The 56,266-nt window shown below is 63.5% G+C and carries 56 protein-coding genes and 1 pseudogene (2 of these 57 only partly in view); 37 read left to right on the forward strand and 20 right to left on the reverse strand.

Going from position 1 to position 56,266, the window contains the following annotated elements; translation table 11 throughout:
* Positions 1-12, forward strand: partial view of a glycolate oxidase subunit GlcE gene (glcE, locus tag CK226_RS04075; protein WP_095786848.1) — the end only. It extends 1,194 nt beyond the left edge of the window; the window shows 12 of its 1,206 coding nt (coding positions 1,195-1,206); its start codon lies beyond the left edge, outside the window; its stop codon occupies positions 10-12.
* A gap of 10 nt (positions 13-22) precedes the next feature.
* Entirely contained in the window at positions 23-1,348 is a 1,326-nt protein-coding gene (gene glcF, locus CK226_RS04080) for a glycolate oxidase subunit GlcF (protein ID WP_095791118.1), read from the forward strand.
* Between the two features lie 10 nt (positions 1,349-1,358).
* Here the strand turns inward: glcF and CK226_RS04085 are convergent, their stop codons facing one another.
* Positions 1,359-2,279: a bifunctional 5,10-methylenetetrahydrofolate dehydrogenase/5,10-methenyltetrahydrofolate cyclohydrolase gene (locus CK226_RS04085; protein WP_095771341.1), complete on the reverse strand. Its 921-nt coding sequence runs from the start codon at positions 2,277-2,279 to the stop codon at positions 1,359-1,361.
* A gap of 264 nt (positions 2,280-2,543) precedes the next feature.
* Entirely contained in the window at positions 2,544-3,275 is a 732-nt protein-coding gene (locus tag CK226_RS04090; RefSeq protein WP_095791423.1) for a L,D-transpeptidase, read from the reverse strand.
* 213 nt (positions 3,276-3,488) lie between these two features.
* Between CK226_RS04090 and CK226_RS04095 the strand changes: the two genes are divergently transcribed.
* Positions 3,489-4,127 carry a DNA-3-methyladenine glycosylase I gene (locus CK226_RS04095; RefSeq protein ID WP_095786844.1) on the forward strand — a complete coding sequence of 213 codons (639 nt, stop codon included), beginning with the start codon at positions 3,489-3,491 and terminating at the stop codon, positions 4,125-4,127.
* A gap of 87 nt (positions 4,128-4,214) precedes the next feature.
* Here CK226_RS04095 and CK226_RS04100 read toward each other — a convergent pair whose 3' ends face one another.
* Positions 4,215-4,466, reverse strand: a complete 252-nt coding sequence (locus CK226_RS04100) for a hypothetical protein (protein ID WP_095791119.1) — start codon at positions 4,464-4,466, stop codon at positions 4,215-4,217.
* Between the two features lie 253 nt (positions 4,467-4,719).
* On the opposite strand from CK226_RS04100, the gene hisS reads away from it, so the two are divergent.
* The 5 genes from hisS to CK226_RS04125 all read left to right on the forward strand — a co-directional run bounded on the left by hisS (position 4,720) and on the right by CK226_RS04125 (position 11,138).
* A complete protein-coding gene (gene hisS / locus CK226_RS04105; RefSeq protein WP_095791120.1) occupies positions 4,720-6,222 on the forward strand; it encodes a histidine--tRNA ligase in 1,503 nt (500 codons plus the stop codon).
* 51 nt (positions 6,223-6,273) lie between these two features.
* Positions 6,274-7,395, forward strand: a complete 1,122-nt coding sequence (locus CK226_RS04110) for an ATP phosphoribosyltransferase regulatory subunit (protein ID WP_095771337.1) — start codon at positions 6,274-6,276, stop codon at positions 7,393-7,395.
* Entirely contained in the window at positions 7,392-8,090 is a 699-nt protein-coding gene (hisG, locus tag CK226_RS04115) for an ATP phosphoribosyltransferase (protein WP_095786840.1), read from the forward strand. The genes CK226_RS04110 and hisG overlap by 4 nt, the downstream gene beginning before the upstream one ends.
* 102 nt (positions 8,091-8,192) lie before the next feature.
* On the forward strand, positions 8,193-9,965 hold the full coding sequence (locus tag CK226_RS04120) for an AMP-binding protein (RefSeq protein WP_095791121.1): 1,773 nt from the start codon (positions 8,193-8,195) through the stop codon (positions 9,963-9,965).
* 69 nt (positions 9,966-10,034) lie between these two features.
* The gene (locus CK226_RS04125; protein WP_095791122.1) at positions 10,035-11,138 is read left to right on the forward strand and encodes a calcium:proton antiporter; all 1,104 of its coding nucleotides are present in this window, start codon (positions 10,035-10,037) and stop codon (positions 11,136-11,138) included.
* Between the two features lie 135 nt (positions 11,139-11,273).
* On the opposite strand, the gene CK226_RS04130 is transcribed toward CK226_RS04125, so the two are convergent.
* Positions 11,274-12,182, reverse strand: coding sequence for a LysR family transcriptional regulator (locus CK226_RS04130; protein ID WP_095791123.1), 909 nt, complete (start codon positions 12,180-12,182; stop codon positions 11,274-11,276).
* Positions 12,183-12,259: 77 nt separating this feature from the next.
* On the opposite strand from CK226_RS04130, the gene CK226_RS04135 reads away from it, so the two are divergent.
* Together CK226_RS04135 and CK226_RS04140 are read left to right on the forward strand one after the other, a co-directional pair.
* Complete coding sequence (locus tag CK226_RS04135; RefSeq protein ID WP_095791124.1) at positions 12,260-13,090, forward strand: class I SAM-dependent methyltransferase; 831 nt, start codon at positions 12,260-12,262, stop codon at positions 13,088-13,090.
* Between the two features lie 12 nt (positions 13,091-13,102).
* Complete coding sequence (locus CK226_RS04140; protein ID WP_095791125.1) at positions 13,103-13,627, forward strand: hypothetical protein; 525 nt, start codon at positions 13,103-13,105, stop codon at positions 13,625-13,627.
* 52 nt (positions 13,628-13,679) lie between these two features.
* On the opposite strand, the gene CK226_RS04145 is transcribed toward CK226_RS04140, so the two are convergent.
* Both CK226_RS04145 and CK226_RS04150 read right to left on the reverse strand, forming a co-directional pair.
* Entirely contained in the window at positions 13,680-14,354 is a 675-nt protein-coding gene (locus CK226_RS04145; protein ID WP_095791126.1) for a TetR/AcrR family transcriptional regulator, read from the reverse strand.
* A 103-nt stretch (positions 14,355-14,457) separates the two neighbouring features.
* Complete coding sequence (locus tag CK226_RS04150; protein WP_095771329.1) at positions 14,458-15,402, reverse strand: nucleoside hydrolase; 945 nt, start codon at positions 15,400-15,402, stop codon at positions 14,458-14,460.
* Between the two features lie 103 nt (positions 15,403-15,505).
* On the opposite strand from CK226_RS04150, the gene CK226_RS04155 reads away from it, so the two are divergent.
* The 4 genes from CK226_RS04155 to CK226_RS04170 are packed head-to-tail and all read left to right on the forward strand — an operon-like array spanning position 15,506 to position 19,210.
* Complete coding sequence (locus CK226_RS04155; RefSeq protein ID WP_095771328.1) at positions 15,506-16,519, forward strand: 2OG-Fe(II) oxygenase family protein; 1,014 nt, start codon at positions 15,506-15,508, stop codon at positions 16,517-16,519.
* A gap of 31 nt (positions 16,520-16,550) precedes the next feature.
* Positions 16,551-17,408: an ABC transporter substrate-binding protein gene (locus CK226_RS04160; RefSeq protein WP_095791127.1), complete on the forward strand. Its 858-nt coding sequence runs from the start codon at positions 16,551-16,553 to the stop codon at positions 17,406-17,408.
* Between the two features lie 57 nt (positions 17,409-17,465).
* On the forward strand, positions 17,466-18,407 hold the full coding sequence (locus CK226_RS04165; RefSeq protein WP_095791128.1) for an amino acid ABC transporter permease: 942 nt from the start codon (positions 17,466-17,468) through the stop codon (positions 18,405-18,407).
* Entirely contained in the window at positions 18,404-19,210 is an 807-nt protein-coding gene (locus tag CK226_RS04170) for an amino acid ABC transporter ATP-binding protein (protein WP_095771325.1), read from the forward strand. Before CK226_RS04165 ends, CK226_RS04170 begins: the two co-directional genes overlap by 4 nt.
* 18 nt (positions 19,211-19,228) lie before the next feature.
* On the opposite strand, the gene CK226_RS04175 is transcribed toward CK226_RS04170, so the two are convergent.
* The gene (locus tag CK226_RS04175; protein WP_019860002.1) at positions 19,229-20,137 is read right to left on the reverse strand and encodes a hydrogen peroxide-inducible genes activator; all 909 of its coding nucleotides are present in this window, start codon (positions 20,135-20,137) and stop codon (positions 19,229-19,231) included.
* Between the two features lie 150 nt (positions 20,138-20,287).
* On the opposite strand from CK226_RS04175, the gene katG reads away from it, so the two are divergent.
* Positions 20,288-22,486, forward strand: coding sequence for a catalase/peroxidase HPI (gene katG / locus CK226_RS04180; RefSeq protein WP_095791129.1), 2,199 nt, complete (start codon positions 20,288-20,290; stop codon positions 22,484-22,486).
* A 70-nt stretch (positions 22,487-22,556) separates the two neighbouring features.
* On the opposite strand, the gene CK226_RS04185 is transcribed toward katG, so the two are convergent.
* Entirely contained in the window at positions 22,557-23,234 is a 678-nt protein-coding gene (locus CK226_RS04185) for an MIP family channel protein (protein WP_010914441.1), read from the reverse strand.
* A gap of 302 nt (positions 23,235-23,536) precedes the next feature.
* Between CK226_RS04185 and CK226_RS04190 the strand changes: the two genes are divergently transcribed.
* From CK226_RS04190 to CK226_RS04200, 3 genes are all read left to right on the forward strand, one after another.
* Entirely contained in the window at positions 23,537-24,826 is a 1,290-nt protein-coding gene (locus CK226_RS04190; protein WP_095786828.1) for an RsmB/NOP family class I SAM-dependent RNA methyltransferase, read from the forward strand.
* 128 nt (positions 24,827-24,954) lie between these two features.
* Positions 24,955-25,413 carry a PaaI family thioesterase gene (locus CK226_RS04195; protein ID WP_023686843.1) on the forward strand — a complete coding sequence of 153 codons (459 nt, stop codon included), beginning with the start codon at positions 24,955-24,957 and terminating at the stop codon, positions 25,411-25,413.
* Positions 25,413-26,057: a 5'-methylthioadenosine/S-adenosylhomocysteine nucleosidase gene (locus tag CK226_RS04200; RefSeq protein WP_095791130.1), complete on the forward strand. Its 645-nt coding sequence runs from the start codon at positions 25,413-25,415 to the stop codon at positions 26,055-26,057. The genes CK226_RS04195 and CK226_RS04200 overlap by 1 nt, the downstream gene beginning before the upstream one ends.
* Here CK226_RS04200 and CK226_RS04205 read toward each other — a convergent pair.
* Complete coding sequence (locus tag CK226_RS04205; protein ID WP_245437653.1) at positions 26,045-26,440, reverse strand: hypothetical protein; 396 nt, start codon at positions 26,438-26,440, stop codon at positions 26,045-26,047. The genes CK226_RS04200 and CK226_RS04205 overlap by 13 nt on opposite strands.
* A gap of 31 nt (positions 26,441-26,471) precedes the next feature.
* Between CK226_RS04205 and CK226_RS04210 the strand changes: the two genes are divergently transcribed.
* From CK226_RS04210 to CK226_RS04225, 4 genes and pseudogenes are all read left to right on the forward strand, one after another.
* Positions 26,472-26,975, forward strand: a complete 504-nt coding sequence (locus tag CK226_RS04210; protein WP_095791131.1) for a MarR family transcriptional regulator — start codon at positions 26,472-26,474, stop codon at positions 26,973-26,975.
* A 56-nt stretch (positions 26,976-27,031) separates the two neighbouring features.
* Positions 27,032-28,594 carry a glutamine-hydrolyzing GMP synthase gene (gene guaA, locus CK226_RS04215; protein ID WP_010914447.1) on the forward strand — a complete coding sequence of 521 codons (1,563 nt, stop codon included), beginning with the start codon at positions 27,032-27,034 and terminating at the stop codon, positions 28,592-28,594.
* A 645-nt stretch (positions 28,595-29,239) separates the two neighbouring features.
* Positions 29,240-29,413, forward strand: a pseudogene (locus tag CK226_RS04220) (SDR family oxidoreductase); the annotation flags it as partial.
* A gap of 70 nt (positions 29,414-29,483) precedes the next feature.
* A complete protein-coding gene (locus CK226_RS04225; protein ID WP_095791132.1) occupies positions 29,484-30,212 on the forward strand; it encodes an SDR family oxidoreductase in 729 nt (242 codons plus the stop codon).
* A gap of 95 nt (positions 30,213-30,307) precedes the next feature.
* Here CK226_RS04225 and CK226_RS35995 read toward each other — a convergent pair whose 3' ends face one another.
* The gene (locus CK226_RS35995) at positions 30,308-30,430 is read right to left on the reverse strand and encodes a hypothetical protein (RefSeq protein WP_280951468.1); all 123 of its coding nucleotides are present in this window, start codon (positions 30,428-30,430) and stop codon (positions 30,308-30,310) included.
* A 10-nt stretch (positions 30,431-30,440) separates the two neighbouring features.
* A complete protein-coding gene (locus CK226_RS04230) occupies positions 30,441-31,091 on the reverse strand; it encodes a TetR family transcriptional regulator C-terminal domain-containing protein (protein ID WP_095771321.1) in 651 nt (216 codons plus the stop codon).
* A gap of 229 nt (positions 31,092-31,320) precedes the next feature.
* Between CK226_RS04230 and CK226_RS04235 the strand changes: the two genes are divergently transcribed.
* The 8 genes from CK226_RS04235 to CK226_RS04270 all read left to right on the forward strand — a co-directional run bounded on the left by CK226_RS04235 (position 31,321) and on the right by CK226_RS04270 (position 40,355).
* Complete coding sequence (locus tag CK226_RS04235) at positions 31,321-32,136, forward strand: uracil-DNA glycosylase (RefSeq protein ID WP_245437654.1); 816 nt, start codon at positions 31,321-31,323, stop codon at positions 32,134-32,136.
* Positions 32,137-32,139: 3 nt separating this feature from the next.
* A complete protein-coding gene (locus CK226_RS04240) occupies positions 32,140-33,765 on the forward strand; it encodes a choline dehydrogenase (protein WP_095791133.1) in 1,626 nt (541 codons plus the stop codon).
* A gap of 16 nt (positions 33,766-33,781) precedes the next feature.
* The gene (locus CK226_RS04245) at positions 33,782-34,135 is read left to right on the forward strand and encodes an NIPSNAP family protein (RefSeq protein ID WP_095791134.1); all 354 of its coding nucleotides are present in this window, start codon (positions 33,782-33,784) and stop codon (positions 34,133-34,135) included.
* A 90-nt stretch (positions 34,136-34,225) separates the two neighbouring features.
* Positions 34,226-35,293 (forward strand): BMP family ABC transporter substrate-binding protein, encoded by a 1,068-nt coding sequence (locus CK226_RS04250; protein ID WP_245437655.1) that lies wholly within the window; start codon positions 34,226-34,228, stop codon positions 35,291-35,293.
* Between the two features lie 39 nt (positions 35,294-35,332).
* Positions 35,333-36,892, forward strand: a complete 1,560-nt coding sequence (locus tag CK226_RS04255; RefSeq protein ID WP_245437656.1) for an ATP-binding cassette domain-containing protein — start codon at positions 35,333-35,335, stop codon at positions 36,890-36,892.
* Entirely contained in the window at positions 36,889-37,926 is a 1,038-nt protein-coding gene (locus CK226_RS04260; protein ID WP_095771316.1) for an ABC transporter permease, read from the forward strand. The genes CK226_RS04255 and CK226_RS04260 overlap by 4 nt, the downstream gene beginning before the upstream one ends.
* A complete protein-coding gene (locus tag CK226_RS04265; protein WP_095791137.1) occupies positions 37,923-38,816 on the forward strand; it encodes an ABC transporter permease in 894 nt (297 codons plus the stop codon). The genes CK226_RS04260 and CK226_RS04265 overlap by 4 nt, the downstream gene beginning before the upstream one ends.
* A gap of 9 nt (positions 38,817-38,825) precedes the next feature.
* Positions 38,826-40,355 (forward strand): amidohydrolase, encoded by a 1,530-nt coding sequence (locus CK226_RS04270; protein ID WP_095791138.1) that lies wholly within the window; start codon positions 38,826-38,828, stop codon positions 40,353-40,355.
* On the opposite strand, the gene atzF is transcribed toward CK226_RS04270, so the two are convergent.
* Genes atzF through CK226_RS04310 form a run of 8 tightly spaced genes read right to left on the reverse strand, consistent with a single transcriptional unit; the run spans position 40,303 to position 48,666 of the window.
* Positions 40,303-42,198, reverse strand: a complete 1,896-nt coding sequence (gene atzF / locus CK226_RS04275) for an allophanate hydrolase (protein WP_095791139.1) — start codon at positions 42,196-42,198, stop codon at positions 40,303-40,305. The genes CK226_RS04270 and atzF overlap by 53 nt on opposite strands.
* Entirely contained in the window at positions 42,195-42,545 is a 351-nt protein-coding gene (locus CK226_RS04280) for a cupin domain-containing protein (RefSeq protein ID WP_095771312.1), read from the reverse strand. Before CK226_RS04280 ends, atzF begins: the two co-directional genes overlap by 4 nt.
* Positions 42,538-43,206 (reverse strand): isochorismatase family cysteine hydrolase, encoded by a 669-nt coding sequence (locus CK226_RS04285; RefSeq protein WP_095771311.1) that lies wholly within the window; start codon positions 43,204-43,206, stop codon positions 42,538-42,540. The genes CK226_RS04280 and CK226_RS04285 overlap by 8 nt, the downstream gene beginning before the upstream one ends.
* Positions 43,206-44,738: an ABC transporter ATP-binding protein gene (locus CK226_RS04290; RefSeq protein WP_095791140.1), complete on the reverse strand. Its 1,533-nt coding sequence runs from the start codon at positions 44,736-44,738 to the stop codon at positions 43,206-43,208. Before CK226_RS04290 ends, CK226_RS04285 begins: the two co-directional genes overlap by 1 nt.
* Before the next feature lie 10 nt (positions 44,739-44,748).
* Complete coding sequence (locus tag CK226_RS04295) at positions 44,749-45,450, reverse strand: isochorismatase family cysteine hydrolase (protein WP_095791141.1); 702 nt, start codon at positions 45,448-45,450, stop codon at positions 44,749-44,751.
* A 14-nt stretch (positions 45,451-45,464) separates the two neighbouring features.
* A complete protein-coding gene (locus CK226_RS04300; protein WP_095771308.1) occupies positions 45,465-46,391 on the reverse strand; it encodes an ABC transporter permease in 927 nt (308 codons plus the stop codon).
* The gene (locus tag CK226_RS04305) at positions 46,391-47,479 is read right to left on the reverse strand and encodes an ABC transporter permease (protein ID WP_245437677.1); all 1,089 of its coding nucleotides are present in this window, start codon (positions 47,477-47,479) and stop codon (positions 46,391-46,393) included. The genes CK226_RS04300 and CK226_RS04305 overlap by 1 nt, the downstream gene beginning before the upstream one ends.
* Before the next feature lie 59 nt (positions 47,480-47,538).
* On the reverse strand, positions 47,539-48,666 hold the full coding sequence (locus CK226_RS04310) for a BMP family ABC transporter substrate-binding protein (protein ID WP_095791143.1): 1,128 nt from the start codon (positions 48,664-48,666) through the stop codon (positions 47,539-47,541).
* Positions 48,667-48,989: 323 nt separating this feature from the next.
* On the opposite strand from CK226_RS04310, the gene CK226_RS04315 reads away from it, so the two are divergent.
* Positions 48,990-49,646: a GntR family transcriptional regulator gene (locus CK226_RS04315; RefSeq protein ID WP_245318061.1), complete on the forward strand. Its 657-nt coding sequence runs from the start codon at positions 48,990-48,992 to the stop codon at positions 49,644-49,646.
* A 173-nt stretch (positions 49,647-49,819) separates the two neighbouring features.
* On the opposite strand, the gene CK226_RS04320 is transcribed toward CK226_RS04315, so the two are convergent.
* The gene (locus CK226_RS04320) at positions 49,820-50,959 is read right to left on the reverse strand and encodes a mandelate racemase/muconate lactonizing enzyme family protein (RefSeq protein ID WP_095791144.1); all 1,140 of its coding nucleotides are present in this window, start codon (positions 50,957-50,959) and stop codon (positions 49,820-49,822) included.
* Between the two features lie 67 nt (positions 50,960-51,026).
* Between CK226_RS04320 and CK226_RS04325 the strand changes: the two genes are divergently transcribed.
* The 6 genes from CK226_RS04325 to CK226_RS04350 form a co-directional block, all read left to right on the forward strand.
* Positions 51,027-51,728, forward strand: a complete 702-nt coding sequence (locus CK226_RS04325) for a GntR family transcriptional regulator (protein ID WP_095771303.1) — start codon at positions 51,027-51,029, stop codon at positions 51,726-51,728.
* Between the two features lie 126 nt (positions 51,729-51,854).
* Positions 51,855-53,093 (forward strand): sugar ABC transporter substrate-binding protein, encoded by a 1,239-nt coding sequence (locus tag CK226_RS04330; protein ID WP_095791145.1) that lies wholly within the window; start codon positions 51,855-51,857, stop codon positions 53,091-53,093.
* A gap of 146 nt (positions 53,094-53,239) precedes the next feature.
* The gene (locus tag CK226_RS04335) at positions 53,240-54,103 is read left to right on the forward strand and encodes a sugar ABC transporter permease (RefSeq protein WP_245437657.1); all 864 of its coding nucleotides are present in this window, start codon (positions 53,240-53,242) and stop codon (positions 54,101-54,103) included.
* The gene (locus tag CK226_RS04340) at positions 54,096-54,941 is read left to right on the forward strand and encodes a carbohydrate ABC transporter permease (RefSeq protein ID WP_095771300.1); all 846 of its coding nucleotides are present in this window, start codon (positions 54,096-54,098) and stop codon (positions 54,939-54,941) included. The genes CK226_RS04335 and CK226_RS04340 overlap by 8 nt, the downstream gene beginning before the upstream one ends.
* Before the next feature lie 10 nt (positions 54,942-54,951).
* Positions 54,952-56,031, forward strand: a complete 1,080-nt coding sequence (gene ugpC / locus CK226_RS04345) for a sn-glycerol-3-phosphate ABC transporter ATP-binding protein UgpC (RefSeq protein ID WP_095791146.1) — start codon at positions 54,952-54,954, stop codon at positions 56,029-56,031.
* 223 nt (positions 56,032-56,254) lie between these two features.
* Positions 56,255-56,266, forward strand: partial view of a GMC family oxidoreductase gene (locus CK226_RS04350; RefSeq protein ID WP_095786810.1) — the start only. 1,608 nt of this gene lie beyond the right edge of the window; only the first 12 of its 1,620 coding nucleotides appear in the window; the start codon lies at positions 56,255-56,257; the stop codon falls past the right edge of the window.

The raw sequence follows: 56,266 nt of genomic DNA on the forward strand, positions 1-56,266 counted from the left end.
CGCATGGCCTAGGACATCAGCGATGCAGACGAATTTCTCATCCGATCAGCTCGCCGACCCGCATGTCGCGGAATCGGAAAAGATCCTGCGCAAATGCGTGCATTGCGGCTTCTGCACCGCCACTTGCCCGACTTATGTGACGCTCGGCAACGAGCTCGATTCACCGCGCGGGCGCATCTACCTGATCAAGGACATGCTGGAGAACGGCCGTCCGGCCGACAAGGAGATCGTCACCCATATCGACCGCTGCCTGTCGTGCCTTGCCTGCATGACCACATGCCCTTCGGGCGTCAACTACATGCACCTGGTCGATCACGCCCGCGCCCACATCCAGGAGACCTATAGCAGGCCGCTGCTAGACCGCCTGACTCGCGCCATGCTGGCCTTCGTGCTGCCTTATCCCCAACGTTTTCGCGCCGCGCTCAAGCTGGCGAAACTCGGCAAGCCCTTCATCGGCCTGTTCGAGAAGATCCCGGCACTAAAGCCACTCGCCGCCATGCTCAAGCTCGCGCCGGCTTCAATCCCGGCGGCCTCGCCGATGGCCTCGCCGGGCGTCCATGCCGGGCAGGGGGCCAAAAAGGGTCGCGTCGCCATTCTCACCGGCTGCGCGCAGTCGGTGCTCGATCCCGCCATCAACGACACGACGATTTCGCTGCTGACGCGCCTCGGCGTCGAGGTCGTGGTGCCACCGGGCGAAGGCTGCTGCGGCGCATTGGTCCATCATATGGGGCACGAAGAGGCCGCACTTTCCTCGGCAAGACAGAATGTCGATGCCTGGACACGCGCCATGGACCAGGGCGGGCTCGACGCCATCATCATCACCGCGTCCGGTTGCGGCACGACGATCAAGGATTATGGCTTCATGCTGCGGCTCGATCCGGCCTATGCCGGCAAGGCCGCGCGCGTCTCGGCGCTGGCCAAGGACATCACTGAATATCTGGCCGCTTTCGACATGCCCGAGCCGGTGCGCAAGCCGGGCACGGTCGTCGCCTATCACTCCGCCTGTTCGATGCAGCACGGCCAGAAGATCATCCGCCAGCCGAAGGAGTTGCTGGCCAAGGCCGGTTTCATCGTGCGCGAGCCGCGCGAGGGCCATCTGTGCTGCGGCTCGGCCGGCACCTACAACATCCTGCAGTCCGAGATTTCGGCAAAACTGCGCGACCGCAAGGTGAAAAACATCGAGGCGACGGGCGCCTCGATTGTCGCCACCGGCAATATCGGCTGCATCACCCAGATCGCATCGGCCGCCAGCATGCCGGTGGTGCACACCATCAAACTGCTCGACTGGGCCTATGGCGGGCCGAGGCCGGAGGGTGTTCAGGACGAGAGCCTGATCGCCGCGGAGTAGGGACCGGCGCCTACTCTGCCGCCAGCCTGTCCGCGGTGCCGTAGGTCGACTCGTACAGCGCGCGCTGGCGGCTGAGCGCCACCATCGTGTTGCGCAGCAGGATCGCCACCGTGATCGGGCCGACGCCGCCCGGCACCGGCGTGATCCAGGAGGCCACGTCTTTCACACTGTCGGTGTCGACGTCGCCGACGATGCGGCTCGTCCCATCGGGTTCGATCTCGGAATTGATGCCGATATCGATGACGGCAGCTCCTGGCTTCACCATGTCGGCCTTGATCAGTCGCGGCCTGCCCACGGCGACGAACAGCGCGTCGGCGCGGCGCGCATGCGCTGCGACCGATCGCGTCATGTGATGGCAGACCGTGACCGTCGCGCCTTCGCTCATCAAGAGGAAGGCAATCGGCTTGCCGACGATTTCCGAATGGCCAACGATGACGACTTCCAGCCCCTTGAGGTCGAGGCCGGTCTCCTTGAGCAGTTCGACGGAGGCAGCCGCCGTGCAGGGCGCCAGATCAAGCTGGTTATAGACGATGTTGCCGATCGAGGCCGGGTGCATGCCTTCGACATCCTTGAGCGGATGCACCGCCGCCTGCAGCGTCTTGACCGGAATATGTGCGGGCACCGGCCGCTGGATGATGATGCCGGTGACGCGTGGATCGGCGTTCAGCCCGTGGATGGCCGCTTCCAGTTCGCCCGAGGTGATGGTGGCGGGAAAACGCCGTTCCTCGAAATCGATGCCGGCAAGCTGCGCCTTGGCGCGTTGGTTGCGCACATAGACATCCACGGCATCGGTATCGCCGACGGTGATCGAGATCAGCTTGGGCGCAAAACCCTCGGCCTTGGCAATCGCCGCATCCTCGCGCACGGCGGCGATGATGCGCTGGGCAACCGGGCCGCCCTTGAGATAGCGGCTGTCGTCGGGCAGGGACATGGCTGGCACTCTTTTCTTGCGTTGGCGCCGAGATAGCAAAAGACCATCGAAAATGGCAGCATGAAAGCGAAGCGCCATGCCTTCTGCGCGACGCAAGGACGCGGGCTTTGTCGCAGGTGCGGGACGCCGATCAAAGAAGAAGGGCAGCGCGGTTTCCCGTGCTGCCCTTCTTGACTGACCGCATCCCCATACGGCCCGTCCCCCGTTATTCCTTCCGACTTCAGGAAACGATGTGCTTCCCGACCAGATGATTCGCTGCGGCTATCATATCACCTCGACCGTGGTTCCGACATTGACCCGTTCATAAAGGTCGACCACGTCCTCGTTGCGCATGCGGATGCAGCCTGACGACACCGCGCCGCCGATCGTCCATGGCTGGTTGGTGCCGTGGATGCGGTATTCGGTCGTGCCGAGATAGAGCGCGCGGGCGCCGAGCGGGTTCTCGATGCCGCCGGCCAGATAGGTCGGCAGATAGCGGCCCTTGGCGGCTTCGCGCTTGATCATCTGCGCCGGCGGGCGCCAGTCCGGCCACTCGCGCTTGTTGGTGATCTTGTGCGTGCCCGACCATTCGAAGCCTGGCTTGCCGGTGCCGACGCCGTAGCGCCGCGCCTTGCCGTTCTTCTCGACCAGATAGAGGAAATTCTGCGTGGTATCGATGACGATCGTGCCCGGCTTCTGCGGGCCGTCATAGGCGACTTCCTGCGGCAGGTAGATTGGGTTGATCTGCGGGCGCATGACCATGCGTTTCGCCGGCGCCTGCATGGCCGCCGTCTGCACGCGGTCTGGCTGTGCCGGTTGCGCGGTGCGCAGGCGCGGCTGCTGGCGGTTCTGCCGCACAATGCCGGGCGCATTGCCGAGCTGCAGCACCCAGGGGGCGGAAAGGTCGGGGCTCACCATCACCGGCGGCCTGTCGGCATAGCGGTCGCCAGCGGCCGAGGGTGTGACGCCGGCAAACACAGCCACGGCGCCGAGCACGGAAAACACAACTCTCTTCATCGGGAACGCACCTTGGATCGTCTGATACACCGGGTGGAAACGCTCCCCGGTCCAGCGATCATTGGCGCGCAAGCAGCAACCGAAACATGAATCGGAATGCGTAAAATGCGGTTCTGTCAGTAAACCTTTTGGTGTGGTTACCGCCGGGTTCAGGAATCTGGTAAAGCCACGGTAAAGCAGCGCCAGAGCGCGTTAACGGATGGACTTTTCGCAATGAGCAATGAAAACACCGGCCTGCTTGCCGGCCCCGACGGGGTCGCGCGCTGCTTCTGGCACGGCAACCTGCCCGACTATCTGCACTATCATGATCATGAATGGGGCCGGCCGGTGGCCGACGACCGCAGACTGTTCGAAAAGATCTGCCTCGAAGGGTTTCAGTCCGGCCTGTCGTGGCTGACCATCCTGCGCAAACGCGAGAATTTTCGCGAGGCCTTCGCCGGCTTCGATTTCGACAAGGTCGCCGCTTTCACCGACAAGGATGTCGAACGCCTGCTCGGCAATGCCGGCATCATCCGCCATCGCGGCAAGATCGTCTCGACCATCAACAACGCCAAGCGGGCCCGCGAAATGGTCGACGAGTTCGGATCGCTCGCCGCCTGGTTCTGGAAGTTCGAACCCGGCAAGGCGGAACGGCCCGAAATCGTCGACCTCGCTCATCTGCGCGCCAACCCGACGACGGCGGTCTCGGTGCGGATTTCGAAGGAACTGAAGAAGCGCGGCTGGAGTTTTGTCGGCCCGACCACGGTCTATGCCTTCATGCAAGCCATGGGCTTGGTCAACGACCATCTAGAGGGCTGTGTCTGCCGCAAGCAGGTGGAGAAGGAACGCAAGGCGTTCAAACGGCCGACGTAGCTCCCTTCTCCTCGTTCATGGGGATAAGCCCAGCCGCATGCCTAATCCTGCGATCAAGAAAATATGGAACCAACGAAGCGGGCGGTTTCAGGTGCCGTTGACGCTGGCCAGGAACAGTCCGGCGACGATCGCCGCCACCGTGGCCACCGTCGGATAGATCACCAGCAGACCGGTCACCAGGGCGTCGCGCAGGGAGGAGCCCTTGCCGGTGTCGGCGGGCGCATCGAACGGCCCGACAGCCTGGCCAACTGGTTTCGGCGCATGGGTGCTGGCCGGGCGCAGCCGCGCTGGCAATTCGCCGGCATCGCCGTTGGCATGGAATTTCACTGCGCTGGTCATGTCCCGAACCCCTTCGTGTCGATGCGTCATATCGGCTCCGATTGTGTCGGCACGATGCCGCGCCCATGGCGGGATTGTTTCATTCTCGGTGCGTTTCTATTTCACCGTAGTTCGCTTCTGTCTTCTTTTGACCCGAGCAGGTCTGAAGCACCCGCCCTTGCCGCTCTGCGCTTCATCGTTTAGGACACGCGCGTTGCGAAAATCGCAACATTGTTGACCTGCAAGCATCACGAAACACCGGGCAAAACACCTCATGGCCGACAAATCGGAAAAGACGAAAGCGCGGCTGCCGCGCGGTTTTGCCGACCGCAGCGCCGAGGACATCCGCGCCGTCGAAAAGATGACGGCGACGATCCGCTCGGTCTTTGAGCTCTACGGTTTCGAACCGGCCGACCAGCCGCTGATCGAATACACCGATGCGCTCGGAAAATTCCTGCCCGACCAGGACCGGCCGAACGAGGGCGTGTTCTCTTTCCAGGACGATGACGAGCAGTGGCTGTCGCTGCGCTACGACCTGACCGCGCCGACGGCGCGTTTCGTCGCCGAGAATTACGAGCGCCTGCCAAAGCCCTACCGCAGCTATCGCTCCGGCTGGGTGTTCCGCAACGAGAAGCCCGGCCCCGGCCGCTTCCGCCAGTTCATGCAGTTTGACGCCGACACGATCGGCACACCGGGCGTCGCCGCAGACGCCGAGATGGCGATGATGATGGCCGACGTCATGGAAGCGCTCGGCGTCAAGCGCGGCGACTACGTCATCCGCGTCAACAACCGCAAGGTACTCGACGGCGTGCTGGAGGCGATCGGCCTTGGCGGTGACGAGAACGCCGGACGCCGACTGACCGTGCTGCGCGCGATCGACAAGCTGGACAAGCTCGGGCCGGAAGGGGTGAAGCTCCTGCTTGGCCCGGGGCGCTGGGATGGCGGCAAGGAAGGCGAAGGCGATTTCGCCAAGGGGGCAGGCTTGAACAACGGGCAAGCCGAGGCGGTTCTTCAGGCAACGGCGAGGAATGCGCAGGCCGGCCAGGATTCCATGGTCAATTCGAACGCGACCTATCAGGAAGGCGTCGGCGAACTTGCGATCATCGAAGCGCTGGTCAGGGCGGCGGGATATGGCGAAGACCGCATCGCCATGGACCGCTCGGTGGTGCGCGGCCTCGAATACTACACCGGCCCCGTCCTGGAGGCTGAACTGCTGGCCGAAATCCCCAACGAGGACGGCCAGATCGTGCGCTTCGGCTCGGTCGGTGGTGGTGGGCGCTATGACGGCCTGGTCTCGCGCTTCCGCGGCGAGCCGGTGCCGGCGACCGGTTTTTCCATCGGCGTCAGCAGGCTGATGACGGCGCTGAAGAACCTCGGCAAGCTCGAAAGCGCCGACGTGATCGCGCCGGTCGTCGTCCTGGTCATGGACAAGGACACCGAAAGCCTCGGCCGCTACCAGAAGATGGTGAGCGAATTGCGCGCCGCCGGCATCCGTTCCGAAATGTATCTCGGCGGCGCAGGCATGAAGGCGCAGCTGAAATATGCCGACCGGCGCGGCTGCCCGGTCGCCATCATCCAAGGCGGCGACGAGCGCGCCAAGGGCGAGCTGCAGATCAAGGACCTGATCGAAGGCGCGCGCATGTCGGCCGAAATCACCGACAACGCCGAATGGCGCGCCGCACGTCCGGCGCAGGTGACGGTGGCGGAAGGTGAATTGGTCGCGGAAGTGAAGAAGATCCTGGCGGCGCAGGTCGAGGAGAGGGCGCGTGGCAAGTAGAGGCCGCCCCGCTGGTCCCAAATCAGCTGATCGTGCGATACGGAGGCCAAATTGACCTCCCGCTTCCCCGCCATCGCAGCCGACATCACCAGTCTCTTCGCCACCCGCAACACGCATGCGGTAGAGGTCGCCATATTGCAGCCGGCGGACCCGTTCCTCGACATGGCCGGCGAGGATCTGCGCCGCCGCATCTTCCTTACCGAGAGCGAGACCGGGCAGACACTGTGCCTGCGGCCGGAATTCACCATTCCGGTCTGCCTTGACCATATAGGCTCGCAGGCCGGCACGCCGCGCCGCTATTCCTATCTCGGCGAAGTCTTTCGCCAGCGCCGCGAAGGCGGCAACGAGTTCTTCCAGGCCGGCATCGAGGATCTCGGCGACCGTGATACGGCGGAAGCCGATGCCCGTTCGGTGGCCGACGCGCATGCGCTGCTTTCGCTGGTGCTGCCTGGCCGGTCGCTTGAGGTCACGCTGGGCGATCAGGGCATCTTCGAAGCGGTGCTGGCGGCGCTCGGGCTGCCGCGCGGCTGGCGCATGCGGCTGGCCCGTGCCTTCGGCTCGGCGCCGATGCTGCAGGCGGCATTGGCCGACCTTGCCAACCCGCCGCGCAACGGCCAGCTTTCCGGCGACGTCGCTGCCCTTGTCCTTGACGGGGATCTTGAAGGTCTTTCGGCGCACATCGCCGACGGCATGGAAGAGGCCGGCCTGTCGGCATCGGCCGGCCGCGCGCCCTCCGATATTGCGCGGCGGCTGATCGAGAAGGCCGAATTGCGCAGCGTGCGGCTGTCGAACGAGGCCTTCGCGGCGCTGAAGAACTTTCTGGCGATCGACGTGCCGCTCGATGGCGCGGCGCAGGCGCTGGAAAGCTTTGCCGCCGGCGCCGGGCTGTCGCTTGGCGCCGCGCTGGAGAAATTCGCTGCCCGTGCCAAGGCGATCGAGGCGCATGGCTTGCCGGCGGCAAAAATCCGCTACGATGCCGCCTTCGGCCGTCCGCTCGATTACTACACCGGTGTGGTCTTCGAAATCGCGGCGCAAGGCGGCGAGCGTCCCCTGGCCGGTGGCGGCCGCTACGACCGGTTGCTGACCCTGCTTGGCGCCAAGACGGCCATCCCCGGCGTCGGCTTTTCCGTCTGGCTCGACCGCATTGAGGCGTTGCGGGAGACGACACCATGATCACTCTGGCGATCCCTTCGAAAGGCCGGCTCAAGGAACAGGCGCTGGAGGTGCTGGCCAAGGCCGGCCTCGCCATCAGCCTGCCCGGCGACGAGCGCAAATATCATGCCCGTGTCGAGGGCCTGGACAATGTCGAGGTCGCCTTCCTGTCGGCTTCCGAGATTGCAGGCGAGATCGGCCAGGGCGCGGTCGATCTCGGCATTACGGGCGAAGATCTGGTGCGGGAAAACCTCGCCGATTGGGAAGCCCGCGCCGAAATCGTCGCCCGCCTCGGCTTCGGCCATGCCGATGTCGTGGTGGCGGTGCCCGAAATCTGGCTCGATGTCGACACCATGGCCGATCTCGACGACGTTGCCGCCGATTTCCGCCAGCGCCACGGCCGGCGGCTGCGCATCGCCACCAAATACTGGCGGCTGACGCAGCAGTTCTTTTCGCAGAAACACGGCATCCAGGTCTATCGCATCGTCGAAAGCCTCGGTGCCACCGAAGGCGCGCCGGCGGCTGGACTGGCCGATGTCATCGTCGACATCACCACCACCGGCTCGACGCTGCGCGCCAACCATCTCAAGGTGCTGGGCGACGGCGTGGTGTTGAAGTCGCAGGCCTGTCTGGTCGCGTCGAAAAAGGCGCGTACCGCAGGCGATGAAGCCACCTTGCGCGACATCGCGGCGAAGATGGCGGTGGCGGTCGGATAGCCAAACCACCGCTCCGAGGGACCGGAACTCCTCGACCATCGACAGGATTTCCACTGCCACGCCGGGCTGATAGACTCGGCGCGGCCTGGGGAGGAAACAGCGATGCCGGTCAATCTCGACGAGCTGAAGAACGCCACCAATCTGCGCGGCCGCGCTGGGCGCGCCGGCAGCGTCTTTATCGCACCCATCGACGGCAGGGCGCACGTCTCGGGCGAGCGCAAGGTGCCGCTGCTCGATAAGACCATTCCCGCCCTTTTCTCCGACACGGCCAGCAAATACGCCACGCAAGATGCCGCCGTCTTCGTCGGCCAAGACAAGCGCTTCACCTGGAGCGAACTATCCGACACGGTGGATGCGCTGGCTGCCGGCTTCCTGGCACTGGGTCTCGAAAAGGGCGAACGCGTCGGCATCTGGTCGCCCAACCGCTGGGAATGGCTGGTGACGCAGTTCGCCACGGCCCGCATCGGCCTGGTCCTGGTCAACATCAACCCGGCCTACCGGCTGACCGAGCTGGAATATGCGCTGAACAAGGTCGGCTGCAAGGCTTTGGTCACGGCCGCCAGTTTCAAGACCTCGGACTATCTCGGCATGATCGAGACGCTGGCGCCGGAGATCGCGAAGGCCACGCCGGGCAAGCTGAAGGCGCAAAAATTGCCTGATCTGAAGATCGTCATCCGCATGGGCGAGGACAATTCGCCGGGCATGTTCAATTTCGCCGACGTGCTGGCCATGGCCGGCCGCGACGAGCATGACAGCCTCGACCGCATTTCCGAGGGGCTGAAGCCGAACGACGCCATCAATATCCAGTTCACCTCGGGCACGACGGGCGCGCCCAAGGGCGCGACGCTGACGCACCACAACATTGTCAACAACGGCAATTTCGTCACCGCCGCGATCAAGCTCACCGTCGACGACCGGCTCTGCATCCCGGTGCCGCTCTATCATTGCTTCGGCATGTCGATGGGCACGATGGGCTGCGTCACCAAGGGCGCGACCATGGTGTTTCCGGGCGAGGGCTTCGACCCGGGCGCCACGCTGAAGGCGGTGGCGCAGGAACGCTGCACCGGCCTCTATGGCGTGCCGACCATGTTCGTCGGCATGCTCGACCATGCGGATTTCGCGACCTTCGATCTCTCCAGCCTGCGCACAGGCATCATGGCCGGTTCGCCATGCCCGATCGAGGTGATGAAGAAGGTGGTGTCGCTGATGCATATGTCCGAGGTGACCATCGCCTACGGCATGACCGAGACCAGCCCGGTCTCGTTCCAGAGCGGCGTCGACGACCCTCTGGAAAAGCGCGTTTCCACCGTCGGGCGCATCCACCCTCATGTCGAGGTCAAGGCCATCGACGCCGACGGCGCCACCGTCGCGGTCGGCGCGCCGGGCGAGCTCTGCACACGTGGCTATTCCGTGATGAAGGGCTATTGGGACGACGCCGAAAAGACCCACGAGGCGATCGACGCCGATGGCTGGATGCACACCGGCGACCTCGCCACCATCGACGCGGAGGGCTATTGCAATATTGTCGGCCGGGTCAAGGACATGGTCATCCGCGGCGGCGAGAACGTCTATCCCAGAGAGGTCGAGGAATTCCTCTACCGCCATCCCATGGTCAGGGAGGTGCAGGTCTTCGGCATTCCCGACCAGAAATATGGCGAAGAGCTGTGCGCATGGATCGTGCTCAAGCCCGGCCAGATCGCCACCGAGCAGGAGATCAAAACCTTCTGTGCCGGCCAGATCGCGCACTACAAGATCCCGCGCCACATCCGCTTCCGCACCGAATTGCCAATGACGGTGACCGGCAAGCCGCAGAAGTTCCTGATGCGTCAGGCGATGGTCGAGGAACTGGGGCTGGTGGCGCAGAAGACGGCGTGAACGGGTGAATGCTTCGATCTGTCGGTGCGCGAATGCAGCCACGGTTCGCAGAAGCACGCAGGGGCTTGGATGAGCGGTTTCGGACGATCGATGACTTCCTATGCGATGCCGCTGGCCGCCTTGGGGATGGCTGTCGCGGTCAGAGCGAGCGGGCTATCGGTGGACCAAGGTTCGCTGAACGCCAGGATCCTTGTCGGTGCGCTGTCGAGTGCGATCATGTTCGTCACCATTTTCGTGGTGCTCGACCACGCCGAGGCGGTGGCTCGGCGGGTAGGGGAACCGTACGGCACGCTGGTGCTGACCTTTGCCGTCACGGCAATCGAAGTATCGATCATCGTTTCCATGATGCTGCATGGTGAGAACAACCCGACGCTGGCACGGGAGTCCGTCTTCTCGACGGTGATGATCACATCCACCGGCGTTGTCGGCATGTGTCTCGCGCTTGGCGGCTGGCGTCATCGCAAGCAGGCCATTTTGCGGCAAGGGACCAGTGCCTATCTGGCGGTTCTGATCGCGCTGACCGTCATGACGCTTATTCTGCCGACCTACACCCGGGCCACGGATCCCGGCACGTTTTCGGCAGCCCAACTTGGTTTCGTCAGCGTCCTTTCAGTGCTGCTCTATGCAAGCTTCGTGTTCGCGCAGACCGTCCGGCACCGGGAAGACTTTATCCAGGGACAACCACACGACGTTTCGGTGCGCGCTGCCCCTCACGAGAACATCTCTGCCAGCGCTCTGGTGCTGATGGCCGGGCTGATCGGAATTGTCATGCTCGCCGAGCAGGTCGCGGCAAGCGTCGAAGATACGCTCGTTGCCTATCAGGTGAGTCAGGCTGACAGCATTGTGGGGGCAATGATCGCGGGGCTGGTGCTGATGCCGGAGGCCATTTCGGCGGTGCGCGCTTCACTCAACAACGAGCTGCAGCGCGGTTTGAATGTCGCGATGGGTTCGGCTTGCGCCACGATCGGCCTGACCATACCGGGAGTCGCAGCCGCCAGCCTGCTGACGGGGAGAGGACTGACCCTGGGGCTGCCGGCTGCTGATGCGGTCCTTTTGGTCTTGGCGCTTTTCATATGCAATGTAAGTTTCAGCACTGAAAGAACGACGTTCTTGACCGGAATGGTCCATCTTGTAGTATTTTTTACTTATGTATTTTTGATATTTGTACCATGAAATATTTTGTGCAGGTGAACGGGATGAGGCATTCGCTGATCAGGAAACCGTTGCCGACCGGGTTATCGAGAGAGCAGTCATCCGCTTCAACACCAAATTGCCGATGACGCCAAGAGGGCGGCACTCTTGATTGCCTCAGATCGCGGATTTGAGGTGATCGATGAAGGCGCGCAGCTTCGGCAGGATCTGGCGCTTGCCGGGGTGATAGAGGAAGACGCCAGGCGTCATCGCCGCGACGGTGTCCAGCACGGGCTCGAGTTTTCCCTGGGCAATCGGACCTTCGGCGACCGGTCGCGGCGTCTGCGCCAGACCGATCCCTCGCATGGCGGCCCCGAGCAATGTCGGATAGTCGTGGGCGATCAGCGGACCTGAGACCATCGCCTCGATCGCTTCGTTGCCGTCGGCGAACGTCCACGGCGCGATGGCGCCGTTGGAACGACGCAGGCGCAGGCAGGCATGCCGGCGCAAATCGTCGATACGCTCAGGGCGGCCATGGCGATCGAGATAGTCGGGACTGCCCACGACCACGAACGAGAAGGACGGCGTCAGCCGCACCGCCACCATGTCGGTGGCAATGAACTGCCCGAGGCGGATGCCGGCATCGAACCCGCCTGTCGCCAGATCGACCATCTCGTCGCTCGCGGCGATCTCCAGTTCGACTTCGGGATAGGCCTGGCAGAACGACGCGATCACCGGCTCCAGGATCAACGGCACGACGGCGCGCGGCACCGACAGGCGCAGCAGGCCGGTCGGCCGCTGGCCGACGTCACGCGCGGCCTCGCCCGCGGCGACGATCTCCTCGAAGCCGGGGCCGGCACGGTCGAGGAAGCGCTGACCGGCCTCGGTCAGGCCGACACTGCGTGTCGTGCGGACAAACAGCGCCGCGCCGATGCGGGCTTCCAGCGCGCGCACCGCCTGGCTTACGGCCGACGGCGTCACGCCGAGATCGGCGGCGGCGCGGCGGAAGTTGCGGTGTCTGGCGACAGCCAGGAACACCTCGACGCCCTCCAGCGCCCCGTGTCGGATTGTGTAGTTATGCTTCATGGGTCATTGTGATTACACCGGATAGTCGAACGATGGAAGCGGGTTTAGGTAAGAGCTTGAGACAGGAGCATCTTGCCATGACCGATGAACTTGATGGAGTGCGCGACCATTATCGCGCGACCGGCCTGACTGAACGGTTGAGGACGGTACTGGCTGAGTTCGGCCCGGAGCATCAGCTTCTCACGCCGCAGCAACTGGGCACCCTCGACCAGTTTCACACCCGTGGGCTTGCGGCCACCGCCGAGCTTGCCCAATTGGCTGACATCACCGCTGACATGTCGGTTCTGGACGTTGGCGCGGGCGTCGGCGGGCCGGCGCGCTTCCTGGCTGCGACTTATGGCTGCCAGGTTATCGGCGTTGACCTCAGCGAGCCTTTCGTGGATGCCGCGCGCTACCTGACCGAGCGCACCGGGCAGGGCGAGCGTCTGTCGTTCCAGACCGCCAACGCCCTGGAGCTTCCGTTCGATGATGGCCGTTTCGACATCGTGCTGCTGCAGCATGTGGCGATGAACATCTTCGACCGGGGGCGGCTCTATCGCGAGATTCGCCGCGTGCTGAAATCAGCCGGCAGGTTTGCCACCTTCGACGTCGTGTTGGGCGGCGGCCAGCCGCACTATCCGCTTCCCTGGGCGCGAACACCGGCGACGAGTTTCCTCATGACAATCGATGCGACGCGTGAGGCGATCGAGCCGGCCGGCTTCCGTATGCTGGCATGGCAAGACGACACCGAGGCCGCCAAGGCCTGGTTCGCACAGATGCGGGCGTCGGGTCCGCCGCCTTCGCCAAATCTCGGCGTGGTGATGGGGCCGGACTTCGCCGAGCTTGCAGCCAATTTGGGACGAAATCTCATGCAAGGCCGGCTCGGCATCCTGACCGCGGTGTTCGAGGCCGCGCCGGCCAACAGCTGACGGGAGACCACAATGTCGACGGAAATCCTTTTCCAGATCCAGCTCGTTCTCGGCTATGTCGCATGGCTGCTGTGCTTCGGTGCCTACATCTGGCCCTGGCTGAGCTCGATGGACGGGGTCGCGGCGCAACGCGCCATTGCCACCCTGCACAGTTTCCGTTTCTTCGGGCTCGTCTTCATCCTTCCGGGCGTCGTCAGCCCCGACCTGCCCGCCAGCTTCGCCACCGTTGCCGCCTATGGCGACTTCGCAACCGGGGTGTTGGCCATGCTGGCATTGTTTGCCGTAAGGATACGCCCGCTTTTCTGGCTATTCGTCGTTGCCTTCAATGGCGTCGGGACCATCGACCTCATCGTCGATTATTATCAAGCCATCCAGGCCGATCTTCCTGCCCATGCGGGATTGCTGGGTGCGACCTATGTGATCCCGGTCATCTACGTGCCGCTGCTGATGATCACGCACGTCGCCGCGTTCTATTTTCTGCTACGTCCCCATCAGAACGCGACTCGCGCCATTACCAACGAGGCGGCTGCTTCGTAGATATTCGGAGGTCCGCTGGACGCGCCGCAGCCCATTATCGCTGGCACGCCCTTTAGCGCCGTCCGCTCTGGATCACCGACGGCCGCGGCGCCGAGCCTGGCTCCTGCACCAGCGGTCCGAGCAAGACCTCTCCGAACAGCGGCTGGTAGCTCCTGCGCACTGCCGGATCCTCCTTGAAGGACAGCGCGTACTGGCCGATCTGGTGGAAGTAGGTGATGCGCGCCCGCACCAGGCTTTCGTCCTCGGGATAGCCCATGGCGCGGAAGGAGCGGATCAACAGCGCGATGCGCAGATCGTCCATGTCCTTGACCTCCCGCGCCAGCTTCTTCGACGTTCGCGACCAGTCGCGGACCGCCAGGTCAAGCAGCGGGCTGAACGGCGCTTCATCGACCCAGACATGCACGATGTCGGTGAAGAACTGCAGGCCGTCTATGTCGTGCCTGTCGCGCATGGCCCGGAACGGCGCGCAATTGGTGTTTCGCCATTCCTGCAGCAGGCCGTCGCGAAGATCGGCAAGGCTGGCGAAGTGGAAGTAGAAACTGCCGCGCGTCACCTTGAACTGGCGCGCCAGGCGATCGATCTTAACCTCGCCGATGCCGCGCTTCTCCAACACCTTGCGCGCGGCCGTGATCCAGGCCTCGCGGCTGAGCGTCTGCCGCGCCGCTTTCGCAGGCGGGGCGGCTTTGGACGGTCTCTTGCTTCTGGCCGGGGCGCTTTCGGCTTTCATCTGATCAAGACCTTCATCGCCATGCGCGACGCCTGCAAACCATTCGTCGGCTTCGATGCGCTTCGCGACTCATCAAGTGTCCATCTATCGCGGACGGCGCAACTCAGGGCAATGCGCTGATCCGCTCCAGCATCAACTCGAAGAACGGCGCCGGGTCGATGCGTCGCAGGACATTGCAGTTCTTGCGCCGGCCGGTGACATGCCACCAGTCGACCACGGTCATGCCGATCGTCTCCGGCGAGACGATGTCGACCGTCACCGCGCATTGGCGCTGCTCATAGATTTGCGGCGCCAGCAGATAGCCGGTGACGCAGGCATCATGGATGGGGCGCGCCGGCGTTTCGAATTTGTGCGTGCCGTACTGGCGGTAGAAGTCGGCCAGATTGGCGGCCTCGACCGCCGCGCGGCTGCCGGTTGCCCGCAGTCGGTCGAGCCATTCCGGCGTCATCAGCGCGGTGTAGGTGCAGTCTATGCCAGCCATGGTCACCGGCACGCCGCTGTCGAATACCTTATGCGCGGCATGCGGATCGACGAAGATGTTGAATTCCGCCGCCGGCGTGGCGTTGCCGCCCTGGAAGAAGCCGCCGCCCATCAGCACGACTTCGCGCAGCCGGGGCACGATCCTCGGCTCCATGGTCATGGCCATTGCGAGATTGGTCATTGGCCCCAGCGTGCAGACGGTCAACTCACCCTCCGGCGCGTCCATGATGGTGCGCACGAGATAATTCACCGCGTGTTCGCTCTGCAGAGGCGTCACCGGTTCGGGAAGATCGGCGCCGTCGAGGCCGGTTTCGCCGTGAACATATTCGGCAGTGATCAGCTTGCGCACCATCGGCGCCGGGCATCCGGCATGCACCGGCACATCGGCCCGCCCGGCAAGCTCCACCACCTTGAGCGCATTCTTCGACGTCAGGGCAAGCGGCACGTTGCCGCCGACCGTGGTGATGCCGACCACGTCGAGTTCGGCCGGCGACCCCAGCGCGAAGAGGATGGCGAAGGCGTCGTCCTGGCCCGGATCGGTGTCGATGATGATCTTGCGTGGTGCCATGTTTGAGCGCTCTTCCTTTTGCGATCGAAAGCCTATTGATGAGGCCGTTCGGATGTGTAGAAATACAGTACTGTATCTTATGTTCAAGACAGGGTGTTCGAAAATGGATGCACAAGAGCGCGGCGATTTTTCCGAAATTCCGATCCTCGACGTCTCGGCGCTCTATGGCGACGATGAGGGCGCCATCCGGGCAACGGCGGCGACGCTGCGCCGCTATCTCGAGACGATCGGCTTCCTCTATGTCACCGGGCATCCCATTCCGCGCGCCGATGTCGAAGCCGTGCGCGAAGCCAGCAAAAGCTTCTTTGCCTTGCCCGAAGAGGAAAAGGCGAAGCTGAAAATCGACAGGAATTTCCGCGGCTATCTGCCCTTTGCCGGCTCGACCATCGTGACCTCGTCGGTGGCAACCGTCAGCAAGCCCAACCAGAGCGAATCGATCTTCTTCATGCACGAGGTCGGCGCCGACGATCCAAGGGCCTTGGCCGAAAAGCCGCTCCAGGGCCCCAACCAATGGCCCGACGAAACGGCACTTGCCGGTTTCAGGGAGACGATAGAGCGTTATGTCGACGAGATGGGGACGCTCGCGCGCAAGATGGTTCGCGCCATCGCGCTCTCGCTCGGACTGCCCTCCGACAGCCTCGACCGCTATTTCGAGCAGCCGACGACCTTCCTGCGGCTGCTGCACTATCCGACGCAGCCCCACGAAGAAGGCCTCTTCGGCTCGGCGCCGCACACCGACTACGGCTTCATCACCTTGCTGGCGCAGGACAATGTCGGGGGCCTCGAGGTCAAGAACAAGGCCGGCGACTGGGTTCCGGCACCTCCCGTTCCAGATTCCTTCGTGATGAATGTCGGCGACATACTGGCGCGCTGGTCGAACGACCAGTTCGTCTCGACGCCGCACCGGGTCATCAACCGGTCGGGGCGCGAGCGCTATTCGCAGCCCTTTTTCTTCGATCCGTCCATGGACGAGACGATCGAGGCGCTGTCGGTCTGCGTGCCGGCCGGTACGCAGCCGAAATACGGGCCGGTGCTCTACGGCGACTATCTGATGGAGCGCATCGACAAGAACTACCACTATCGCAAGAAGAAGGCGGCGGAAGCCGCCGGCGCATAACGGCAAACAAGCAAAAGAAAGGGGAACAGCAATGAATGCATATCTGCGAATGACCGGCCTTGCGCTGGCGATATCCACCATGGCCTGGGGCGAGGTTTCCCAGGCCGCCGAGGTTGCGAAATCCACCGACGTCAAGCAGAGCGGAACGCTCGCCGTCGCCAACACGCTGGACTATGCGCCGTTCGAATATCTCGATGCCGACGGCAAGCAGACCGGCATCATCATCGAACTGGCCGGCGAGGTGGCCAAGCTCGTCGACGCCAAGCTCGACGTGCAGCGCACGCCCTTTCCCTCGATGATCCCTGGCCTTGCGGCCGGCCGCTTCAAGATCGCCTGGGAGACGTTCTCGGCGACGCCCGAGCGGCTGAAGCAGGTCGATTTCGTCATGTTCCTCAAGGCCGGGCTCGCGGTCTCGACATCGCCCGACAAGAAGGCGAGCTTCAGCGGCGACACCCCGCTCTGCGGCAAGCGCGTCGGCGTCTCGGCCGGCAGCGCCTCGGACTTCCTTGTCGACAAGCTGAGCAAGGAGTGTACCGACAAGGGCCAGGCGGCCATCGCGAAGTCGGTCTTCAACTCCTCGACCGATATCGTCCAGGCCGTGCTGTCGGATCGCGTCGACGCCCGCATGGACGATGCCACCGCTTCGAGCTATTTCGAGGTGACGAGCAAGGGCCAGCTGCTGGTGCTGCCGACGCTTTACGAGGTCGCGCCGCTCGGCATGGCGATTGCCAAGGACGACAAGGAGACCGCCGACATGATGGTGGGCGCGCTTGCCGAACTGTTCAAGAACGGCACCTACAAGGCTATCCTCAACAGATACGGCATGGGCGCCTACGCGATCAAGGAACCCTATTTCGTCGGCACCATGGACGCGCTTCGCGCCGAATAGGAATTGCCCGGCGCCTGATCCTAAGTCAGGCGCCGGCCAGCAACCAGGAGACCATTGATGGGCGTGGCCCACCCGACCGAGATTGGCGTCGAGCCCGGCCTTGCCGCCGCCGTGTCACGATTGACCGTCGTGCCGCAGCGCCGCTACGGCATCTGGATCGGCACCGCGTTCGCCTTGCTGCTGGCCTTCCTGATCGTCCGCGCTTTTGCCAGCAACCCAGCCTTCGCCTGGGGCACGGCCGCCGGCTACCTGTTCCATCCCTCGATCATGCGCGGCCTTGGCAACACGCTGGTGCTCACCGTCATCATCATGGCGCTGGCGATCGTGGTCGGCACCGTCATCGCCATCATGCGGGTGTCGCCAAGTCCGGTGCTGCGCGCCTTCGCGGGGGTCTATGTCTGGTTCTTCCGGGGTGTCCCGGCGCTGATCCAGCTGATCTTCTGGTTCAACCTGTCGCTGCTGGTGCGCGAAATCTCGCTCACTCTGCCCTTTCTGGGCACGCCGTTTTCTGTGCGCACCAATGATTTCATGACCCCGTTCTTCTCCGCGGTCGTCGCGCTTTCGCTGTGCGAGGCCGGCTACATGGCCGAAATCATCCGCGCCGGCATAAAGTCCGTGCCGTCGGGCCAGGCGGAAGCGGCGAGTGCGCTCGGCATGCCCTACCGCATGATCCTGAAGCGCATCACCCTGCCGCAAGCCATGCGCTTCGTGCTGCCGCCGACCGGCAACGAGGCGATCAACCTCCTGAAGATGACGTCGCTGGTGACCTTCATTGCGGTCGACGACCTGTTCTACACCGCGCAAAGCATCTATGCCCGCACCTTCGAGACCATCCCGCTCTTGATCGTGGTCGCCTTCTGGTACCTCGCCGTGGTCAGCATCCTGTCGGTTGGGCAGCATTTCCTGGAGCGCCATTTCGGCCGTAGCGACACGCGCCGTGAACCTCTGACGATGCGCGCCTTGCGCAATGTGATCAGCCTGCGCGGCATTGCCCGATGAGCGATGTGAAGTCCGATAATCGCGCCCGCTTCGGCGTGCCGGCCGATTCCATGGTGTTCGCGCGCGGCGTGCGCAAAACCTATGGCTCGCTCGAGGTCCTCAAGGGTGTCGACTTCGACGTGCCCGAGGGCTCGGTGGCCTGCATCATCGGCCCGTCGGGATCCGGGAAGAGCACGTTCCTGCGTTGCATCAACCATCTGGAAAAACTGAGTGGCGGCATCCTGTTGGTGGACAGCCAGTTCGTCGGCTACGACCTCCAGGGCGACAGGCTCTACGAGGTCAAGGACGATCTCCTGTGCCAACGCCGGGCTGAGATCGGCATGCTGTTCCAGTCGTTCAATCTGTTCTCGCACATGACGGTGATGGAGAACCTGATCGAAGCGCCGACGCAGGTGCGGCGCGTCCCGGTCGACCAGGCCAAGGCCGAAGCGGAAGTCCTGCTAAGGCGCGTCGGCCTTGCCGACAAGGTCGACCGCTATCCGCGCGAACTGTCCGGCGGCCAGCAGCAGCGTGTTGCGATCGCGCGCGCCATGGCGATGAAGCCGAAGGTGCTGCTGTTCGACGAGCCGACATCGGCACTCGACCCGGAACTGGTCGGCGAGGTGCTGCAGGTGATGCGCGATCTGGCCGAGAGCGGCATGACGATGGTCGTCGTCACTCACGAGATCGGCTTTGCCCGCGAGATCGGTGATCAGCTCGTCTTCATGGATGGCGGTGTGATCGTCGAACGCGGTGCGCCGCGCGAGATGATCGCCGACCCGAAATCGCCGCGCACCCGCGAGTTTCTGTCCCGCGTTCTCTGACGTCCGGTTGATCATTTGTCACGCGGCCAACACCGCCGCGCCGAGGCTGCGGATGATCTTGGCCAGTTCGACGCATTCTCCATGCCTTGCATTGTTGCGCCGCCAGGCGAGGCAGATCATGCGCTGCGGCATCGGTTCCTGGAACGGCACGATCTTGAGGTCAGGGATGGTGCCGGCGGGGCCGGTCGCCATTTCGGGGATCAGCGTGACGCCGAGCCCGTGCGCCACCATCTGCAACAGCGTGGTCAGGCTGGTGGCGCCGTAGCTGGCCATCGCCACCGGCCGCACATTGCCGCAGACCGCCAGCGCCTGTTCGCGCAGGCAATGGCCCTCTTCCAGCAGCATCAGCCTTTCCAGCGCCGGGCTTTCGGGCGGAACCGGCGGCGAGGCGAAGGCCGGGTCGCCCGCCGGGACGGCAAGGAAGAACCGGTCGGAAAACAGCGCCTCGGTGATCAGGCCCGGATGATCGAGTGGAAGCGCCGCGATGAAGGCGTCGAGCTTGCGCGATGCGATGTCGTCGACCAGCGTGGCGGTGACCGCCTCGCGCAATTCGAGCAGCAGGGCCGGAAAATGCTTTTTCAGTTCGGGCAAAGCGCGCGGAAGGAGATAGGGCGCGACCGTCGGGATGATGCCCAGCCGGAAGCGTCCCTCCATGGCGGTGCGGCCGCGCCTTGCCGTCGTCTCGACGTCGCGTATGTCGGCCAGGATGCGTTCGATGCGCGGCAAAAGCGCGATCGCTTCGTCGGTCATGCGCACCGACTTGCCGCCGCGTTCGAACAGCCGGCAGTTCAGCCTCTGTTCCATCTCCGCGATCTGCGAGGACAGCGCCGGCTGGCTGACGCCGGCCAGTTTTGCCGCGCGTCCGAAATGTAGCGTCTGCGCCAGCGCGTCGAAATAATGCATCTGGCGAACTGTCAATCCGATCATAAGAAAATCCTATCGAAAGGAACAGGAAAGGCAATTTGTTTTTATCGCCAATGCGGCCTAGTCTGGAATCATTCCAAGATGGTGCGGCCGACGAGCCGCCCCCCAAAATCCTGGCAAAGATCAAAACTCGGCAAAAATCGGAGACTGAAGATGGACGCGAACACCGATGACAAAAGCGCGGGCAAATGCCCGGTTGCGCACGGAGCCGTTGGCAGGACCAACCGTGACTGGTGGCCGAACCAGCTGAACGTCCAGATCCTGCATCAGCAGTCGTCGCTGTCCGACCCGATGGGTGAGGCGTTCGACTATGCCGAGGAATTCAAAAGCCTCGACCTCGACGCCGTCATCAAGGATCTGCATGCACTGATGACGGATTCGCAGGAATGGTGGCCGGCCGATTTCGGCCACTATGGGCCGCTGTTCATCCGCATGGCGTGGCACAGCGCCGGCACCTACCGCATCGCCGATGGCCGCGGCGGCGCCGGGGCCGGACAGCAGCGTTTCGCGCCGCTCAACAGCTGGCCTGACAACGTCAACCTCGACAAGGCCCGCCGGCTCTTGTGGCCGATCAAGCAGAAATATGGCCGCAAGATTTCCTGGGCCGATCTGCTGATCCTCACCGGCAACGTCGCGCTGGAATCGATGGGTTTCAAGACATTCGGTTTCGCCGGTGGCCGCGCCGATGTCTGGGAGCCAGAGCAGGACGTCTACTGGGGCCCCGAAGGCAAGTGGCTGGCCGACGAGCGCTACAGCGGCGACCGCGATCTGCAGAACCCGCTCGGCGCCGTGCAGATGGGGCTGATCTACGTGAATCCGGAAGGGCCGAACGGCAATCCGGATCCGCTGGCCGCGGCACGCGACATCAGGGACACCTTTGCGCGCATGGCGATGAACGATGAGGAAACCGTGGCCCTCATCGCCGGCGGCCATACGTTCGGCAAGACCCACGGTGCGGGCGATGCGAGCCTGGTGGGTGTCGAGCCGGAAGGTGCTGATATCGAGCAGCAGGGCCTCGGCTGGGCGAGCAAATTCGGCACCGGCAAGGGCGGTGACTCCATCGGCAGTGGTCTGGAAGTCATCTGGACGACGACGCCGACCAAATGGAGCAGCAACTTCTTCGACAATCTGTTCGGCTTCGACTGGGAGCTGACCAAAAGCCCGGCGGGCGCGCATCAGTGGACGCCGAAGGGCGGTGCCGGCGCCGGCACGGTGCCGGACGCGCACAATTCGGCCAAGCGCCACGCACCCTCCATGCTGACCACCGACCTCGCGTTGCGTTTCGATCCCTCCTACGCAACGATCTCGAAGCGCTTCCACGAGAATCCGGATCAGTTCGCCGACGCCTTCGCCCGCGCCTGGTACAAGCTCACCCACCGCGATATGGGCCCGGTCGCCCGTTATCTCGGCCCGTTGGTTCCGAAGGAAGAGCTGCCCTGGCAGGACATCATCCCGGCGGTCGATCATGTGCTGATCGACGAGCAGGATGCCGAAGCGCTCAAGGCGAAGATCCTGGCTTCGGGCCTGTCGGTGTCGCAGCTGGTCTCGACGGCGTGGGCGTCGGCCTCGACCTTCCGTGGTTCCGACAAGCGCGGCGGCGCCAATGGCGCGCGCATTCGCCTCAGCCCCCAGAAGGACTGGGCCGTCAACCAGCCAGCCGAACTCGCCAAGGTGCTCGACAAGCTCCAGACGATCGCCAAGGACTTCAACGCCGCGCAGACCGGCAGCAAGAAAGTCTCGCTTGCCGACCTGATCGTTCTCGGCGGCAACGCAGCGATCGAGAAGGCCGCGAAGGCCGCCGGCCACAGCGTCGACGTTCCCTTCTGGCCCGGCCGCATGGACGCCTCGCAGGAGCAGACCGACATCCACTCCTTTGCGCCGCTGGAGCCGATTGTCGACGGCTTCCGCAACTATGTAAGCGGCAAGCAGCGGCTGACCGTCGAGGAAGCGCTGGTCGACCGGGCGCAACTGCTGACGCTGACCGCGCCAGAAATGACGGTCCTCGTCGGCGGCCTGCGTGTTCTCGGCGCCAATGCCGGGCAGTCGAAGCACGGCGTGTTCACCAAACAGCCGGAAACGCTGAGCAACGACTTCTTCGTCAACCTGCTCGACATGGGCACGGAGTGGAAGGCGACATCGGACGCCAAGGACGTGTTCGAAGGCCGCGACCGCAAGACCGGTGAAGTGAAGTGGACTGGCACTCGTGCCGACCTGATCTTCGGCTCGCACTCGCAGCTGCGCGCGCTCGCCGAAGTCTATGCGACGGCGGACGCCAAGGCGAAGTTCGCGAAGGACTTCGTCGTGGCCTGGACCAAGGTGATGAACGCCGACCGCTTCGACATCGCCGGCTGATCCAGACAAGCTCTATCCAACAAAAAAGGCGCGGGCCGTGGCCCGCGCCTTTTGCATCCGGCTTTCGGGATCAATCCTTCTCGAAGATGCGTGCCTTGGCGACGACACCGGCGATGGCGCCGCCGATCAGCGGGGCGACGATGAACAGCCAGAGCTGGCTGAGCGCCGCACCGCCGGTGAACAGCGCCGGGCCGATGGAGCGGGCCGGATTGACCGAGGTGCCGGTGACCGGGATCATGGCGAAGTGAATGCCCGCCAGCGTCAGGCCGATGACCAGACCGGCAAAAGCCGTCGAGTGCTTTTCAGCGGTAACGCCGAGGATCACCGTGACGAAGGTGAAGGTGCCGATCAGCTCCCACAGGAACGCCGAGCTCATGCCCCATTTCGTCTCGTCCCAGCCATTGGCGCCGAAGCCGCCTGTGTGGCCGCCGGCCTGGCCGGAAACGATGATCCACAGTGCCAGCGAAGCCAGGATGGCGCCGATGATCTGCGCGATCCAGTAGGGGATGACGTCCTTGGCCGGCAGCCGGCCGGCGAGGAAGACGCCGAGCGTCACCGCCGGATTGAGATGCGCGCCCGAAATCGGGCCGATCGCATAGGCCGCGGCGATGAGACCGATGCCGAATGCCAGACCGATGCCTTCCTGGCCGAGCGGCAGCGCGCCGCCGAAGCCGCCCGTCACCACCGACGCCGTGCCGATGAACACCAACAGAAATGTGCCTAGAACTTCCGCCAGATAAGTTTTCATTGCCCTCTCCTCGTAGCGATCCGCCGGTTCGCGTTTTCCGCGCCGCGAATCATGGTGTGAAGAGTATTCCCAACGGAAAAACTTGGAAAGCAGAGCAGTTGCGCCACCTGCCGTGCTTGCAGTCGCCAGTTGCGAACATTAGAGACCTTGCATCTATTGATCGATCTGCTGTTGCCGGCCCGCAATATTTATCGATCGGACAGATTTCAGGCGGCCACTTCGTCGCGTGGCGGAGCGGGGTTCAATCCGAACGCGAAAGGCTCTAAGAGCAGGCGATAAATCTCGATTTGATGGAATGATCAATGCGACTGGGCGGACGGCTGGCTGCGGCCATCGAAGTGCTGGAGGACATTGGCCGGCGTCACCGGCCGGTGGCTGATGCGCTGAAGGATTGGGGCCTGTCACACCGCTTCGCCGGTGGCGGTGATCGCGCGGCGATCGGCAACATCGTCTACGACGCGCTACGCCACAAACGTTCCGCCGGCTGGCTGCTCGGCGAAGACACGCCGCGCGCAGTCGGCTTCGGCGCGTTGCTTCTCGAATGGGGCCAGACGGCGCAGTCGCTCAACGACGCGCTCGACGGCGACAAGTTCGCGCCGCCGCTGCTCAGTGCCACCGAGCTGCAGACGATTGCCGGTCGCCGGCTTGCCGACGCGCCGCCCGCGGTGCGTGCCGACATACCAGATTGGTGTGAACCGCTTTTCGAACGGGCTTTTGGCGAGGCGTGGGTCGGGGAGGGCGCGGCGCTGGCGACCCGCCCGCCGCTCGACATAAGGGTCAACACGCTGCAGGCCGATCGCGCCAGGGTGCTCAAGGAACTGGCCGATACAGGGGCGCAGGCCGCGCGGATCGCACCGCTCGGCATCCGCATTCCGCCCATCGACGGCGACGGCAGGCACCCGAACGTGCAGGCCGAGCCCGCCTTCCAGAAAGGCTGGTTCGAGGTCCAGGACGAGGGCTCGCAAATAGCGGCAACACTTGCCGGCGCCGAGGCCGGCATGCAGGTGCTCGACTTCTGTGCCGGCGCCGGCGGCAAGACATTGGCGCTGTCGGCTGCGATGGACAATCGCGGCCAGATCTTTGCCCATGATGCCGAAAAAGCGCGCCTTGCGCCAATCTTCGACCGCATCCGCCGCTCGGAAAACCGCAACGTGCAGGTCGTCACCAAGCCGGCCGAACTCGCTCCGCTCTCCAACCACATGGACATCGTGCTGGTCGACGCGCCTTGCACCGGCAGCGGCACCTGGCGGCGCCGTCCCGATGCCAAATGGCGCCTGACGCAAAGGCAGCTCGATGCCCGCAAGGGCGAGCAGTCGGCAATCCTCGATGCCGCACGAGCCTATGTCAAACCCGGCGGCCTGCTGGTCTACATCACCTGCTCGGTATTCTCCGAGGAGAATGGCGAGCAGATCGCCGCGTTCCGCGAGCGCAACAGCCGTTTTGTTCCGATTGACCACCGCGCACTTTGGGAGAGCCATTTCCCCGGCCACGAGGCGGCCGCGCGGATCGGTTCCGCCGGCGAGATCTCACTGTCGCCGTTGCTGAGCGGCACGGACGGGTTTTATTTCTGCGCGCTGCGCCGGACCAACTGAGCCAGCCGGATCCCCGGCCACTCAACCCATGACGGCCGACGGGACGAATTGTTGCAGTGCAGCAATTGAGATTGCCTGCTGCCCATCCCTCTGCAATAAGCTTTGCCAGACAAACGAAGGCAATTGCGATGGCAGCAAAGATCGTACCGGCCCCGGACTATGAGGATCGCGTCAGGGCGTCCTTCGCGCGCCAGCAGGCGATGGCGACGATCGGCGCCGAACTGACGCTGGTGACGCCAGGCATCATCGAGATCGAGATGCCTTATTCGGCGGCGCTCACCCAGCAGCATGGTTTCCTGCATGCCGGGGTGATTTCGACGGCACTCGACTCGGCCTGCGGCTATGCTGCCTTCTCGCTGATGCCGGAAAACTCCGGCGTGCTGACCATAGAGTTCAAGGTCAATCTTCTGGCGCCGGGCAGGGGCGAACGCTTCCTGTTCCGCGGCTCGGTAACCAAACCCGGCCGCACCATCATCGTCGCCGACGGCCAGGCTTATGCCTTCGCCGCCGACGGCGAGGCCAAGCTGATCGCCACCATGACCGGAACGATGATGACGGTGGTTGGGCGTGACGGGATTGCTGGGTGATGGCCAACGTTACGAGAATTGGCGGCAAGGACGTCCTCTTCGTCATGGCGGCGCTGGCCGAATATGGCCCGCATCTGCAAAAACTGTTCACACCGCTGATGACGGGCGTCGGTCCGGTCGAGGCAGCTGTCACGCTGGGCGCGGAACTGTCCTGGCTGAAGTCGCAGCAGGCGTTGCCGGACCTTGTCGTCTCGCTCGGCTCAGCCGGCAGCCGGACGCTGGAGCAGGCGGAAATCTATCAGGCCGTCTCCGTCAGCTATCGCGACATCGACGCCTCGCCCTTGGGCTTCGAAAAGGGGGCGACCCCTTTTCTCGATCTGCCGGTCACCGTGCCGCTGCCGTATCGTATTCCTGAAATCAGGCAAGCCACGCTGTCGACCGGCGGCGCCATCATCACCGGCGCTGCCTATGATGCAATCGCGGCCGACATGGTCGACATGGAGACCTTCGCCTGCCTGCGCGCCTGCCAGTTGTTCGACATCCCGCTGATCGGCCTGCGTGGCATTTCCGACGGTGCGGCCGAACTGAAACATGTCGACAACTGGACGGACTATCTGCACGTCATCGATGAGAAGCTGGCCGGGGCGGTCGAACTGCTGGGGCAAGCGATCGCCTCCGGCGCGGTCGAGCTTCAGGCTGGCTGACGCGGCAGGTTCCTGGCGTTGCCGAACAGCACACCGATCATTCGGAAACGGATGGCGCTGTCGTTGTTGATGTAGGTAAGCGATCCCGGCTCATGGTCGAGGGTCCAGCGTCCAGCCGTGCCGTTGTCCCATTCACTGGCGTAGCCGCCATCCATCATCCGCCAGCGCCCGCTGCGCGTCTCGCCGTCTTCGAGCAGCATATGCGCGGCGCCGTCGTTCTCGAAGTAGACGTAGGCTTCCTTGCCGTTTCGCTCCAGCACATGAGTCGTGCCAGGAATGAGGATCGCAAGACTTTCCTTTTGCAGTGCCGTCATGATTTTCTCCTGGTTGAATTCGACGATTGCCTCGACCGGCGTCGCCACATAGAGTGGGCTTGTAGTCAAGGTACTTGACTACTTAAAGGGATATTGAAAATTGGTCAAGCATCTTGACGAAAAAACCGATGCGCTGCCTGACCATGTCGGCTGGCGGCTGTGGCAAGCAAGCCGGGCCTGGCAGACCGAATTCGCCGCCGCGATGCGGGCCGCCGGTCACGGCTGGTTCACCGAAGCGCGCGCCGGACTGCTTGGACACATCACCAGGGGTGGCATGCGCCAGTCGGCGCTGATCGAACGCTCGGCAATCTCCAAGCAGGCGATCCAGCAGTTGCTCGACGGGCTCGAGGCCGACGGCATCGTCGAGCGCTTGCCCGATCCGCAAGATGGCCGCGGCAAGCTGGTGCGCTATACGCGCAAGGGGCTGGATGCCTTGCGCGACGGCGATCGCGTCAAGATCGAGATTGAACGGCGCTATATCGGTCGCCTTGGCGCAGAGCGGTTCACGGCGCTGATGGGCGCTTTGCGGGCGCTTGCGGCCGGACAGCCCGCGGCAAGAGATGACAAGGCCGGCGCGGAAGATCAAATCGTGGAATCGAACTGACCGGCGCGGCCTCGCAACCCATTGCGTCGACTCATTTCTTTCTCTAAACGCTCGCCATGAAAACAGCCAATCATCCCGACACCGTCCTGATTGTCGATTTCGGCAGCCAGTTTACGCAGCTCATCGCCCGCCGCATCCGTGAGGCCGGCGTGTTTTCCGAGATCGTGCCGTTCCAATCGGCCGAAGCCGCGTTCAAGCGCATCAATCCCAAAGCCGTTATCCTGTCGGGCGGCCCGGCTTCGACGTCGGATATCGGCAGCCCGCGCGCGCCGCAGATCGTCTTCGATGCCGGGGTGCCGGTGCTTGGCATCTGCTACGGCCAGATGGCCATGTGCGTGCAGATGGGCGGTGTCGCCGAAAGCTCCAACCATCGCGAGTTCGGACGCGCTTTCGTCGAGATCGAGAAGGACAGCCCGCTGTTCGAGGGGCTGTGGGCGACCGGCCAGCGCCACCAGGTGTGGATGAGCCATGGCGACCGCGTCATCGCCTTGCCGCCGGGTTTTCAGGTGTTCGGCAAGTCGGAAAGCTCGCCTTTCGCCATTTTCGGCAATGTCGAGCGCAAGATGTACGGCATCATGTTCCACCCCGAGGTGGTGCACACGCCCGATGGCGCCAGGCTGCTCCGGAATTTCGTCCACAACATCGCCGGCATCGAGGGCGACTGGACGATGCGCGCCTACCGCGAACACGCGGTCGAGGCGATCCGCAAGCAGGTCGGCAAGGGCAAGGTCATCTGCGCGCTGTCGGGCGGTGTGGATTCCTCCGTCGCGGCGCTGCTGATCCACGAGGCGGTCGGCGACCAGCTCACCTGCATCCTCGTCGACCATGGCCTGATGCGCAAGGATGAGGCGGCGGGCGTGGTGGCGATGTTCCGTCAGCATTACAATCTGCCGCTGATCCTGGTCGATGCCTCGGAAAAATTCATCTCGGCGCTGGAAGGCGAGGTTGACCCCGAGAAGAAGCGCAAGACCATCGGCCGGCTGTTCATCGAGGTGTTCGAGGAAGAGGCCAAAAAGCTCGGCGGCGCCGACTTCCTGGCACAGGGCACACTTTATCCCGACGTCATCGAAAGCGTCTCCTTCACCGGCGGCCCGTCGGTGACCATCAAGTCGCACCACAATGTCGGCGGCCTGCCCGAGCGCATGAACATGCAACTGGTCGAGCCGCTGCGCGAACTGTTCAAGGACGAGGTGCGGGCGCTGGGCAAGGAGCTCGGCCTGCCCGAAAGCTTCATCGGCCGCCACCCGTTCCCCGGTCCTGGCCTTGCCATCCGCTGCCCGGGCGGCATCACCCGCGAGAAACTGGAAATCCTGCGCGAGGCCGACGCCATCTATCTCGACGAGATCCGAAAGGCCGGGCTCTACGACGCCATCTGGCAAGCCTTCGCCGTGCTCTTGCCGGTGCAGACCGTCGGTGTGATGGGCGATGGCCGCACCTACGAGTTTGTCTGCGCGCTGCGCGCCGTCACCTCGGTCGACGGAATGACGGCGGATTTCTACCACTACGACATGGCCTTCCTGGGCGCCGCCGCCACGCGCATCATCAACGAGGTCCGCGGCATCAACCGCGTTGTCTACGACGTGACGTCGAAGCCGCCTGGCACGATCGAGTGGGAATAGGAAAAGACCTGCGAAATTCGGCGAAACGGCGTGAAAAAGGATAGTGTTATCTGCGGTCTTGTTGACTATCGGTCCTGCATCATCAACTGAAGCCATCGCTCTCTTAAGTCACTGATTTTTATGCCTCTGTGCCAACCATGGCTGTGTTGTCAGTCAGCGCTGCGGTTGGAATCCGACGGTACTATTGACGGTACTTTTCGCGCTGAGACACGCCCATAAGAAAGTACCGTCACTCGCACTACAGTTGCCGCGGTACTTATTTGATATCTAACGTTTTGAAATAGAAATAGAAAACGGCCCCAGAGTATCGTGTCGATGACCGTACTTTTAGTCCTCGGCTGGCATCGCCGGATTGGACGGCTGGGACGGTCAGGGCAGCGCCTCATTTATGAACCTGGCCTCCTCGGCGAGACCGCTGTTTGAAACCTGATGGCTCGAGGCTCCACCTTGGCCAGGACACCGGCTGCCTTTAGCTGCTCTGCCGCTCGCACATTCTCGCCTGAAGGCATATCGGATCGGCGTCATCGTGTGAATCAGGTGCAAACGGGGTGCCGGTTGCGGGAGCTAACGGTAAAGCCGATGCCAGGCGTCCCGAGAAAGCGACCATTGCCCCAACAACGTCCTGAATTTCGAGAAAGGCATGGGCTGGCGAGGGAGGCGTAGAGCGACCCCGAGAAGGCCGGACCGGCGCGCATGCCGTTGGGGCGCTTCATCGAGACCGAGGAGGTCGCGGAGGTTGTGCTCTTCCTGCTCTCCGAGCGTGCCGCCATGGTGAACGGCATCTCGATACCGGTCGATACGGGCTTCGGGATCAATTAGGTGCCGGCGTAATCCTAAGGGATGAGAGATTCATGCTAAGGTTCCAGCGTTTCAGATAGAACGAGATTTCATGGCGAGAGAGTTGGAAGGAAAGATTGCCGCGGTCACGGGGGCTGCCTCGGGTATCGGGCTGGCGAGCACCGAAGCAATGTTGGGTGAGGGCGCGCGCGTCGTGATGATCGATCGCGATAAGGTTGCCCTCGAGGCTTACCAGGCCAAACACGGGGAGGCGGTCATCCCGCTTGTCATCGACCTCCTCGACCCGAAGGACTGTGCGACGCTGATGCCACGCGTTCTGGAAACCGCAGGTCGACTCGACATCTTTCATGCCAATGCGGGCACCTATGTGGGTGGTGACCTGGTCGACTCCGACACAGGTGCCATCGACCGCATGCTGAACCTGAACGTTAATGTCGTGATGAAGAATGTGCACGACGTGCTGCCTCACATGATCGACCGTAGAACGGGCGACATCATCGTTACGAGTTCTTTGGCAGCCCACTTCCCGACGCCATGGGAGCCGGTCTATGCATCGTCCAAGTGGGCGATCAACTGCTTTGTGCAGACGGTTCGACGTCAGGTGTTCAAGCACGGTATTCGGGTCGGCTCGATCTCTCCTGGACCTGTGATCAGCGCACTGCTAGCGGACTGGCCACCAGAGAAGCTGAAGGAAGCCAGGGAGTCGGGCAGCCTGCTGGAAGCAGGCGAAGTGGCGAATGTGATCACCTTCATGCTGACGCGACCGCGCGGCATGACGATCCGCGACGTGGTGATGATGCCGACCAACTTCGATCTCTGAGGGCCTGGGTATTCGCCGACAGCTCATCTTCCCGTGGCCAAACTTCCGTGGTGCAATGTATGATCCGCAATGCAATTCCGGCAAGCAGCATGTATTCAAACAGGACTTTTCGCCAATCCGCCATGCAACTTTATTCGGGCGGCCGCATCTGCAATGGCGCTGACAATCGCCGTGCGCGCGGCGGCGCTGTCGCCATTGTCCAGCGCCGCAAGAAGCATTTCGATGCTGTCAAGCTGAGACGCCGCACCCGTCGAGGACGATAGTCGTGATGGCGGCGGCCGCTGCGTCGTAGTCGGCCTTGGCCAGTTTGCTCTTTTCGAGCGCATTGGCTGCCAACGGTTCGAAATCGCCGTAGAACTGCGTCGCCGCCCACAGCATGATGAAAAAATGCCGGGCATCGACGGGCGCCATCTTGCCGTCGCGCACCCAGCCCTCGACGACGGCAGACCGCTCGCGCGTGACCCGCTGCATGTGCAGCTTTTGCTGCTTGCTCAGGAAGTGGGCACCTCGCAGCATTTCGTTGGCGAAGAAACGCGACTCGGCTGCATGCTTGCGTGAATAGTCGAGCTTGGCGCGGACATAGACGGCAATCGCCTCGCGCGGGTCGCGATCAGGCGTGATGTGCTCGAAGGCCTTGTCCCACCCCGTCAGCAGATGCTCGATCACGTGGGTGTAGATTTCCTGCTTGGTCGAAAAGTAGTAGTAGACATTCGCCTTGGGCAGCCCGCAATGGTCAGCTATTTCCTGGATGCGCGTCCCGTCGAGGCCCTTTCGCGCGAACACGTCGACCGCCGCGCGCAGAATCTTCTCCCGGTTCCTGGCGCCAACCCTGTCTTCGGGGTTCTTGCCGCCCGGGCGTGCCGCTTTCTGTCCCGCCATATTCGCTCCGCCCCCCTGCCTGTACTTGTCCGGGCTCTATAGCACCCTTCGAAAATCGGCCCAAGCGATAGTGGCATGGTTTCAAAAAAACTGACGATATGGTCAGGTTTTGTAATTTTGGAAGTTGACATTTTGGTCAGGTTCTTCGTAACGTCCCGATCGTTGGGAAGTTAAAGGGGAGGGCGTCGCCGCGATGCCGGTTCAACTCAGGTCTGCGATGATTGAAACCTTGGCGGGTTGGCACGACGACATCGCACCGGCCTGGCGGGCCGCCCTTGGTGCCGTGTCGCTGGATTTCGATGCCATCGACCCGATGCTTGAGCTTGAGCCTTGGGAGCCGATCTTCCCGTCGCGGCGCGATAAGACTTTTCCTGGCGCGCCCAAGGGCGCGCACATGCTACGCGCCTTCGACGGCATTGCGCCGGAGGATGTGCGTTGCGTCATTCTTGGCCAAGACCCTTATCCGGAGCCCGGTTTTTCCACCGGCCGTGCCTTCGAGGCCGGCAATGTCGCTGCCTGGCGCGAGCTCGACAAGATGTTCTCCAAGAGCATTCGCGCCTTCACCCAGCAGATCGTCGCGGCGCGCACCGGCAATCTCGCCTATGCCCGGTCCTTCGCCGATTGGCCGGCGACGCTGGCCGCCATCGAGGACGGCCAGGTCGATCTCGAGAGCGCCGACGTGCTGGCGCAGCGATGGGTCGACGACGGCGTTTTGCTTCTCAACGCGTCGCTGACGCTGTCTCGCTTCAAAGTCGAGATCGACCCGCACCAGTCGAGCGGTCATCTGCCCTTGTGGCGTCCGCTGATACTCGCGGTGCTGCACCAGCTCGCTGGCCGTGGCGCTCCCGTCATCTTCATCGGCTTTGGCGACGCTGCCGCGCAGACGCTTGCTTTGGCGGGCATCATCGAAGGCCAGGGCCCACTGACCGGCTGCATTCTGCGCGACCATCCGGCGCGCGCCGATGCGGTTCTGACGCTCGAAAACCCATTCCTGCTTTGCAACCGGTATCTGGAGGCGATGGGCGCCAAGCCCGTCGCATGGTGACATATGTCTGCAACAGAGACCTACGATTTCATCATCGTCGGCGCCGGCTCGGCCGGTTGTGTTCTGGCCAACCGGCTGTCCGCCAACCCCGATCACAAGGTGCTGTTGCTGGAAGCGGGCGGTCGGGATTCCAATCCACTGTTCCGACTGCCCATGCTGATGGGCAAGCTGTTCCAGTCCGGCATCTACAACTGGCATTATCACACCGAGCCGGAACCCTTTCTCAACAACCGCTCGCTCTATTGGCCGCGCGGCAAGGCATTGGGCGGCTCGTCCACCATCAACGGCATGATCTATGTGCGCGGCAACCGCCACGACTACGACCGCTGGGCGCAAATGGGGCTGCCCGGTTGGTCCTACGAAGATGTGCTGCCGGCCTTCCGCAGGTCGGAAGGACACATTCAGCGCAAGGATGCCCCGCATGGCACCGGGGGTGAGCTGACCGTCTGCCGGGCGCGCGGCTGGAACCCGCTGCTCGACGTGTTCTCGGCAGCGGGCGCGCAAGCCGGCTATCCGATGAACGACGACTTCAACGGCGACGAACAGGAAGGCTTCGGCAAATTCGACTTCACCATCAAGGACGGCAAGCGCTGGTCGACCTCGTATGCGTTCCTGCGCCCGATCGCCGGACGCAAGAACCTGACCGTCCTGACCAAAGCGCTGACCCAGCGGATCGTCCTCGCCAACGGCAGAGCCGCCGGTGTCGAATTCTCCCATAACGGTACGCTACGTACCGCTCATGCCGAACGCGAAGTCGTGGTTAGCGCCGGCGCGGTGAACTCACCGCAAATCCTTTTGCTGTCGGGTATCGGGTCTGCCGACGAGCTCGCAGAGCATGGCATCAAGGCCATTCACAATCTGCCCGGCGTCGGGAAGAACCTGCAGGATCATGTCGATTGCGTGTTGTCCTACGAATGCACCCAGCCAATCACGCTGTTCAGCGACCTGCGTGTCGACAGGCTGACCTGGTCGCTGGTCGAAGGCATGTTGTTCGGCCGCGGCATCACCACGACATTCCCCTATGAGGCAGGCGCGTTCATCAAATCGCGGTCGGATCTGGTTGCGCCCGACATCCAGCTGCATTTCATGCCAGCTCTGGAAAAGACCGCCAACCTGCACTTTCCCAGTCCGTTCAAGCGCGCGGCTGTCGAAGCCAATCACGGCTTCACGCTGCGGGTAGGGCCTGTCAACCCGGAGAGCCGGGGCGCCATCACGCTGGCATCCGCCGATCCCAAGGTGCCGCCCAGAATCCAGGCCAATTATCTCGAAACCGAGTTTGATCGTCAGACCATGATCGCCGGCATTCGGCTGACGCGAGAGATCATCAACCAACCCGCCTTCGACGCCTATCGCGGACGCGAGCTCGCGCCCGGTCCTCAGGTCGAGACCGACGCCGATCTTGTCGAATGGCTGAAGGCGACCGCCATGACGACATTCCATCCGGTCGGCACATGTAAGATGGGCAACGATGAGCGCGCCGTCGTCGACGCGCGTCTCAAGGTCCATGGCATCGACGGCCTGCGCGTCGCCGACGCTTCGATCATGCCGGTCATTTCCAGCGGCAACACCAATGCGCCAGCGATCATGATCGGTGAAAAATGTGCCGAGTTCATCCTGAACGCTGCCTGACGGGACAAGGAACGCCATGATTGTCGAACACCGCACCTACACATTCCGGCCCGGCACGGTCGATTCGTGGATGCAGAAATACGAGGCCGAGGGCCTCCCTGTGCAAAAGAAGCACCTCAACCGTTTCCTCGGGCTCTACGTTTCCGAGATCGGGCATCTTCATACGACGGTTCTGATGTGGGGCTACGACAGCCTCGCCGATCGCGAGGCGCGCCGCGCCGCCATGTATGCAGACCCCGACTGGCAGAAATTCATCGGCGAAGTCTGGGCGCTGAACGCCATCCAGTCCCAGGACGTGATGATCATGAATCCGGCACCGTTTTCCCCCCGGTGTCTGATGGCGAACACGAGCGTGACCGGGGACGGATGAGGCATCGGATGCCGCCTCAAGAAGGTGGCACCAGAACTTTCAAGGGAACGGCGAGCCGGAAACGCGGACGCCAAAAAAGGGAAGACTGTCATGACGAGCAATTTTGACGACCGGGCGATCCTCGCCGCGGGATTGAATCGCCGCAGCTTCATCAAGGCCGGCGCCAGCGCGGCAGCGCTTGCCGCCGTAAGCGGTGCGCTATCCAAGGTGGCATATGCGGCTGACGGATTCATCGCGCTGGTGCACACCCAGGCAGCGGGCGACCAGAGCGCGGTCGATTCCATGATCGCCAAGATCAACCAGCTGGCGCAGGAAAAGGGAGTTCAGGCGCGCGTCGTCTACGCCCAGGATCCGGCGACCTACGAAACCATCTTTCGCACGCTGGCCGATGCCGGCGCATCGGTCATCGTCTCGACCTTCAACGAGGTTGGTGAGCCGTTCAAGGCGCTGGCGCCGTCCTATCCCAAAACCAAATGGATCCAGCTGTTCGGCGACGCTATCGAGCCGCCGCTGCCCAATGTTGTGACCGTATCCTATGACTATTATCTCGGGTGCTATCTGTCGGGTTTGTTCGCCGCGCGCATGACCAAGAGCGGCAAGATCGGCTATATCGGCGGCATCTCCATTCCCCCGCTCAACGCCGATTTCAATGCGCTGAAGGCCGGCGCTCTTTCGGTCAATCCGGACCTAACCGTGACTGCCGCCTTTGCCGGTTCGTTCCAGGACCCCGCCAAGGGCCAGGAAATCGCCACCCAGATGTTCAACGACGGCATCGACTACATCCAGACCGACTCTGCGGCCACCGATGGCGGCATCATTGCCGCCGCCAATGAGGGCGCGGGGCGCATGCTCTCCACCCTTGCGCGGGCGCAGTATCCACTCGGTCCGAAGTCGATCGTCGGCATCGTCAGCCTCGACTTCGGCCAGTCGCTCTACATCGAGGTCGGCAAGGCGCTTGGCGCGGAATGGGCTGGCGGCAAGCATGTCGCCACCGGTCTGGGCACCGGCGTGGTCGAATTCGAGCTGTCGCCGCTCTATGCCGAGCAGGGCCCGGCGGATCGGGTTGCCAAATCCAAGGAAATCTGGGCTGAGATCGAGAAGACCAAGGCCGGCATTCTCGACGGCTCCATCGTCGTGCCCTTCAACACCACGCTTTGAGCCTGTTGGCTGACAGGCGAACCTGGATCGATGACCCCGATGGACAATCCCGCACTCGAATGCCGTGACGTTACCGTGGCCTATGGCAGCGTCATGGCCCTTTCGGGTGTGGGCATTGCTTTCGAACAGGGCAAGATTCACGCCGTGGTCGGTCAGAATGGCGCTGGAAAAACCACCTTTGCCCGCGTCGCGGCCGGACTTGTCCGGCCGGCCGCGGGCGAACTCAGGATCAACGGCCAGCAAGTCAAGACAGGCAAGGTCAAGGACGCGCGCGCCGCCGGCGTCGAACTCGTGCACCAGAGCTTTGCCTTGCCGCCGTCCTTCACGGTGGCCGAAGCCATGGAGTTCGGGTCGGACAGAGGCGCCGCTATCTTCACCCGCTCGGCATTGCAGAAGCGCTGGGCGCCGCATCTCAAGAGCCTCGATGTCAATGTCGATCCGAAGCGCCGGGTGCGCGACCTGCCGGTCGAGACGCAGCAAGGCATCGAGATCGCCCGCGCGTTGGTCGCCGACGCTAGGGTTCTGATCCTCGACGAGCCGACGGCGGTGCTTTCGCCTTCCGGAATCGAGATGCTGTTCGAGCGGGTGCGCAAGCTCAGGGATCGCGGCGTCACCGTGATCCTCATCCTGCACAAGATACGCGAGGTGCTGGCGATTGCCGATACGGTCAGCGTGCTGCGCGGCGGCAGGCTTGTCGACGGGCCGGTAGCCTGCGCCGAGATCGGCGCCAAGCGTCTTGCCGAGATGATCGTCGGCCCGGCCGTCGCCAGGACCCTGGCGCCGGGTGATGCCGACGCGGCGACCGGCCGAGGCGCACCAGCCGCGCACACGGCGAACCACCACACTCCGGCCGATGCTGGGCTGGTCCTCGACATGCGCGGCGTCTCCACGCAGAGCGACGCCGAAGGGCCTGCCCTGCGCGATCTTTCGCTCACAATCAAGGCCGGCGAGATCGTCGGCATTGCAGGCGTCGAGGGCAACGGCCAGCGAACGCTGGTGCGCGCCATCGCTGATCTTGTCGACGCGATGCACGGCACACTCGCCGTGGGCGGGGTCGATGTCACGGCCGCACCGCTGGCGCGCCGCCGCGCCGCCGGCCTGCGCATCATTCCATTCGAGCGCAACACTGAGGGCTTGAGCCTTTCGAGCAGCCTGTGGGAGAACTGGTCGGCGCGCGAATTGCTGCAATCGCGCTTGCTGAGCGCCATCAATCCGGCGCGGCTGAAAAAGCGCTGTGACGAGGCGCTTCAAGCATGGAGCGTGCACTATGCGACCACCGGCCAGCAAGCGGGTTCACTGTCGGGCGGCAACGCTCAGAAGGTGATCCTGGCGCGCGAGGTCGATGCCGACGCCAAGCTGATCATCGCCGCGCAGCCGACGAGAGGTCTCGACATCGGCGCGACAGCCTTTGTCTGGCAATCGCTGCGAGAGGCACGCGACCGCGGCTGCGGCGTGCTCTTGATCTCCTCGGACCTCGACGAGCTCTTCGACATCAGCGACCGGGTCGTCGTCATGCTGTCGGGAGAGGTCGCCGGCACATTTTCGGCGCCCTACCGGATCGGCGCAGTCGGCGCGGCCATGACAGGGGTTTCCCAATGACGGGCAAATTCGTTTCGGTCTTGCGTGGGCTGATCTTCATCGTTATCGCCCTGGCGCTGTGCGGCGTCATTTTCCAGTTCGCCGGCTATTCGGCGCTCGGCATGTTCCACAGTGTCGCCGAAGGCGCGTTCTTCCGCCCGGGCGCATGGCAGCAGAGCCTGCGTTGGGCGCTGCCGCTGTTCATCACCGCCGCCGGTGTCGGCATTTCTTTCCGCGCCGGCTATTTCAACATCGGCGCGCAGGGCCAGTTCTACCTCGGCGCCATCTGTGCCGCTTTCATGGCCGAGTGGCTCAACGGCGCGCCCGCCTTCGTTGTCATTCCGGCCTGCTTTGCAGCCGGCATGACAGGTGGGGCGCTCTGGGCCCTGTGGCCGGGACTGCTGCGCCTGCAGTCCGGCACCGACGAAGTGATCACCACTCTGATGGGCAATTTCCTCGCTGGGCTGTTGCTGGTCTATGTCACCGCCGGCCCGCTGAAGGACCCGTCAGGTTCGGGTCAGCAGGCCTCCAGCCGGCCGCTCGCGGCTGCCTATCGCATTTCGGATTCGCTGGGTCTGTCGCCGACCATTATCGTGATCGCCGCGCTGGTCGCGGTGGCGATGTGGCTGCTGGTCAATCGCACCGCCTTCGGCGTTCTGGCCAGCCTTGCCGGGCGCAACCCGACCATGGTGCAGTGGCAGGGCGCAACGGTCTGGCGTTTGGGGCTTTCGAGCTTTCTGATCTCCGGTGCCCTGGCGGGCCTCGCCGGCACCATCGAGTTCATGGGCCCCAACGGCCGTCTGGCCGGCGGGTTCCTGCCGACCCACGGCTTCACCGCTATCCTGATCGCGCTGGTGGCCAATCTGTCGGTGGTGGGTACGGCCTTCGTCTCGGTGTTCTTCGGCGGGCTTGCCTCGGCCGCGCTTTATCTGCCGATCATGGCAGGGCTGCCCTCGGCGGCCATCGAGATCATCAACGCCGCGATTGCGCTTTTCATTACTGCCAAATCCGGCTTCGTCGACCGCCTCCTGGCGATCGGGAGGAGATCGGCATGAACGACATCATAGTCGCCATCCTGCGTTCCGGCACGCCGCTCATCTATGTCACCATGGCGGGCGTCGTGGCCCAGCGCGCCGGCATATGGAATCTCGGCCTCGAGGGATTGATGATCATCGGCGCATGCACGGCGATTGTCGGCATCGTGCTGACCGGCTCGTTCGCGTTGGCGATGCTGATTGCCATCATCCTGTGCGTGCTCGCCTCGGTGCTGCTGTGGTTCGTCATCGAAAAGCTCAAGGCCAATCCGATCATCGCAGGCCTTGGATTGACCGGCCTCGGCCTCGGCGGCACGTCGCTTGCCGTCCAGGCCATCTTCGGCAGTCAGGCCGCCGTCACGGCCCCCTTCGGCGTGCCCAAGCTTGGCCCGGCTTTTGGACCTTTCGGGGTGCTGTCGATCTTCGTGCTGGCGATGCCCTTCGCGGTTTTCGCCATGTGGGTTCTGTTGCGGCGCACGCGCTTCGGTTTGCGGCTGGCGGCTTCGGGCGAGCACCCCTTTGCAGCCCGCAGCGTCGGCGCCAATCCCTCGCGCATGCGACTTGCAGCGTTGATCATTGGCGGGGTGCTTTGCGCCATTGGTGGCGCCGAACTGGCGGCGGGCAGTTTGCAGATCTACGCCCAGAACATGACGGCGGGACGCGGCTTCATGGCTTTCGCCGCGGTTATTTTCGGGGCAGCGCATCCGATCGGTTCCGCATTTGCCGCGCTGTTCTTCTCCGTGGTCGGCGCCCTCGGCATTCGCGCCCAGTTGCTGTTCGGTGATGCTGTTCCGCATGACCTGCTTTTGGCCTTGCCTTATATCGCGACGGTGTTCGGCGTCTGGCTCAGCGGCAAGCTGCGCGGAGGGCGCAAGGCCGCCACGGGCTTCGCTGAACTGCGCGATTATTAGGACACGCATATGCAAACGCTGATCCGCAACGCCACGCTTCTGACCATGGACGGGCCCGACGGGGCCCTTCCATTTGCCGGCGACATCCTCATCGACGGCGCCACCATCACCGCCATCGGCAAGAACCTGGCTGCTGCCCCCGACGCACGGATCATCGAGGGGCAGGGCAAGCTGGTGATGCCGGGGCTCATCAACGCCCACACCCATTCCAGCGAGACCTTCCTGCGCGGCCGCTACCAGAACATGCCGCTCGAAGTCTGGCTGCTCTATGCCTATCCACTGCTGATGGGCCCGGCGATCGCGCCGCGTCTGCTCTACCTGCGCACACTACTGCTGGCCATGGAGTCGCTGCGCAACGGCGTGACGACCCTGTGCGACGATTTCTTCGATCCGCCAGCGCATGATCTCGAGCGTCTCGGCACCGTGTTCAGGGCCTACAGGGACGCCGGCATTCGCGCCAATGTATCGAGCGCGGTGATGAACGTGCACACGCTCGATGCGCTGCCCTATGCGCGCGAAGTCCTGCCGCAGGCGTTACAGGACAAGCTCGATTTCGGGCCGCCCGTCAGCGCCCAAACCTATGTCGACTATTGTCGCTCGGCCTTTTCGTCGCTGCATGGCATGGTCGGCCGTCTCAACTTCATGATCGCGCCGTCTGCGCCGCAACGCTGCACGCCCGACCTGCTGGTCGCCTGTCACGATCTGGCGCTGAAAATGCGGGTGCCGCTACACACCCACGTGCTTGAAACCAAGACCCAGGCGATCACCGGGCACCTGATGTTCGGCAAGACCCTTGTCGCTTGCATGCACGAACTCGGCGTGCTCGGCCGCAACACCACCATCGCCCATTCGGTCTGGGTTACCGACGAAGATATGGAACTGATGGGTGAGGCAGGATGCTCGATCGCCCACAATGCCGTTTCCAATCAGAAGCTCGGCGCCGGCATCGCGCCGATCCGCCGCCTGATGGATGCCGGCGTCACGGTGGCGCTCGGCACCGACGGCGTGTCGTCCAACGATACCGCCCGCATCTTCGACGTGATGCGGGTTGCCGGTCTCATCCACAGTGCCTCGGGGCCCGACTATGCAACATGGATTCCAGCCGCCGACATTCTTCGCATGGCGACAATCAATGGCGCCCGCAGTGCCATGCTGGAGGACGCTACCGGCTCGCTCGCCGTGGGCAAGGCGGCGGACCTGATCGTGCTCGATCTCGACACCTATGCGTTTATGCCGCTCAACGACATAGACAAGCATCTGGTGTTTTCGGAGAACGGATCGTCGATCGAGATGGTCATGGTGGCCGGCGAAATCGTCATGCGCGACGGCCGCCTGACCACCGTCGACGAGACCGCGATCTTCGCCGAAATCCGAGAGACGGTGCCCGCTTTTTTAGCCGAGCACGCTGAGCTCGAACGGCTCAACAGTGTGTTCGATCCCTACTTTGCCGAAATCCACCGCCGCGCGTCGCAGGAGAATCTGGGGTTCAACCGCTATGCTGGCGACGAGCCGCCCTGGAACTTCTCGAACTGGCGCTAACAGCTGGGGTGTGGGCGACGGGGCAGTGATCGCTTTGGTCTGCTATGTTCTTGCTGGGGCTGACGAAGCGGCGCCAGCCGCCGAAGGACGAGATGTCGGACGCACCGCTGAGGCCAGCGGTTTCGACCAGGAAGCCCTTGGCCGAACTGCCGTCCTCGAGCTCGATGGTCCCGATGCCGAGCGGTGGCGGGATAGCCGCGACGAAGCGGCCGAAGGCATCCGCCGAGAGTCGCCAGACTTCGACCTCGACGGTTGCGCCGCCCTCGGCGACACGGAGCAGCCCCGGCTTGGGCACGGACTGGCCACCCAGCGCATAGAGCCTGTAGGCGGCGGATGTCTTTGCCGAGCGCGAAAACCGTGCGCCGAGCTGGCTCAGTTGGCCGTTGAGCGGCATCCCCGAAAGATGCGCGCCAACAACCACGAGATCGATCATGCCATCATCTGCTGATGAAGCTGCAGGCAGAAAACCCGGCTGCTGCCAGCCGGTTGCGCCGAGCGAAAGGCCGCTCGCCGCATGCAGGTCGCGGGCGAGCGCCGCTGTCAGCGCATCGCGGCCGGCCGGCGCCAGCAAGGTGACGCTCATCGGCAGGCCGTCATCGCGCTTGCCTGTCGGCACGGCGATGCCACACATGTCGAGCAGGTTGACGAAATTGGTGTAGGTGCCGAGGCGGCTGTTGGTCTCGATCGGATCGGCGAGCACGGCGGCGGTGGTGTAGTGCGTCGGCGCGGTCGGCACGCAGAACAGGTCGACCGAGGCAATGACCGGGGCGAGCTTGGCCTTGTAGGCCTGCAAGGCATAGAGGCCGCGGAAGGCGTCCGCCGCCGATAACTTCCTAGCGCCGCCGAGGATCTTGCGCGTCACCGGATGCATGGCGGCTTCGTTGACTTCCATGAAATCGCGGATCGCGGCATAGCGTTCGGCCACCCAGGCGCCCTCATAGAGAAGGTTGGCGGTGGCGTAGAAATCGGCGAACGGGATTTCGACCAGCCGGCAGCCGAACCGCGACAGCATGGCAAGCGAGCCCTCGAAGCCGACCTGCATCGCCGCATCGCCGAAGAATTTCCGGTCGGCTCTTGCCGGGATGCCGACGTTCAGCACCGGCGGGCGGGCGGCGAGCGGCTGGACGGCGATGTCGCGCGAATAGGGATCGGCCGCATCGCGCGCAGCTGCGACGGAGAACACCAGATAGGCGTCGTCGACGGTCAGCGCGAACACCGAGACGCAGTCGAGCGTGCGGCAGGCCGGCACGACGCCGGCCGTCGACAGCGCACCGACGGTCGGCTTCAGCCCGACGATGTTGTTGAGGCCGGCCGGGATGCGGCCGGAGCCGGCGGTGTCGGTGCCGAGCGCGAAGGAGACGATGCCGCGCGCCGTCGCCACCGCCGACCCCGAGGAGGAGCCGCCCGGCACCAGCTCCGCGTCGATGGCGTTGCGCGGGATCGGCCAGGGCGTGCGGACGCCGACGAGGCCGGTGGCGAACTGGTCGAGGTTGGACTTGCCGACGACGAGCGCGCCGGCGGCCCTGAGCCGCGCCACTACGGTGGCGTCACTGTCGGGCCAGTAGGTGTATTCGGCGCAGGCCGCCGTCGTCGGCATGCCGGCGACGTCGATGTTGTCCTTGACGGCGACGGGAATGCCCCAGAGCGGTTTCCCCAGCGGGTCGAACGGGCCGAGCGCGTCGGCCGCCGCAAGCAGATCCGCCCTCGCGGCGAGATGGATGAAGATGCCCGGATCATCAGCCGTCTCGATGCGGGCATGGATCGTGGCGATCACATCGCCAACGCTGACGCCGTTCCGATAGGCCGCGTGCAGGCTCGCTATGTCGAAGTGGATGTCGCTCATCTCGTCTCCCCCAGAATGATCACCGGCAGGTCCCACTGGATCAGCACGACGCAGCCGTCCTTCGTCCACACCGAATGCTCGGTCCCGACCGGATTGAGGATCACGCTGCCGGCAGGATAGTCACCGTTCTCGTCGCTCTGGATGCCTTCCAGCACGACGATGGTCTCCAGCCCGGCATGGCGGTGGCGTGGCACGCCGGCGCCAGGCTGGTAGCTGAGGATGGCGACCGAGGGTTCGACCGGTCCGCCCTTGAGCAGCCAGTGCACCCTGATGCCGTCGCGGAAATGCTCGAGCGCCAGATCGCGCCAGCCGCCGTCGAGCAGGCCGGCAAAGGCAAGATTAGGCATGGGCAATTCCCTCGAGCACCTGGTCGGTCGTTGCCGTCCAGCCAACGATGGCGCCCTGCGCCCTGATCATGGCGATTGCCGCCGCCTTGAACTCGGGAAAATAACTTTCCGTCGCGTCCTCGGCGAGCAGGCACTCATAGCCGCGATCGTTGGCCTCGCGCATCGTCGTCTGCACGCAAACTTCGGTCGTCACGCCGGCAAAGACGAGTTGGCGGGCGCCGATCCACTTGAGGTCGTTGCCGAGGCTGGTCGCATAGAAGGCGCCCTTGCCGGGCTTCTCGATGACGATCTCGCCGGGCAAGGGCGCAAGCTCGTCGAGGATCGCGGTGCCGGGTTCGCCCGCGATCAGTAGACGTCCCATCGGGCCCATATCGCCGATGCGGATCGACGGATTGCCACGGTCGCGCTTGGCCGGCGGCAGGTCCGAAAGGTCGGGCCTATGGCACTCCATGGTGTGGATCACCGGCAGGCCGGCGGCGCGAAAGCCTTCGATCAGCCGCTTCACTGTCGGCACGATCGCGGTCACGCGACCGACGTCGTTGCCGAGACTGGCGCCGAAGCCGCCGGGCTCGGCGAAGTCTCGCTGCATGTCGATGACCATCAGCGCCATGGTCTGCGGCTTGAAGGTGAAGGAAAACGGCAGCGCATCGATTTCCGCCATCAGTGATGTCCCGCCATGTGTTCGCCGATGGTCTGCACGCTGGCCTGCGCGATCGGCGTCTCATAGACCAGTGCGCCGTCCAACATGACGAAGATGCGGTCGGACAGTTCGAGCAGTTCGTCGAGGTCTTCCGACATCAGGAGCACGGCGGCACCCGCATTGCGCGCCTTCATGATGCGGGCGCGGATTTCGGCCACCGCCGAGAAGTCGAGGCCGAAGCACGGGTTGGAGACGATCAGCAGATCGACTTCGCCGGTCAGTTCCCTCGCGAGCACGGCACGCTGCACATTGCCGCCCGACAGCGAAGCGATTGGCGAGGCAAGCGAGGCGGTCTTGACCTTGAACTGTTCGACCAGCCTGGCGCTGAATGCCTTGATGGCGCCGGCGCTGATCCAGCTTACCGGCTTGCCGTTGCTGTCGATGTCGAAGGTGCGGAAAGAAATGTTCTCAGCCACCGTCATCTTCGGCGCGCAGGCGTTTTTCAGCGGCTCTTCCGGGATGAGGCGGACGTTGAGCGTCCGCGCCTCGGCACGCGTCGCCGCATAGGGGGTGCCGCGCACCATGACTTCGCCGGTATCGCGCGGGCGCTGTCCGGCCAGCACTTCGAGGAATTCCTTCTGGCCGTTGCCGGAAATGCCGGCGATGCCGACGATCTCGCCGGAGCGCACGCCGAGATCCTCAATGCGGATCGACTTCAGCCCGGTGCGGTCCGGCGCCTTCAGCGATCTGACCTTGAGCACGATCTCGGCATCGGGTTTCGGCGCGGCACGGCTGTCGAGCACAGCGATCGGCTGATCGCCGATCATCATCGCTGCCATCCTCTTGTGGTCGAGGTCGGTGACGCGGCCCGTTCCCGTCAGCTTGCCTTTGCGCAGCACGCTGACATCGTCGGCGAAGGCCGTCACCTCGTGGAATTTGTGCGAGATCATCAACACGGTGAGGTCGCCGGCCCTGGTCATGTCGCGCACCAGCCCCAGCACCTCCTGCGCCTCGACGGGCGTCAGCACCGAGGTCGGCTCGTCCAGCACCAGGAAGGAGCGGCCGAGATAAAGCTGCTTGATGATCTCCAGCTTCTGCTTCTCGCCGGCTGCGAGTTCGGCCACCTTGACGTCGAGCGGCAGCTTGAACGGCATGCGATCCATGAACACGGCAAGGTCGCCGCGCTCCTTGCGCCAGTCGATCACACCGGGCACCTTTTCGCGCGAGATGACCAGGTTCTCCGCCCCGGTCAGCGACGGCACAAGTGTGAAATGCTGGTAGACCATGCCGAGGCCGAGCGCCGATGCGTCCCTGGGGCTGGCGATCGCCACCTCGCGGCCGTCGACCAGCATATCGCCGGCGGTCGGGCGATAAAAACCCATCATGCATTTGACCAGCGTCGACTTGCCGGCGCCGTTCTCGCCGAGCAGCGCGTGGAAGGAGCCGGCCGGCACGTTGACCGAGACATCGCCCAGTGCCGTGAGGGCGCCGAAACGCATGGTCATGCCGATGGTCTCGACGCCGACGGCCTTGTTGCCGGTGATCACGCTCATCCTGGTTCCCTTACGGCAGCTGCGCGACTAAAGATGTCGAGTTCGACACCGCGCCGAAGACGCCGCCCTGCATCTTGATCATCTTGATCGCGGCGAGATGATTGCCGTAATCGGTCGCCCCGCAGCAATCCTCCAGGATCACGCATTCGAAGCCGCGGTCGTTGGCTTCGCGCATGGTGGTGTGGACACACACATCGGTGGTGATGCCGGTAAGCACGATATTGTCTATGCCGCGCTGATTGAGGATCAGTTCCAGGTCTGTGGCACAGAACGAGCCCTTGCCGGGCTTATCGATGATCGGCTCGCCCTGGATCGGATAGAGGTCGGGGATGATGTCCCAGCCCGGCTCGCCGCGCACCAGGATGCGCCCGCAGGGGCCGGGGTCGCCAATGCCGGCATTGATGCGGCGCGAGCGCCAGCGCTTGTTGGCGGGCAGATCGGCAAGGTCGGGCCGATGGCCCTCGCGGGTGTGGATGACGGTGTAGCCTTTCGCGCGCATGGCCGAGAGCACCGACTTGATTGGCTCGATCGGCGCGCGCACCAGCGACAGGTCGTAGCCCATATGATCGACATAGCCGCCCGGTCCGCAGAAATCGGTCTGCATGTCGATGATGATCAACGCCGTGTTGTCGGGGCGAAGTTCGCCATTGTAGGGCCATGGATACGGGTCGGCGTCGATATAGCGCTGGGTGATTTCGGCTCTGGCGTTCATGGCAAAAACTCTAGTTATTTGGTGATCGACAATTCGCCCGGCGCACCGGCAAGCGAACGGGTCGGCGACGAGGTAGCGACCATGATGATGAGGGTGAGGATGTAGGGGGCGGCGTAGAACAGGTAGTACCCTTGCGTGACGCCGACCGACTGCAGCGCCGGTCCGAGCGCGCCGGCGCCCCCGAATAGAAGGGCGGCGGCAAAGCAACCGAGCGGATTCCAGCGCGCGAAGATGACCAGCGCCACCGCCATCAGCCCCTGGCCGGACGAGATGCGCTCGGTCCAACTGCCGGGGTAGTAGAGCGACAGATAGGCGCCGCCGATGCCGGCCAGCGCGCCGCCGACGCCGGTGGCGACGAGGCGCACCGTATTAGGGTTGAGGCCCATGGCGCGCGCGGCGTCGGAACTGTCGCCGACGACGCGCACGATAAGGCCGGCGCGGGTGTTGCGGAAGGCCCACCACAGGACGAGCGAAAGTGCCGCCCCGATCAGGAACAGGACGTTGACGTCGAGTGCCGCCTGCACCTGCGGAATATCGGACCAGGCGCCGAAGGGAATGGCCGGAAGGTTGGGCGCCTTAGGCTTGATGAACGGCTTGCCGAAGAAGAAGGCGAGCCCCGAGCCGAACAGCATCAGCGCGATGCCGATGGCGATGTCGTTGACTTTCGGGAATTTGCAGATCCAGCCATGGAACAGGCCGAAGCAAAGGCCAGCGGCCGAGGCTGCCAGCAGACCGAGCCATGGCGAGTTGGTCATGACCGCGACTGCATATGCGGTCATGGCGCCGAAGACGAGCGTGCCTTCGAGCCCCAGATTGATGCGGCCGGAGCGCTCGGTGATGGCCTCGCCCAGCGAGACGAAGATGAAGGGCGTCGACACGCGTATGGCGCCGCCGAGAATGGCGAGTGGCACGCCCCAGAGGCCGATCTCGGTCGCATCCATCACGAGGCCCTCTGCCACAAATCGGGATTGAAGGCCTTGAAGCGGCCGTACAAGGTTTCGCTGAACAGGATGACGATGAAGAGCATGCCTTGCAGAACCAGCACGGTGGCGTCGGGCAGGTCCATGCGGCGCTGGATCAGCCCGCCTGACGCGTCGATGCCGCCAAGCAAGATGGCGACCGGGATGATGGCCAGCGGGTTGTGGCGGGCGAGGAAGGCGACGAGGATGCCGGTGTAGCCATAGCCGGCGGCGAGCGAGCCGTTGGCGCTGCCTTGTACGGCAGCGACTTCCAGCATGCCGGCAAGACCGGCCAAGCCGCCGGCAAGCGCGGTAAAGCCGACGATGAGCGGTCCGACGGCCAGCCCCTGCACCTGCGCTGCCCTGACATTGCCGCCGGCGATACGAGCGGCAAAGCCCCAGCGGGTCTTTTCGATCAGCACCCAGCAGAGCACGCAGGCGACGACGCCGACAGCAAGCCCCCAATGCACCTCCATGCCTGGAATGTTGCCGATGCGGTAGATATCGGCGAGCGGCTGGGTCGATGGCTTGTTGAGCGAGGCCGGGTCGCGCAGCGGCCCTTCCACCAACTGGTTCATCAGGGCGATGGCGATGTAGGCCATCAGCAGGCTGGAGATGGTTTCGTTGACAGCCCGGTAGTGGCGAAGCGCGCCGACGGCACCGATCCAGATGCCGCCGGCGGCCATGCCCGCCACGCCCATGGCAAGAATGACGATGAAAGAAGGCGCGCCGCTCAACGCGACGCCGATGGCAGCCGCGCCGACGCCGCCGAGCACGATGGCGCCCTCGCCGCCGATGACGACGAGGCCAAGCCGCGCCGGCAGCGCCACACAGAGCGCCGCGAGCAGGAGCGGTGCAGCGCGCGACAGCGAGTTCTGGATGGAGAACCACGAGCCGAAGCCGCCGCGCCACATGGTTTCATAGAGCTGGACCGGCGACTTACCGACCAGCGCAATGAACAGGCTGAACAGGACCATGCCGACGACCAGCGCCGCGAGCGGAATAACGAAAGCTTCCGCCCGCCTGGCGATCCACTCGATCGTCGCCGGATAGCCCCTGGCGCCGAGCATGGCCGGCGCCTCCGCACTGCTGACCGTATCCGTCATGGTCCCCGTCTCCGCGCTCGGCCTCAGGCGGTCGAGCCGACGACGCCCTCGACCAGATAGTCCATGCTTTCGAGCTCAATGGCGGTCTCGGCGAAGGCCTGGCCTGCCGTCGCCACCACGGCGCCCTTGTTGCTCTTCAGCGGGCCCTTGATGACGGAGAAGCCGCCCTTCATCATTTCGGCCAGGGTGGCGTCGAACTGCTTGCGAGCCGCCTCGCCGACGGCGGGACCGAGTGGGCTCATCTTGACGAAGCCGTCGGCCAGTCCGCCGCGGGTGAAATTGGGCAGCGGCATGCCAGCAGTCAGGTCGTCGACGAACATCTTGTAGACCTTGGCCCAGTTCCATTCCGCGCCGGTGAGGTATTTCTCCGGCGCCAGCGGGCTCTGGTTGGCGTGGTAGCCGCAGACGAAGGCGCCGCGCCCGGCCGCCGTCTCGACCACCACTTTCGGGCTGTCGACATGGCAGGTGATGACGTCGGCGCCCTGATCGACCAGCGCGTTGGTGGCTTCCGCCTCCTTGACCGCCAGTGACCACTCGCCGGTGAAGATGACCTGGCAGGTGATCGTCGGGTCGACCGAGCGCGCGCCGAGCAGGAAGGAGTTGATGTTGAGCAGCACCTGCGGAATGGGCTTGGCGGCGACGAAACCGAGCTTCTTGCTCTTCGAGGTGTGGCCGGCGACGACGCCGTTGAGATACTGGCCCATGCCGATATAGCCGAAATATGAGCCGGCATTCATCGGGTGCTTGGCCTTGTCCCACATGCCGCCGCAATGGCGGAACTGCACGTCGGGGAATTTCGCGCACATCGCCAGCATGTGCGGATCGAAATAGCCGAAGGAGGTCGGGAAGATCAGCGAGGCGCCGTCGAGATTGATCATCGATTCCATCGTCTTCTGGACATCGACCGTTTCCGGCACGTTCTCCTCCTCGACGACGGTGATGCCCTCGATGCCCTTCAGCGCCGCCGCGCCCTCGGCATGCGCCTGGTTGTAGCCATAGTCGTCCCTCGGTCCGACATAGATGAAGCCGACGGTGGCGGCAGCGGCGAAGGCACGGCTGATCGGAAAGGATGCCGAGGCCAGGCCGAGTGCGGCTCCCGCGGCGGAGATCTTGAGCAGTTGGCGGCGGTTAAGCATGAATCTGTCGGTCATAGTGAATGCTCCCCTTTAGGACCCTTTTCCGGGTCGGTTAACATGCCGTCAAGAAAGTGCATGCAATCACTGTGCCAGTTTGTGAATTGAAATTTATTCAATAAAATCAATTATCACATCGAAGGCTTGTGCTCATGCTTGAGGCAATTGCATGCACTTTTTGCCTTCAAAGTAGCCAATTTGACAGGCAGATTAAAATAGAGGCATAGAGGGCATATCCGAGTTGAAAGGCCAACGAGTCGGCGGACTCCACGAGAAGACGCGACGGAGGAAACTTGTCGGGGAAGCGCAGCTTGATCAGGTCGGGCACGACCGTGGATCAGATGGTTCGGGCGATCGGCGACCGGATCGTCACCGGCTACCTGCGCCCCGGCGAAAAACTGGACGAGACCTCGCTCGCCGCCCGCTTCGACGTATCACGCACCCCGGTCAGGGAGGCGCTCGGCCAGCTCAGCGCCATGGGCCTGGTCGAGAGGCGGCCCAACAGGGGCGCTATCGTTGCCGTCGTGACGCAGGAGCATCTCGCCTCGATGTTCGAGAGCATGGCCGAACTGGAAGCGATCTGCGCGCGCTTCTCGGCCGAGCGCATGACCAGCAGCGAACGTCGCGGGCTCGAGATCGAGCACCAGGGTTCGGCGCGGATGGTGCAACTGGGCGCGGAGGAGGACTATGAGTATTTCAACACCGAGTTCCATAGCCGGCTTTATCGTGGCGCCCACAATACGCATATCCACGATCTCACCGTGATGACCCGCAGCCGGTTGGCACCCTTCCGCCGCGCGCAGTTCATGCTGCCCGGACGGCTGGCCAAATCCTGGCAGGAACACGACCTAATCGTCACCGCGATCCTGCGTGGCGACGGCGCCGCCGCCGGTAAAGCGGCGCGGGACCACGTTTCCATCGTCAGCGAGGCGAGCGCCGTCTTTGCCGTCGGTGACCAGCCGAAAGCCGCAAGCACGACGCCAGTCACCGCCGACTGAGAAACCACCTGTTGCAGCAGCGGCACATAGCGCCGAAGACACGGATTTGGCACGAAGAAGGCATAGGGCCGCTAAGTTTGATCCTTTGGCTGTCACGGAACCATACGGAGCGATACGGGAAGATTTCTGGTGGGCCGACCGCCTCGGCCCTGGTCTGGGCTTCAGCTTCTCTACTACTTCACGGGAAGGCGTGGATTATCCGGCGCGGCGCCGAGTTCCGACCGTGCCAGGCGCCTTGGCCTGATCCATTCGCCGCGCGCCTTTTCCGATAGGACCAATCCATGGCCTGGCCGATCGGGCGCATAGGCGTAGCCGTCCCGGATCTCGATAGGCTGTTGCACCAGATGATCGAAGTTCTGAAATGAATATTCCAGCCATTCGACCTCGGGAAGCGCGGCCGCCATATGCACGCCGACCTCCAGGAACGTGTTTCCGAGGCTGACCGGAATCCCGAGTTCGGCGGCGAGCCAGCCGATGCGCATGACGTCCGTCACCTGACCATGGACATTCAAGATATCGGCCGCATGGGCTTCCAGGAGCAGCCGCTTGCCCTGTAGATCCAGATACTCGCCGCTGTTGATCTGGGTCCATGTGACGGCATGCCTGAGTGTTCGCAACCCTTCATGGTCGTGACGCAGGATCGGATCCTCGACCCACAGAAGTTCGTGGCCGGCCTCGCGGATCGCCACCAATTTCGTGAGGGCCTCCTTCGAGCTCCAGGCCTCGTTCGGATCGATCATGATTTTGGACCCGGCCGGGACACAGGTCTTCAACAGTTCCAGACGCCGCAGATCGCGGTCGAAATCCCGGTGGCCGACCTTGATCTTGAAAGCCGAGTAGCCAATCGACACCGCGTGGGAGAACAGCGAGACGAAGGCATCGTCGTCGAGGTGAAAATCGAGGCCGCTGGCATAGGCCTTCACCCGGTTGCGGCGACTGCCGAGCAAGACATGAAGGGGCAGGCCAGCTTCCTTGGCTGCAAGATCCCAGAGCGCCACCTGAACCGCTTCGTGAAAGGGCAGGGAGTAAGCCCGCTGATTGCCGCCGCGCGGGCGGTGCACACGGTGGACCAGGGCGATCGCCCTGTTTCCCTTCAGGCTCGGCCAAACCTCATGTTCGAAAACGCTCTCGATCTCCTGCTGATCAGGCAGTGGATTGAAGAGCGTCTGGATGAATCCCAGCCCCACCTCGCCACTTTCGGAAACGAGTTCCAGCGCGGCGACGTTGACATCGTCCGACCGAACCTGGCTGTCCCCGATTACCCGGTCGCGGGCGAACTGAAATCGGGTTATACGAAAATGCGAAAGGCTCATCACAGGGGCTTTCTGATCGGTTACTATATCAAACTGATCTATCAGATGGCATCTTACTACCGGACCAATGGAGGTGCCGCAAGTGGCGGGCAAGGCAAAAACTGACTCTTCTCCCCTCGTGGCGGCCGCCCGCATGAGCGATGTCGCCTATGAGCGAATCCTGGAGGGCTTGTTCGACCGGCGCGTTCCGGCCGGGGCATTCATTTCGCAAAACGAGTTGTCCGCGATCGTCGACGTGCCCGTTGCTCCGCTTCGCGACGCCCTGCGTGTTCTTGAAGCGGAAGGGATCCTGACCATCCATCCGCGCTCCGGCATCCAGTTCATCAGGCCCGGACTGGAGCTTACGCGCGCCACCTACCAATTCCGCTCCATCATTGAGCGCGCGGCGGTTCGCGTCTTTGCCGAACAGGGCGATGAAGCCGTCATGAATGCCTTGGAAATCCGGCATTCCAGGCTGCTTCGGCGCATCGAGCGCGATGGCCTCGGACAGGAGCAACTGGAGGAGATGGATGCGCTGGAGGGAGAGTTGCACGGCGCGGTCATCGCCGCACTGCGCAATCCCCTGATCGACAGCACCTACCGGCGCATGCACAATTATCTGCGTCTGCTGCGGCTCGACAGGAAGATCACGACACCCATCATGGTCCGGACGCTCAAGGAGCACCTCGACATCCTCGAAGCTTGCGGCACAAGGAATGCCGACGCCGCCGAGGCAAAACTGCAGGCGCATTTCCAGGCGGCGATGCAGCGAAGCCTGGGTCTCGTCTGACAGGTCAACGGTGATCCGTCGCTTAGTCCAGTTGCGCGCCGGGCGGTTGCATGGCGTGGCAAAGGATGCTACCCAACCTTCAACTGATCGATCAGATTGATGATCTGATATCTTGGAGGAGATCGCATGCAGTTGAACAAGAGGCAGTTTCTCATGGGTTCGGCGGCCCTGGCGATGGCAGGGCATATCGGCGGCGCCCGTGCCGCGAGTGCCATCAGTTACTGGCACCATTTCACCAGCCAGTCGGAAATGGCCAGCCTGCTGAAGATTATCGCATTGTTTCAGGCGGCGAATGCCGATGTGGCGGTGACGCAGGAGAATATCCCGAATTCCGAATATATGGCGAAGGTCTCTTCGGCTGTGTTGGCCGGTGGCCGTCCGGATACTGCGATGGTGATCGCCGAGCGTTTCGCCGATCTTACCGCGATGGAGGGGTTGATCGATCTTACCGAGCGGGTGAACGGGTGGAAAGGCAAGGCCAATTTCCCCGAAGATCGCTGGGCCGGGCTTTCCAGCAACGGCGCCATCTATGCGGTTCCCGCCTTTGCCTTCGTCGACTGGATGTACTACCGCGCCGACTATTTCGAGGAAGCCGGGCTGGCGGGGCCGCCTCGGAATTTCGACGAATTCCTGAGCGCTTGCCGCAAGCTGACCGACCCCTCGAAGGGTAGGTATGCCTTCGGCATGCGCGCCGGCGCCGGCGGTTTCAAATATGTTATCGATGTCATGGAGGCGTTCGGCTCGCCGATCGTCAAGGATGGGCAGCCAGCCATCGACAGGGCCGCGGCGATCGAGGCGATAACGTTCTATTCCGATCTCTTCCTGAAGGAAAAGGTCGTGCCGCCGAGCGCGCCCAACGACAGCTACCGCCAGATCATGGAGGGCTTCCGCACCGGGCAGACGGCAATGGTGTGGCACCACACCGGTTCGCTGAATGAAATCTCGGCCGCGATGAAGCAGGGCAAACAATTCTCGACGGCACCCATGCCGGCCGGTCCGAAGGCGCATGTCGCTCGCGTTGCCTACGCCGGCAATGGCATCATGAAGGAAGACAATATAGAGGCCGCCTGGCGCTGGGTGAGTTTCTGGGGCCAGACCGATGCTGCCCTGACCTTGCTCGAAGGCACAGGCTATTTCCCGGCCTCGGCCGCTGCCCTGCAAGATCCGCGGATCACCGGCAATCCAATCTATCACGCGGCGGTCGAAACGCTGGAGTTCGGACGTCTGCCGAACAATTTCGTGGGCGCGGCGGGTTGGTCCGAAAATGTCGTCAACCCGGCTTTCCAAGCGGTGCTCACGGGTCAGTCGACACCGGAACAGGCTGTGGACCGTATGATCCAAGGCCTCGAAGCTGCCCTTCGCTGATACATCCCTGCACGGCCTGCTCCGGCGTGCGGCCATGCTCTGAACGCAACGGGACGATGCTTTCGCATCGCGCATCCATGACATCAAGCTCGAGCGGATATCGGCCCTTGCGGGCTGTCGGCGAACTGTCCGAGACCCGGTACTGGATGTATTTGCTGCTCCTTCCCAGCCTCGTCATGATCCTCCTGGTGATCGCCTATCCGACGCTCTACGGCATGGCCATCAGTATTCGCGAGATGCGTCTGACGCGTCCCGGGCTTGGTGGCTGGGTCGGCTTCAAACATTATGCGGGAATGTGGTCCGATCCTGTCTTCTGGATCGCCCTGAAGAATACGGTCGTGTGGGTCACCGCGGCCGTCGTGCTGGAACTGGCGCTCGGCCTTCTCGCCGCGACAGCCCTCAACAGGGATCTGCCGGGCACGAAGATCTTTGCCGTGCTGATCCTGCTTCCCTATTTCCTGCCCAACGTCGTGGCGGGTCATATGTGGGCCCTGCTGCTCGATCCGAGGCTTGGGGTCATCAACGATCTTCTTGTTCGCGCGGGCGTCCTGCAGACCTACAAGGCATGGTTCGCGGATCCCAATACCGCGCTTGCGGCGACTGTCCTTGTCGAGGCGTGGCACGGATTTCCATTCTTCGCGCTGCTGTTGCTCGCGGGCCTGAAGAGCATTCCCGAAGACCTCTACAAGGCAGCCGCGGTGGATGGCGCGGGCGTCGCCGCGCAACTCAGGCTGATCACCTTGCCCATGCTCAGGACCGTGATTGCGGCGGCGGTGATCCTGCGCGTCATCGGGCTGGTCAATTCGCCCGATCTGCTCCTCATTCTCACCGGTGGCGGACCGGGAGACGCCACGCAGGTCCTGTCGCTATACGCCTTCCAGACCGCCTACAAGGAATTCAATTTCGGCTACGCATCCGCCCTGTCGGTGGTGATGTTCGTGATCCTGATGATCTTCGCGGCGGCATATATCCGCCTGTCCAGGATTACCAAGGGAGAGGGCGATGATTGAAAGCAAGCGCCGCCGGCGGTTGATCGCCAACATCGCCACCTACTTCGTCCTCGCGACCCTGTCGATGTTCTGCATCGGTCCGATGATCTGGATGTTCCTGACATCGCTCAAATATGAGGCCGACATCGTCACCCAGACCATGCAGTACATACCGAGGCGCGTCACCTTCGACAATTACGTAGCGATCTGGACGCAGTCCAGCTTCCCGCGACTGATAGCCAACAGCCTGGTCGTCACCTTCCTGACAGTGACGATCTGCGTCGCCACGGGTACGCTTGCCGCCTATGCATTTTCACGCTTCGCGTTTCGCGGCCGAACGCAGCTCATGCTCGGTTATCTCGTCGTGCGCATGTTCCCCGCGGTGATGATGATCATTCCCCTTTATGTCGTCATGCGCGGCGTCGGTCTCGTCGACAGCCGTTTCGGACTTGCACTTGCCTATACGAGTTTCCTTCTGCCGCTGTTCGTGTGGATGCTCAAAGGTTTCTTTGATTCCGCACCCAAGGAACTCGAGAGCGCGGCGCGCATCGACGGCTCGACAAGGCTTGGCGCCATGGTTCGTATCGTCATGCCGCTGGCGCGCAACGGCCTGGTGGCAAGTTCGGTGTTCATTGCCATCGCAGCCTGGAACGAGTTCCTGTTCGCCCTGATGCTGACGACGGGGCAGGGGTCCCGCACATGGCCCGTGGGCCTGCAGTTGATGGTCGGTGAATTCCAGTTGCCATGGGGTGTCCTGGCGGCAGGCGGCATTCTCAGCATCCTGCCTGTCATCGTCCTCTTCGCCATCGTCCAGCGAACCATGGTTCAGGGGCTGACCGCGGGCGCCATCAAAGGTTAGGAGTATTCGCATGGCGACACTTTCCATCAAGGACGTGCGCAAATCCTATGGCTCCGTGCAGGTCCTTCACGGGGTCGACATCGAGCTCGAGGACGGAGGCTTTCTGGTTCTGCTCGGGCCGTCGGGATGCGGCAAGTCGACCCTGCTCAACATGATTGCGGGCCTCGACGACACGTCCGGCGGCGACATCCTGATCGGCGGACGCTCGGTCGTGGATCTCGCGCCCAAGGACCGCAATATCGCGATGGTGTTCCAGTCCTACGCACTTTACCCGACCATGTCGGTGGAGCGAAATATCGGCTTCGGATTGGAAATGCGTGGCGTGGACGCCGATCAGCGAAAGCGCGCCGTCGACGACGCGGCGCGGCTGCTGCAGATTTCGCATCTGCTCGACCGACGCCCTGCCAATCTTTCGGGAGGACAGCGGCAGCGCGTTGCAATGGGGCGGGCGATCGTGCGCGACCCGGAGCTGTTCCTTTTTGACGAGCCGCTTTCCAATCTCGATGCAAAGCTTCGTGTGGAAATGCGCACGGAGATCAAGCGCCTGCACGAGCGTCTCGGCACGAGCATCGTCTATGTGACGCATGATCAGATCGAGGCGATGACGCTGGCCACCAAGGTGGCGGTGATGAAGGGCGGCCACATCCAGCAGTTTGCCGATCCTCGGACCATCTATGAACGGCCCGCCAACGTGTTCGTCGCAAGTTTCATCGGATCGCCGGCGATGAACTTCCTGCCCGGGCGCCTGGTCTCGGACGCCAACGGCGTGCGTTTCGCAGCAGGCGGCGTGTCGGTCGCATTGCAGGCCGGCAAGCGGCCGGTTCAATCCGAGCGCCCGGTGATCCTGGGCATAAGGCCTGAAGAACTAAAGGTGGTCGGGCGCGATGAAGCTTCGATCACGGGGGTGATCGATGTCGTGGAGCCGACAGGGCCGGAAACCATGGTGACGGTGCAGGTTGGCGAACAGTCGATCATCGCCCGCCTGCCGCCGAGGTTTGCAGGCCGGCGAAACGAGCCGATATTCCTTGCCGTCGATCCGGCCAGTGTCAACCTGTTCGACCCCAACAGCGAGCAGCGCATCGATATCTAGACTAGGGGACGGACACCACGGCGCTTCTAGCGCAACGCGGTTTCGGTCATCGGCCGAAGCATAGCCGAAGCCGGCATCGATGCCGGCGAGATCGTCGCCATCGGCTGCAGCGGGCATCGGCGGCGGTTGCTGAGGCTTACGCGGGAGGGTATCGCCTGTATGTCGAGATCAACCAGGCGATGATTCCGATGTGGGAGCGCATCGCCGCACGGCAGGCACGCACGTGAGCGAAACT

This window comes from Mesorhizobium sp. WSM4311, assembly GCF_002295115.1.
Lineage (GTDB): Bacteria > Pseudomonadota > Alphaproteobacteria > Rhizobiales > Rhizobiaceae > Mesorhizobium.

Bases quoted from the DNA above. Each gene is read 5' to 3' on its own strand.
- glcF (WP_095791118.1), top strand. From the start codon at position 23: ATGCAGACGAATTTCTCATCCGATCAGCTCGCCGACCCGCATGTCGCG.
- CK226_RS04085 (WP_095771341.1), bottom strand. From the start codon at position 2,279: ATGTCCCTGCCCGACGACAGCCGCTATCTCAAGGGCGGCCCGGTTGCC.
- CK226_RS04090 (WP_095791423.1), bottom strand. From the start codon at position 3,275: ATGAAGAGAGTTGTGTTTTCCGTGCTCGGCGCCGTGGCTGTGTTTGCC.
- CK226_RS04095 (WP_095786844.1), top strand. From the start codon at position 3,489: ATGAGCAATGAAAACACCGGCCTGCTTGCCGGCCCCGACGGGGTCGCG.
- CK226_RS04100 (WP_095791119.1), bottom strand. From the start codon at position 4,466: ATGACCAGCGCAGTGAAATTCCATGCCAACGGCGATGCCGGCGAATTG.
- hisS (WP_095791120.1), top strand. From the start codon at position 4,720: ATGGCCGACAAATCGGAAAAGACGAAAGCGCGGCTGCCGCGCGGTTTT.
- hisG (WP_095786840.1), top strand. From the start codon at position 7,392: ATGATCACTCTGGCGATCCCTTCGAAAGGCCGGCTCAAGGAACAGGCG.
- CK226_RS04120 (WP_095791121.1), top strand. From the start codon at position 8,193: ATGCCGGTCAATCTCGACGAGCTGAAGAACGCCACCAATCTGCGCGGC.
- CK226_RS04125 (WP_095791122.1), top strand. From the start codon at position 10,035: ATGAGCGGTTTCGGACGATCGATGACTTCCTATGCGATGCCGCTGGCC.
- CK226_RS04130 (WP_095791123.1), bottom strand. From the start codon at position 12,182: ATGAAGCATAACTACACAATCCGACACGGGGCGCTGGAGGGCGTCGAG.
- CK226_RS04135 (WP_095791124.1), top strand. From the start codon at position 12,260: ATGACCGATGAACTTGATGGAGTGCGCGACCATTATCGCGCGACCGGC.
- CK226_RS04140 (WP_095791125.1), top strand. From the start codon at position 13,103: ATGTCGACGGAAATCCTTTTCCAGATCCAGCTCGTTCTCGGCTATGTC.
- CK226_RS04145 (WP_095791126.1), bottom strand. From the start codon at position 14,354: ATGAAAGCCGAAAGCGCCCCGGCCAGAAGCAAGAGACCGTCCAAAGCC.
- CK226_RS04150 (WP_095771329.1), bottom strand. From the start codon at position 15,402: ATGGCACCACGCAAGATCATCATCGACACCGATCCGGGCCAGGACGAC.
- CK226_RS04155 (WP_095771328.1), top strand. From the start codon at position 15,506: ATGGATGCACAAGAGCGCGGCGATTTTTCCGAAATTCCGATCCTCGAC.
- CK226_RS04160 (WP_095791127.1), top strand. From the start codon at position 16,551: ATGAATGCATATCTGCGAATGACCGGCCTTGCGCTGGCGATATCCACC.
- CK226_RS04165 (WP_095791128.1), top strand. From the start codon at position 17,466: ATGGGCGTGGCCCACCCGACCGAGATTGGCGTCGAGCCCGGCCTTGCC.
- CK226_RS04170 (WP_095771325.1), top strand. From the start codon at position 18,404: ATGAGCGATGTGAAGTCCGATAATCGCGCCCGCTTCGGCGTGCCGGCC.
- CK226_RS04175 (WP_019860002.1), bottom strand. From the start codon at position 20,137: ATGATCGGATTGACAGTTCGCCAGATGCATTATTTCGACGCGCTGGCG.
- katG (WP_095791129.1), top strand. From the start codon at position 20,288: ATGGACGCGAACACCGATGACAAAAGCGCGGGCAAATGCCCGGTTGCG.
- CK226_RS04185 (WP_010914441.1), bottom strand. From the start codon at position 23,234: ATGAAAACTTATCTGGCGGAAGTTCTAGGCACATTTCTGTTGGTGTTC.
- CK226_RS04190 (WP_095786828.1), top strand. From the start codon at position 23,537: ATGCGACTGGGCGGACGGCTGGCTGCGGCCATCGAAGTGCTGGAGGAC.
- CK226_RS04195 (WP_023686843.1), top strand. From the start codon at position 24,955: ATGGCAGCAAAGATCGTACCGGCCCCGGACTATGAGGATCGCGTCAGG.
- CK226_RS04200 (WP_095791130.1), top strand. From the start codon at position 25,413: ATGGCCAACGTTACGAGAATTGGCGGCAAGGACGTCCTCTTCGTCATG.
- guaA (WP_010914447.1), top strand. From the start codon at position 27,032: ATGAAAACAGCCAATCATCCCGACACCGTCCTGATTGTCGATTTCGGC.
- CK226_RS04225 (WP_095791132.1), top strand. From the start codon at position 29,484: ATGGCGAGAGAGTTGGAAGGAAAGATTGCCGCGGTCACGGGGGCTGCC.
- CK226_RS35995 (WP_280951468.1), bottom strand. From the start codon at position 30,430: ATGCTTCTTGCGGCGCTGGACAATGGCGACAGCGCCGCCGCGCGCACG.
- CK226_RS04230 (WP_095771321.1), bottom strand. From the start codon at position 31,091: ATGGCGGGACAGAAAGCGGCACGCCCGGGCGGCAAGAACCCCGAAGAC.
- CK226_RS04240 (WP_095791133.1), top strand. From the start codon at position 32,140: ATGTCTGCAACAGAGACCTACGATTTCATCATCGTCGGCGCCGGCTCG.
- CK226_RS04245 (WP_095791134.1), top strand. From the start codon at position 33,782: ATGATTGTCGAACACCGCACCTACACATTCCGGCCCGGCACGGTCGAT.
- CK226_RS04250 (WP_245437655.1), top strand. From the start codon at position 34,226: ATGACGAGCAATTTTGACGACCGGGCGATCCTCGCCGCGGGATTGAAT.
- CK226_RS04255 (WP_245437656.1), top strand. From the start codon at position 35,333: ATGGACAATCCCGCACTCGAATGCCGTGACGTTACCGTGGCCTATGGC.
- CK226_RS04260 (WP_095771316.1), top strand. From the start codon at position 36,889: ATGACGGGCAAATTCGTTTCGGTCTTGCGTGGGCTGATCTTCATCGTT.
- CK226_RS04265 (WP_095791137.1), top strand. From the start codon at position 37,923: ATGAACGACATCATAGTCGCCATCCTGCGTTCCGGCACGCCGCTCATC.
- CK226_RS04270 (WP_095791138.1), top strand. From the start codon at position 38,826: ATGCAAACGCTGATCCGCAACGCCACGCTTCTGACCATGGACGGGCCC.
- atzF (WP_095791139.1), bottom strand. From the start codon at position 42,198: ATGAGCGACATCCACTTCGACATAGCGAGCCTGCACGCGGCCTATCGG.
- CK226_RS04280 (WP_095771312.1), bottom strand. From the start codon at position 42,545: ATGCCTAATCTTGCCTTTGCCGGCCTGCTCGACGGCGGCTGGCGCGAT.
- CK226_RS04285 (WP_095771311.1), bottom strand. From the start codon at position 43,206: ATGGCGGAAATCGATGCGCTGCCGTTTTCCTTCACCTTCAAGCCGCAG.
- CK226_RS04290 (WP_095791140.1), bottom strand. From the start codon at position 44,738: ATGAGCGTGATCACCGGCAACAAGGCCGTCGGCGTCGAGACCATCGGC.
- CK226_RS04295 (WP_095791141.1), bottom strand. From the start codon at position 45,450: ATGAACGCCAGAGCCGAAATCACCCAGCGCTATATCGACGCCGACCCG.
- CK226_RS04300 (WP_095771308.1), bottom strand. From the start codon at position 46,391: ATGGATGCGACCGAGATCGGCCTCTGGGGCGTGCCACTCGCCATTCTC.
- CK226_RS04305 (WP_245437677.1), bottom strand. From the start codon at position 47,479: ATGCTCGGCGCCAGGGGCTATCCGGCGACGATCGAGTGGATCGCCAGG.
- CK226_RS04310 (WP_095791143.1), bottom strand. From the start codon at position 48,666: ATGACCGACAGATTCATGCTTAACCGCCGCCAACTGCTCAAGATCTCC.
- CK226_RS04315 (WP_245318061.1), top strand. From the start codon at position 48,990: ATGGTTCGGGCGATCGGCGACCGGATCGTCACCGGCTACCTGCGCCCC.
- CK226_RS04320 (WP_095791144.1), bottom strand. From the start codon at position 50,959: ATGAGCCTTTCGCATTTTCGTATAACCCGATTTCAGTTCGCCCGCGAC.
- CK226_RS04325 (WP_095771303.1), top strand. From the start codon at position 51,027: ATGGAGGTGCCGCAAGTGGCGGGCAAGGCAAAAACTGACTCTTCTCCC.
- CK226_RS04330 (WP_095791145.1), top strand. From the start codon at position 51,855: ATGCAGTTGAACAAGAGGCAGTTTCTCATGGGTTCGGCGGCCCTGGCG.
- CK226_RS04335 (WP_245437657.1), top strand. From the start codon at position 53,240: ATGTATTTGCTGCTCCTTCCCAGCCTCGTCATGATCCTCCTGGTGATC.
- CK226_RS04340 (WP_095771300.1), top strand. From the start codon at position 54,096: ATGATTGAAAGCAAGCGCCGCCGGCGGTTGATCGCCAACATCGCCACC.
- ugpC (WP_095791146.1), top strand. From the start codon at position 54,952: ATGGCGACACTTTCCATCAAGGACGTGCGCAAATCCTATGGCTCCGTG.